This window comes from Leptolyngbya sp. FACHB-8, from assembly GCF_014695575.1.
GTDB lineage: Bacteria > Cyanobacteriota > Cyanobacteriia > Elainellales > Elainellaceae > Vacuolonema.
The window spans coordinates 1-57671 of sequence record NZ_JACJOO010000071.1 but is presented as its reverse complement, the minus strand read 5'-3'; the positions used below and the strand labels follow the sequence as shown (position 1 = coordinate 57671).

Below are 57671 nucleotides of genomic sequence, written 5' to 3'. Positions count from 1 at the left end.
TTGTCCGGGAGCTGCATCCGTCGTCGGATGGTGAGGGAGTTTTGAACTTCAGTTTGGGAGTAGGGAATGCCAAAGTAGATTTCGCCATCGGCATCGGCAAACAGCATGTAGCGCACGTTGGAGGTGCTGCTGTAAAACCGTTGGGAGAACTGGGCCAACTCAGCCAGGTTGTTTTCGCCAATTAAGGGGGTGACGTTGGTTGCCAGCAACACCCCCAGGTCGCGGCCAAAGCGGGTATCGTGAATGCGGGCATCTTGCTGAATCGAGTTGACGGCCCAGAAGGTAAGGCCGCTCATCAGCAATGACACGACCAGAGTGGCCGCAGCCATCAGTTTGGTCTGAAGGGTAAATTCAGACCACCAGTGCCGTAAAATTTCGCGCAGTTTGTTTAGCAGATCGATCAAAGCTCTTCAACCATCCCGTGGATCGGTCATAGAGATACTACTCAAATCATAAACATCTTCGGCAAGTTTTCCTAAGAAGGGGGATGTTGTCAGCAATTCTCATTTTGAAATCAGGCCCGAAAACCGCGCGCCAAAGGCGCGTGGTTTTCGGGCATCAAAGCCAAGAGTTCACGCCCTACAGGCGTGAACTCTTGGCTTTGATGCCCATACTGAGAATTGCTGGGATGTTGCAGCAGTTCTCATTTTGAACTTTAGAGCCGAGAGTTTATGCACTATGGGCACGAACTCTCGGCTCTAAAGCTCGAAAACCGTTCGCTTGAACTACTTTAGGATGCGATGGCCAATATCGCGACGGTAATAGGCACCGTCAAAGTGAATGGGTTCGAGGGCAGCATAGGCCTGGGCGATCGCCTTCTCAAAACTCTCCCCTGTCGCGGTCACCCCTAACACTCGGCCCCCATCCGTCAAGACCGTTTCGCCATCCAACCGAGTTCCGGCATGGAAGACTACAGCCCCGGTGGCTTCTGCCTCTGCAATACCCGTGATGGGGTCGCCTTTGGGATAGCTACCGGGATAGCCTTTGGCCGCTATGACAACGCAGGCAGCAGCGCCCGGATTCCATTGCAGTGGTGGAAATTCTGCCAGGCGTTGCTCAACACAGGCCAGGAATAGCTCATGCAGTGGAGTTTCGAGCAGAGGGAGCACGACCTGGGTTTCTGGATCCCCAAAACGGCAGTTAAACTCAATCACTTTTGGGTCGCCGTTGGGAGTAATCATCAGACCCGCATAGAGAATGCCCCGGTAGTCAATGCCGCGTTTTTGAAGTTGAGCGATCGCCGGTTCCAGCACCTCCCGCTGAATCCGCTCCAACAGCGCATCATCCACAACCGGAGTCGGAGCATACACCCCCATCCCACCTGTGTTTGGGCCGGTATCCCCTTCCCCGATCTGCTTGTGATCCTGCGCGGGTAACAACGGACGAATCGTTTTCCCATCCGTAATAGCCAGTACTGAGGCTTCCTGGCCTTGCAAAAATTCTTCTAATACAACCCGGTTACCTGCGTCGCCAAACTGCCCTCCAAAGGCAGATTCAATGGCAGCCTGGGCTTCCTCAACGGTCATCGCTACGGTGACGCCTTTGCCTGCCGCAAGCCCATCAGCTTTCACAACAATAGGAGCGCCGTGGGTTTGGAGGTGGGCGATCGCCCCCTCTTTTTCTTCAAAAACTGCTGCGGTCGCAGTTGGAATCCCTGCTTCCTCCATCAGTTGTTTGGCCCAGGCTTTGCTTGCCTCGATTTGGGCACCCGCTTGAGAAGGACCAAACACAGCAACACTCTGAGTTCGGAGGAAATCAGTGATGCCTTCTGCCAGAGGAACCTCTGGCCCGACAACAACCAGGTCAATGGCGGCAGTTTTCACCAGGTTGGCAATGCCGTCAAAATCGCTAACGCCGATGGGTTCATTGCGACAACGTGCAAGGGTCGCTGTGCCACCGTTGCCAGGGGCGCAGATAACTTCCGTGACTTGGGGCGATCGCAGTAACCCCCAGGCTAATGCATGCTCCCGTCCACCATTGCCTACCACCAAAACCTTCACGGCATCGACTCCATTTGCTGAAACCAAAGCATTCTATAGCGGTTCGAACCCCAACTCCAGTAGAAAGGGCACCATCCAGCAATTCTCATTTTGAATTGAAGTTTGAAAGTAGCCTGCCTTCGGCAGGCTATTTTCAAACTTCAAAGCCGAGAGTTCGCGCCCGTCGGGCGCGAACTCTCGGTTTTGAAGCCCAAAATGAGAATTGCTAGGCAGCATCCTGAGCACAGCTCATTTTCTTTACTACAGCGCATTTGAACAGAAGATATGACTGGAATGGAAACACCCGGAGGGGAATTCTACGTCCTGAAAACAGGGGCAGGGTTCTGCTGTAGGCTGTTGAGGGATAGGATTGAACAGCTCAAGCAGCAGTCGGGCTTAGTCAAACGGGAGCCATCTTACGTTCCCTTTGATGGCACCCAAACGCTTTGAGGCGGCCTAACGGGTATGGATCACACAAGAGACAACACCATGATGCGGATGCAGGAGCAAAAAGCCAGAGCCAAGCAACGATGGGCATTATTCCCTTGGGGACAGGCTCATCGGGCGTCCCGTCTAACGCTGATGCTGATGGGGTTAGTCGTGCTAACCATGACTGGACTTGTCAAACCTGCTCTGGCTCAAGAGGAGGCTGAAGAGTTTCCTCCCAATCCCTTGGAATTAACTGAGCCGGATCCACTGCTGCCGCAACCCGTAGTCGATCGCCCCTTTAGCCCGCTAGAAATTTACTTCCTACGACAAGCACTGAATCGCCTCAACCTGGAGGCTCAGGCCCAGCTGGCTGCAGGTAACAAACGTCAAGCTTTTGAAATTTGGTACCGAGAACTGCGCTTGCGGCGAGTTTTGGGCTATCAGGAAGAAGTGCCAGCCCTGGGGCGGGTGGGTGAGTACGCCTGGTCGGAAAGCGAGAACCAAGCGGTACGACTGATTACGGCTCGGCTGGAAGAAATTGAAGCAGATTTACAACTGCAACAACCCCTCAACTTCACGCTGCTGCTTTCCATCGCAGATAGCTACCGTACTCTTCGCAATTACAGTGCAGCCGTGCGTCTCTACGACCAGATTTTGGATCAGGCACGGGCCAGTGGAGACACAGCGGTAGAAGAGTCCACGCTTATGTCATTGGCCGATTTACACCTGGGCTGGTTTTACTATGCAGAAGCCGCTCAAGTCTATGAGGAGCTATTGCAGCGGGCACGGCAACGGGGCGATCGCGCTCGTGAAGAAGATATCTTGACGCAGTTAGCCTACGCCTACCAACAGGGGAGACAGTACGAGCAGGCCATTGGCATCCTGTCGCAACTGGTGGAGTGGTATAGGGAGACCGACCCCCTCAAACTACCAGAGTTGCAAATTGCCCTGGGCAATAGCTATCGTCAATCGCAGCAGCCAGCACAAGCCGCAAATCACTACCAGTCAGCCTATGCAGCCGCTTTGGCCCAGCAGCAATACGGCTATGCCAGCGATGCCTTAGAACAGTTGGCTGGCCTGTATGAGGATCTCAACCGCCCTGATGATGCTCTAGTGGTTTACCAACTATTGCAGTCTGTGCAGCTAGAGTCTTACGATCGCCTGGGCATTATGGAAGTCTTTAGCCAAATGGGGCGGATTTACCAGGAACAGGGGCAAACAGGGCGGGCCATTAGCAGCTACCAGCAAGCCCTGCGTCTTGCAGAACAAATGCGTTACCCCGGCCGTGTCCGCTATTTCAATGAGCAATTGACAGCGTTAACACGACCTTCAACCGACTCCGAGCCACCCGCAGAAACTCCTCCCTCCGAAGACGTGGCAGAGCCAGAATTGCAAGAAAACCCTCCCTTTGATGTGCCGTCATCAGATGAGGCACCGGAAGGAGATGAAGGAGAAGCGATCGCCCCTAATGATACGTCCCCTCTGGAACCCGTGCGCCCCACGCCCTTCGACCCCTTCGGCCCGCCTTAACTGGCGCACCCTAGCGAGCTCGACAGTTTAAGTTCGCCCATATTTGGTGGTGTGTGGTGATTCGCACCCTATACCACCAAACAGTTGCTTTCCGTCATAAAGTACGGTCTTACGTAACCTGAGTTCGGGTTAAGGCCATTTTCGAGTGCCGGGCGTTGTGCGGCACTTGAAAATGCTTATTTTGGCGTGCGCTTTGCGCACGCCAAAATAAGCACTGCAGCTTATCCCGAACTGAGGTTACGTAAGGTTAGGAAGGTTATTTTTTGAAAAGCCGCGCGGAGCGTAGCTTTTCAAAAAATAACCTTCCTAATTCTGAGCGATACGCGCTCAGATGGCCTGCATGAATTGTTAGGCGACTTCACCGGTTAACGTTCACACCCTTAAAAAGCGGTCATGCAAAGTTCTGATGAACAAAGAGAGCGTGGAACTTAGCTCCACGCTCTCTTTGTTCATCAGAACTTTTAAAGAATTAAGACTCGGCTGTTTCTTCCGGCTCAAACTTTAAAGCCGCAGAGTTCATGCAATACCGTTGTCCTGTTGGACGAGGACCATCGGGAAACACATGACCCAGGTGAGCATCACAGGCTGCACAAAGCACTTCAGTTCGTCGCATAAAAAGAGTACGGTCTTCTTCCAGAGCCACGTTTTCAGGGTCAATCGGTGCCCAGAAGCTCGGCCAGCCTGTACCGGACTCATACTTGGTCTCGGAGCTAAAGAGGGGGGTGCCGCAACAGATGCACTTGTAGGTGCCGGACGCTTTGTTTGCATGATACTCCCCGGTAAAAGCCCGCTCAGTGCCTTTTTTCCGAGTTACATAAAATTGCTGATCAGTGAGCTGCTGCTTCCACTCAGCTTCAGTTTTTTGGATTTTTTCCATGGATAGCCTGGGCTTGTAACGTTTTGTTTCTTCTGCTCTCATTATACGAAGTTCAGGGCTTACCCATTGGTGTGGTGTGGTGTACTTCCCACACCGCACACCTTCTCCCTTGCTCCTAATTCCCCATCTCCGACACCACTCCCTCCTCAATCTCCTGTAAGGCGGCTTCGCGGTTTGGGTGGAAGTAGTCGTAAATTTGCTGGGCCATTTTGGGGCCAATGCCAGGGACTGCTTCGATTTGTTTGGGAGTTGCTTCCCGTAGGTAGTCGATGGAGCGGAAGTGGCCGAGGAGGAGTTTTTGGCGATGCAGGCCAAGACCAGGGATGTCCTCCAGGCGGGAACGGCGCATGCGATCGCTCCTCTTCTGCCGGTGGAAACTCACAGCAAAGCGGTGGGCTTCATCTCGCAAACGCCGCAAGAGCTGCACACCCGGTTGCTCGGGATCTGTGTTGAGCGGTTTGGATTCACCCGGTAAGAAAACTTCTTCCCGTTGCTTGGCCAAGCTAATCACCCGCACTTCTTCCAGTAGATTCATTTCCCGCAGTGCTTCCACTACGGCAGAGAGCTGGCCTTTACCCCCGTCAATCATGACCACGTCGGGGAAGTCGTCACCGCGTCCGGTGAGGACGGAGGGGGTTTCTTTGGAGGGCGATCGCGCATCTCCCAAACTGGGTGCAGCCGTATCGGCATCTCGGCGGTACTTGCGGAAGCGGCGTTGAATCACTTCAGCAAGGCTGGCAAAGTCATCGGAGTGGCCGGTCTGCACTGTGGGATTTTTGATTTTGTAGTGGCGGTAGTGCTGTTTGGCAGGCAGACCATCTACAAACACCACCTGAGAGCCGACCGCATCAGACCCCTGAATGTGAGAAATATCGTAGCCTTCGATGCGGTGGGGGAGGTCGGGAAGGTCGAGCAGTTCTGCCAGATCCAGCATGGCCTGATTGTTGCGCTCGGTGAAGCGCTGGGTACGAGCCAGTTCGTATCCGGCGTTGCGCTCCACCATTTCGATCAGGTCGGCTTTACTCTGGCGCTGGGGTACATCAATCGAAACCTTCCGCTTCCGTCGCTCCGATAGGGCTGCTGCGAGCATCTCGGTATCGGGCAGTTCATGCTGGCTAAGAATTTCGCCGGGAATTTCTACGTCGTCTACCGTTGCGTAGTGATCCTCCAGTACCCGTTGCAAAATTGCCCCAGGAGTTCCAGATTGAGCATCGGCCACAAATCCCAGTCGTCCCACCAGGCGACCCGCTCGCATTTGAAAGAGTTGGATGCAGGCGTGATGCTCGTCGGCCATGAGGGCGATCGCATCTCGCGATACCGTATCATCCGTCAGCGACACCTTCTGATCCGAACCTAACGTTTGCAGAGCCCGAATTTGATCCCTCAGCCGGGCCGCTAACTCAAAGTTCAAGTCTTCCGACGCTTTCTCCATCTGCGTCTTCAGAGCCTCCTCCAATTCTTGGGTTCGCCCCTGAAAGATCATCGCTACTTTCTGCATGATCTTGTGGTATTCTTCCGGCGAGATAATTTTTTGGCAAACACCAGGGCAACGGCCCATGTCGTAGTTCAGACAGGGACGATCTTTGAAAAGAGGTTGAGGTCGCTGTCGTAGAGGAAACACCCGCTTCACAATACCGAGGGTGCGGCGTAGGGCTCCCACATCAACGTAAGGGCCGTAGTAGCGATCGCGCGTCTTTCCCAGCGATCGCTTCCGGGTAATAAAAATTCGCGGATAGTCCTCACTCCACGTAATGCAGAGGAACGGGTACTTCTTATCATCCTTCAGCAGAATATTGAAGTGGGGTTGGTGCGTTTTAATCAGGTTGGACTCTAGCACCAGCGCTTCTGCTTCGGTGTCGGTCACGATAAATTCGATCTCGACTACCTGCATGGCCATCAGGGCAATCCGAGGTTCCCGGTTTTGGTCCTGACGGAAGTAGGAGCGAACGCGCGATCGCAAACTCCGTGACTTGCCAATGTAGAGAATATTGTCGGACCCGTCCCGCATCATATAGACCCCAGGTTCCTGGGGAATCTCCTTCAGGCGCGCTGAAAGGCGATCGGGATCCTTCAGTAAAGGCACAGCTTTAGAGGATGACGTCACAGGCAGCTCAGGCATCAATGCCAAAAAAGAATGGATAAAAGCGATGACAGAGGAGAAACCCTCCCACCTTCTGATGGTAGCGAGTCTCAACTCCGATATACTCATCAAACAATTGAAGAATCCCACCCCTAGAGCCGGGGTATGATTCGGATTGCCGAAACAGACTTGGCCTAGAACCAGGCAGATCCCAGCGAGTGCTGCTAAACAGGGCAACCAAACATGGTACTATCCCTGTTGCTCACGGGAATTCTTACTAATGGATGATGGTACAACCGTATCCACTCTTTTCTAATCTCTTTTTTCCAATTCTTATATCTAGCTAAAATTTTTAGGACTCCTGGGCGTCCTTCTGCATAACGAACTAAACCGGGTTTGGATTCTTCTCCAACCCACTCGCCATAGACTTCTGGAATCCCATGTCTTTTCATCACTCTCTGCGACGTACCAAAATTGTAGCGACCATCGGCCCGGCCACCAGCAGCCCAGAAGTTCTGCGAAGTCTGATTCTGGCGGGCGCAACGACTCTTCGCCTCAACTTTTCCCACGGTACTCATGAGGATCACCAGCGCAATATTCGCCTGATCCGCCAGATTTCCTTTGAACTGAATCAGCCGGTCGGCATCCTGCAAGACCTGCAAGGCCCAAAGATTCGTCTGGGTAAGTTTCAGGATGGCCCTATCACTCTACAAAAGGGTGATCCCTACATTCTCACCAGCAATCTCTGTCCGGGTACTCAGGAGATCAGCTGTGTCACCTACGACCCCCTAGCTGATGAAGTCCCCGAAGGTGCCATCATTCTGTTAGATGATGGTCGGGTCGAAATGCGGGTCGAAAAGGTAGACCCCGTTAAACGAGAGCTGCACTGCCGGGTAACGGTTGGTGGTGTACTCTCCAACAACAAAGGAGTCAATTTTCCTGGCGTCTACCTCTCCATCAAAGCCCTGACTGACAAGGATAAGACCGATTTAATGTTCGGTCTGGATCAGGGAGTCGATTGGGTTGCCCTGAGCTTTGTTCGTAATCCGCAGGATGTACTGGAAGTCAAAGAACTGATCTCCAGCGCCGGAAAAAATGTACCGGTGATCGCCAAGATTGAGAAACACGAGGCGATCGAACAAATGGAAGCGGTGCTCTCCATCTGTGACGGTGTCATGGTTGCTCGGGGAGACCTGGGGGTTGAGCTGCCCGCGGAGGATGTACCCATTCTTCAAAAGCGACTGATTCGCACCGCCAACCGTTTAGGCATCCCAGTCATTACTGCCACCCAAATGCTCGACAGCATGGTGAGCAATGCTCGTCCTACCCGTGCCGAAATTTCCGATGTAGCCAACGCCATCCTGGATGGCACGGATGCAGTCATGCTTTCTAACGAAACTGCCGTGGGTCAATACCCCGTGCAGGCTGTCGAAACCATGGCCCGCATTGCTGTGCGTATCGAGCAAGAGCAGAGCCTGGCTCGCAACTTAAATGACAACACCTCCAGTCATTCCATTCCCAATGCTATTAGTCAGGCTGTAGGGAATATTGCCGAGCAGCTTCGGGCCGCAGCTATCATGACCCTCACAAAAACCGGGGCAACGGCTCGCAACGTATCAAAATTCCGCCCCCGCACCCCAATCCTGGCGATTACGCCTCACGTTGATGTGGCTCGCCAGTTACAACTGGTATGGGGGGTGCGCCCATTGTTGGTGCTAGACCTGCCGTCTACGGGGCAAACCTTCCAGGCTGCTCTTAACGTGGCCCAAGAGAAACAACTCCTCTTTGAAGGAGAGCTGGTGGTGATGACTGCCGGAACCCTGCAAGGTGTGGCAGGTTCTACTGACCTGATTAAAGTTGATGTGGTTACTGCCGTACTGGGCAAGGGCATCGGCATCGGTCAGGGTTCTGTCAGTGGCCGTGCTCGTGTAGCCCGTAGCAGCAAGGAAGTCAGCAACTTCAACCCCGGCGAAATTTTAGTGGTATCCAACACTAGCGCTGACTATGTAGAAGCCATTCGGAAAGCCTCAGGCATCGTCACGGAGGACGATAGCCTAACGAGCCATGCAGCCGTCATCGGGTTACGACTGGGTGTTCCAGTCATTGTCGGCTTTAAGAATGCCACTGAAGTCATTCGCGATGGTACCCTCTTGACTCTGGATATGCAGCGGGGTCTTGTCTTCTCAGGTTCTCCGGGAGTTGTCCCTGCAGATTTAGTGCTGCCTGCTCGCATTGAAGCCTAAATATGAACTGAAGATAACTATGCACTAGGGTCTGTTTTAGCTGTCTTTTCCGTACGCCAAGTACACGAAAAAACCTTTCCAGAGGGCTTTAAAGCAAGCCCTAGAACTCAGCCCCCCTTTTGCCGTTGCATTCGGTGACAGAAGGGGGGCTCTATTTTTAAAGATACTGAATGCAAAATTACGCACACCTCGGTTTTTACGGAGCCTTAGTTAAGCATCGTTACTAGAACCACGCACGGTTTTGCTGCGCTAGGAGCAACGAACCGTACACCACACTACTTTCTCCTTCTTCTGGCCTATCCTTCTTCCGTCCTACCCAACGCAGGAATCCCACATAATTTTTGAAGGGTGAAGTGGACTACACCCACGCTGTTCAAAGTGGGTTTCTAGATGCTGGTTTGGAGAAGTGCAAGATTAGGTTACTTCAGCTTTCAGTAGCATCAAAAATTGTGATTTTTCTCCCGTTTTAGCGCAAAATTCACGATTTTTGCTTGGAGTTCTGGGGAAGTACGTAATTCATATACCTGTATGAACTAAAATCCAAACCCTCATTCTGCATCGCTTTAGGACAGCAAAATAAGAGTTTGAGTTTAGGTTTGCTAGGGTACAAGGTTTGAGTATACGTAGGTAGGAAAATAAAGAAATCGCAAATTTTTTGTTTTACAGAGTCTTTCGTTGAAAATGGGTTTTGTACGTCAAAATAAAGAGGGTTTAAACCTAACGTAATTGTCCTTGAAGGGTTTTAGCAATGCTTCAGGTCGGTTAAGCCATCATTTTCAAGATAAATCTTTAAACCTGTAATTTTTCTAGAGCATTTGGGTACGCTAACCCCAAACATTAGGGTGGGAGAATGCAAGCTGTCTGCTCAATTCAGAAAAGTTTGCATAGTAAAGAATGTCAATCACAATTCAATAAATCGTTGCTGACGTTTCCTCCTATTGCTCTAGAAGATGCAATTAAACAACCCTAGTTTTAGCCCATTGTGTGGCTCCCTATATTGGCTGTAGTCAGCATTACGCCATGTTTCTCAAAGACGTATGTTTGTTTCTCTGGGGCAGGAATTCAGTCCCTAAAAGCGGACAAGAAGTTCATAAAAAACTGCTCCGAAACCCAAAATCTCATGTTTAATGGGGTGATCCTGACCGTCAGGGAAACTCTTACTAAAGTCATCACTATGCAATAGGGAAGTGTCCAGCCCAAGCATTATTTCTCTGCTACTAATTAAATCTTCCAAACACTATCCAGTCAGATCTGTCTTGAGGGGTTAATTTGTCATGGCGACGATCAGAGGTACATCCGGAAACAACAATCTCCAGGGAACTACTGCCAATGACCTGATTTTTGGGTTGTTGGGGAGCGATCGCCTGGTTGATGATCGGGGCAACGATCTACTGGATGGAGGCGGTGGTGCCGATACCATGTTAGGGGGTGTCGGAAATGATACCTATGTAGTGGACAACGCTGGGGATGTCGTCACTGAAAACGCCAACGCAGGTGTTGACATGGTGCGCGCCAGCATCTCCTATACCCTACGCAACAACTTTGAAAATTTAACTCTGTTGGGAACAGCCAACATCAACGGAACGGGGAACAGCCTCAACAACATTATTTTCGGCAATGCTGGCAACAACATCCTTACAGGGGGCGCCGGTAATGATAATCTCTCTGGGGGTGATGGCCGCGATCGCCTAGTTGGAGGTATCGGAGCCGATACTTTGCAGGGTGGCCTTGGCAACGATTCCCTGGATGGTGGCAGCGGGAATGATGTGCTGGCAGGTGATGCGGGCAATGACACCTTGAACGGCAATCTTGGCGACGACCAGATGGCCGGGGGGGCAGGAAACGACCTTTATATCGTCAACAGTGCGGGCGATACTATCGTCGAGGTCGCCAATGGCGGCACGGACACACTGCAAACCTCCGTTTCCTATACCCTTTCTGTCACCGCTGAGGTGGAAACCATTACCCTACTTGGGGTCAGCAACCTGGTAGTGACAGGCAGCGACACTGCAAATACCATTACTGGCAACAGCGGAGCCAATAGCCTGAGTGGATTGGGAGGGAATGACGTCCTGGTTGGCGGCGAGGGCAACGATACCCTGGATGGTGGTGATGGTAATGACAGCCTGAACGGAGGCACTGGTATCGATTCTCTCGTTGGGGGAGACGGCAACGATACCTTCATTCTGGATACTGTTAACGACATTGTTGTAGAAGCTGCAGATAATGGCGTCGATCTGGTGCGGGCTGCATTTAGCTACACTCTTGGCGATAATGTCGAAAATCTTATCCTGTTAGGCACCGGCAACTTCACTGGAACCGGTAATGCCCTGGCGAATACCATCATAGGCAACGATGGTAACAACGCTTTATTTGGAGAAGATGGCAACGATGCCCTCGATGGGGGAAGTGGCAACGACACCCTGAGTGGCGGCGGCGGCAATGATTCATATATTCTGGATAGCCTCCAGGATGTGGTACTGGAAAGCGGTGGGGAAGGCGTTGATACCGTACTGACCTCGTTACTGTCGTATTCTCTGGCGGGCAACGTCGAAAACCTCACTCTGACTGGCACCGCGAACAATGCCGGTAGCGGGAACGACCTTAACAACATCATTACAGGCAATAGTGGCAACAACAACCTGTTCGGCCTGGAGGGTAACGATAGTCTGATTGGTGGGGCAGGTAACGATACCTTAAATGGCGGGACAGGCGAGGATACCCTGGTGGGTGGCTTGGGCAACGATTCCTATGTCGTTACAGAAGCCGGAGATGTCGTTACAGAGGATGTAGGCGGCGGTGTCGATACGGTCAGCAGCAATATTTCCTACACCATCGCTAACAACATTGAAAGCCTGACTCTGACGGGTACCGACAATATCAGCGGTACAGGAAACAATCTTGCCAACACCATCCTCGGCAACGAGGGCAACAATATTCTGGATGGGGCCGCCGGGAACGATTCCATTTTTGGGGGAGCCGGAAACGATTCGCTCATCGGTGGCACGGGTACCGATACCCTGCAAGGGGGCCTGGGCGATGATACCTTTAACGTCCAAGACACCACCGATGTCGTGATCGAGCTGGCTGGACAAGGAGTTGATCTGGTTAATTCCAGCGTCACCTTCAACCTGAGCACCAACGGCCAGCAAGTTGAAAACTTGACATTGACCGGTACTGGCAACATCAGCGGCACAGGAAACGACCTCGCTAACCAGATCACAGGAAATTCAGGCAGCAATAACCTCTTTGGTGGAGCAGGTAATGACACCCTGGATGGTGGAGCCGGGGCCGATACCATGCAGGGGGGTGCCGGCAACGATTCGTATCTATTTGACAATGTTGGTGACAGCGCAGTAGAAGCCCCAGGTAGTGGCATCGATTCGGTGGTGGTAACCTTCACCGGAACAAGCGGCACTTTCACCATTGGTAACAACATTGAAAACCTGACCCTGACGGGCACCGCCAATATTAATGGAACAGGAAGTGACGTTGCCAACCGAATTATTGGCAATGATGGCAACAACATCCTGGATGGTCGTGCAGGCAACGACATCATCACGGGCGGCCTGGGCAATGATACCCTTCTCGGCGGCACAGGGGATGATCAGCTCAACGGTGAAGCAGGCACCAACCAGCTCACCGGTGGTGCAGGCAATGATACCTACTTTGTAACCGCTGGTGACACGATCACAGAAAATGCCAGCGAAGGCCTGGATGTCGTTTTTGCTACTGGCTCCTTTACCCTCAGCCCTAACTTAGAAAACCTTACTCTGGTCGCAGAGGCCGGCAACATCAACGGGGTTGGAAATACCTCTAATAATGTCATCACCGGGAATGAAGGAAATAACGTCCTCAACGGTGGTGGGGGTGTCGACACGTTGATCGGCGGCGAAGGGAACGACACCTTTGTCATCGACAGCACTAACGATGTTATTACAGAGTTGGCAGGCGGAGGGGTCGATCTGGTTCGCTCTTCAGCTCAGGATTACACCCTGGGAGCCAACCTGGAAAACCTCACCCTGGAAGGAACCGGGAACATCAACGGTACGGGCAACGAGGTTGCCAACACAATCCTGGGCAATAATGGCAATAACGTTCTGAATGGTGGTGCCGGAAATGACACCATCTCGGGAGGACTCGGGAACGATCGCCTGATAGGAGGAGAGGGTACCGATATCCTCGATGGCGGCGAAGGCGATGATACCTACGTTCTTGTTGACTCCGAGGATACGGTCAATGAAACAGGAACCAGTACAGGCGATACCATCGAAGCCGCCTTTAACTTTGACCTGAGCCAGCCCGCCTTCACCAATGTCGAAAACTTAATCCTCACAGGTGCAGCCACTGAGGGTACAGGCAACGCTAACAATAACCGGATTGTGGGCAATGCGCTGGACAACATCCTGAATGGCGGCGCCGGAAATGACACTCTGGAGGGGGGAGCCGGGAGCGATCGCCTCATCGGTGGTCTTGGAACTGACAGCCTCGTGGGCGGTGCCGGAAACGATACGTTCGTTGTCGTCGACAGCACCGACGTCATCGTTGAAGCGGCCAACGGTGGCATTGACACCGTTGAAGCGAATTTCAACTACACGCTCGCGGCCACCCTGGAAAACCTCACTCTGATTGGCCCCGCTACCACGGGGACTGGTAACGCGGCCAACAACATCATTCTTGGTAACAACCTCAACAACGAGCTGCGGGGTCTAGATGGCAACGATCGCCTGGAAGGTGGAGCCGGAGACGATCGCCTGATCGGGGGTGCGGGCACAGATACCATGGTGGGTGGCGACGGCAATGACACCTACAGCGTCACCGAAGCGGGTGATGTCGTTGACGAAGCCGACGATGCAAGCGGGATCGACACCGTTGAGTCGGCTCTGTTGAGCTATACCCTCACAGCTAATTTGGAAAATCTGAGCCTACAGGAAGGGGCCGCCATCACTGGGATTGGTAACGCCAGTGACAACATTATTCTGGGCAATAGCAACAACAACAATTTGCAGGGCCTGGCCGGCAATGACTTCCTGGAAGGAGGCGACGGAAACGATACCCTGGACGGGGGCGAGGGCAATGACACCCTCAGTGGCAGCAACGGCAACGATAGCCTCGACGGAGGCCTTGGAGCCGACACCCTCAGCGGCGGTAACGGCAATGATACTTACCTGATTGATGATGTAGGCGACGACGTCATCGAGGTGACGGCCAACACAGGCATTGACCTGGTTGTGTCCTCCGTTAACTTTGACATGAGCGGCAACAACCGCACAGGGTTGGACAACCTGACGCTGACAGGCAATGCCACCAACGGTACAGGAAATGCCAACGCCAACACTATTTTGGGCAACGACCAGAATAACGTGCTGGATGGTCAAGGGGGAAGCGATCGCCTGGAAGGTCGAGAAGGCAACGATCGCCTCATCGGTGGAGCCGGAGATGGAGCCGCTGATACCCTACTGGGGGGTGCAGGCAACGACACTTATGTCGTCGGAACCGGAGATGTCGTCACAGAAGACGTCGGAGCCGGTACCGATACCGTCGAGTCTAGCTTCACCTACACCCTGGGCAACAACCTGGAAAATCTGATCCTGCTGGAGGGTTCCGGCCCCATCAACGGGACGGGCAACGAATTGGATAACGTGATTCGTGGCAACTCTGAAGCCAACGTCCTGCGCGGTCTGCTCGGAAATGACACCCTTGAAGGGGGTGGTGGTGCCGATAGTTTAGACGGTGGCGAAGGCAGCGACACCATGGTCGGCGGTGATGGCAACGACACCTATGTCGTTAACATCGAATCCGATGTTGTGGTTGAAGCCAATGCCACCGGCGGCATTGATCTGGTGCAATCTGCCGTGAACTGGGAGTTGGGCACCAACTTTGAAAACCTGACTCTAACGGGCAACGCCGCCATCAGCGGTACCGGGAATACCCTCGACAACACCATCATTGGCAACGACGCCAATAATGAGCTGCGAGGTTTGGGTGGAGCCGATACCCTCACAGGTGCAGGCGGGAATGACCTCCTCGACGGGGGCATCGGTGCTGACACCATGACCGGGGGAGCGGGAGATGATACCTTCCTGGTCGATGTAGCTGGCGACGTTGTCAGCGAAGCGGACAACGGCGGTACCGATCTGGTCGTTAGCCAGGTTAGCTTTAGCCTTAATGTTACAGGTCGTCAGGCTATCGAAAATCTGACCCTGGCAGGTAGCGCGGCTAACGGCACCGGCAACGCTCTCGGCAATATTATTCTGGGCAACGCTGCCAACAACGTTCTCGATGGCTTGGCTGGGAACGATCGCCTGGAGGGAGGCGCAGGTGCTGACAGCCTGGTTGGGGGTGCAGGCAACGACACCCTGATTGGGGGCGAGGGCAACGACACCTACGTGATCGACAGTCCTCTCGATGTGATTGAGGAAACTGGAGCCAGCACAGGTGATTTGGTCGAGTCTTTCACTGATATCGATCTCAGTGGTCCAGCCTTCAACGGCATCGATAACCTGACTCTCCTGGGCAACGCTATCCGAGGAATTGGCAACGACGCCAACAACGTTATTACAGGCAACGCTCAAAACAACATATTGGAAGGGCGGGGTGGTAATGACACCATTATTGGCAACGCAGGCAATGACTCCTTAGACGGCGGCATTGGCAACGACACCATGAGCGGCGGCTTGGGCAATGACACCTATGTCGTCAACGCCAGTGGGGATGTGGTATCAGAAGCAGATACTGATGATGGCATTGACACCGTTCAATCCAGTGCTGCAACCCTGACTCTGGGGAACAACATCGAAAACCTGACCCTGATTGCTGGAGCGGGAGATATCAACGGCATTGGTAACGCGGTTGATAACGTCATTCTGGGGAACGAGGGTAACAACCGCATGGAAGGTCGGGGTGGCAATGACACCCTGGACGGCGGTGCCGGGATTGACACGATGATTGGTGGCATTGGCAATGACACCTACACCGTCGATGACTCTGCCGATGTTGTCACTGATAACCCCGGTGAGGGCAATGACGTGGTTAATACCACCGTCTCCTACGCCCTGGCCGATGACAGTGAAATTGAAACCCTCCGGTTGTTGGGAGGAGCCGTTAATATCGATGGCATCGGTAACGGCTTCAGCAACACCATTCTGGGTAACGCAGGCAACAACTTACTGGATGGTGGTGATGGGGTTGACAGCCTGGAAGGTGGTCTTGGCAATGACACCTATGTGGTCAGTGAAGCAGGTGACCAGATTGTAGAAGCGGCTAACGCTGGTATTGATCTGATTCGTTCCGCTATCACGTTCGACCTCAGTACCAGCGGCAATAACGTTGAAAACCTCACCCTACTTGAAGGAGAGCCTACTGCCCTCAATGCCACAGGTAACACCTTAGCCAACGTTATTACCGGAAACAGCCTGAACAATCGTATTGATGGTGCAGCTGGTAACGACACCCTGCGTGGTGGTGGTGGTGATGACACTTACATCATTGTTGACTTAAATGACCTGATTGAAGAAGTAGCCAATCAGGGCACTGATACCGTCAATTCTCGAGTTACCTTCACCCTGGGAGCTAACCTGGAAAACCTGGTATTGGAGCTGAACGCCGGGAATATCAACGGTAACGGTAACAACCTGAACAATACCATTCTCGGGAATGAGGGCATCAACGTACTGGGCGGAGGGGATGGCGACGACTTCCTCAATGGAGGTGCCGGCCAGGACGTCTTCACGGGGGGCAGCGGTAACGATACGTTCATCGTGGATAATACGGCTGAGCAAATTACAGAGGCAATTGGTGGTGGCCTGGATGAAGTTCGCTCTAGCGCGACCTATACCCTGGGCAACAACCTGGAAAACCTGATTCTGGTTGAAGACGCTCCCAACCTCAATATCAACGGTACTGGTAATGGTCTGGCCAACCTTATCGTGGGTAACGCAGGTACAAACCGGTTGGATGGTGGTGCTGGCATTGATACTTTGCGCGGCGGAGCCGCCAACGACACCTACGTAGTGGACGATGCTGCCGACAAGATTGAGGAGTTGAGCACGGGTGGCGTAGATGATGTCATCTCCAGTGTCACCTACACTCTGTCAGACTTCGTTGAGAACTTGACGCTGACAGGGGCCACCGGTACCGAAGCCCTGAACGGTACTGGAAATAACCGACTCAACACCATCATTGGCAACAATGGCAACAACGTCCTATTAGGTCTTGGAGGGGTTGATACCCTCAAAGGCAACGGTGGCAATGACCTTCTGGACGGCGGTACCGGGGATGACGTGATGGAGGGTGGCCTGGGCAACGATACCTATTTTGTTGATGGCGATGATGAAACCCTAACTGAACTGCTTAATGCAGGCACAGATCAGGTCATTTCATCCCGCTCCTTCACCTTAGGGGATAACCTGGAAAACCTTACTCTGACAGGGATAACTGGTAGTGAGGCGCTAACAGGCCGAGGGAATAGCCTCAACAACTACATCATCGGCAATGCTGGCAGCAACATTCTGGATGGGGGAGTCAATGAAACCACCGGAGCCCCTGATGGTCGGGATACGCTAGAAGGTGGGCAGGGCAATGACACCTATATTATTAGCGGCAACAACGAAGACAGTATCAATGAAGTCGCTAGCGCTGGAACTGACACCGTGCGATCGCTCGGTAGCTACACCCTCAGGGCCAACCTGGAAAACCTGGTGCTGATTGGTACAGGCAACTTCACGGGAATCGGTAATGGGGAAAACAACCGCATTGAAGGTAATAGTGGCAATAACCTGCTGGATGGTGGGATCGGAAACGATGAAATGGTCGGTGGAGACGGCAACGATACTTACTACATCGATAACGCTGCCGACACGATTCTGGAACTCGGAACAGGTACTAGTGATGAGATTGTTTCTACCTTGTCCTACGACCTGTCTACTCCTCTGCTAACGAACATCGAGAACCTGACTTTGGCAGGAAGCAATGCGATTGATGGGACAGGTAATGCCTCTGCCAATAGCATCACTGGAAACGCTGGAGCCAACCTCTTGAGGGGCCTTGGAGCGGATGATACACTGCTTGGCGGCAATGGCGATGATACATTGCTTGGGGAAGCGAACACTGGTACGCAAATTGGTGCCAATGACGGCAATGACACCATGAATGGCGGTCAGGGCAATGATGTTATCAATGGTGGTGTCGGCAACGATACCCTGACAGGTGGCATTGGAAACGACCAATTCGTGTTCGACTCTCAGCGCCTGTTCCAGGCCGCTGACGTAGGGCTGAACGTGATTACTGACTTCCAGCAAACTGTAGATACGATTGTGCTCGATAAAACGACCTTCCGAGCCATCATTGGAGGAGACGACCCAGGCATCCTGGGTGAAACAGAGTTTGCTTCCGTCACGGATGAAGCGGGGATTAATACCCTGGGTGCTGTCATTATCTACAGCTCTGCTTCCAATCAGTTGTTCTACAATGCCGATGGAGCAGGTGCCGGTGCGGCTGTCGCCTTCATCCAGTTCCAGGGGAACCCTGATATCACAACCGGTAGCTTCACGATTCGAGACTAAGCGAATATGTCGTACGCATGGCGTACGACATATTAGTCTCTGCTTATGGGCATTTCACCCACCCTGATATCTCGTGCGCAATGCGTACGAGATATTAATTCTTTTTACGACCGTTCCACCAATCTTGATATTTCGTGTGTGACCTACGAGATATCAGCCCTTTTACAACCATCCCCCACTTTTACAGGGTTGTCATGACCGATTCCATTCGACCGTCCTCTCCGGCACAAGCCCGACAAACGCGGCAGCAGTTTGCCACGCCGGAGGACTATCTTTCCTATGAATTAGGCAAGGCCGTTCAGGAATTGCCCCCGCTCTATCTACGACTGCTGGCGGGTAGCCTCACGGTTATTGTGGCCAGTGCCATTGGCTGGGCACACTTCAGTAAAGTAGATGAGGTCGCTGTCACCCAGGGTGAGCTAGTACCCAGTCAGCAAATCCGTCCCGTCCAGGCTCTCCAGGGAGGGCAGATTGAACGCATTTTGGTGAAGGAGGGCGATCGCGTCCAAAAGGGCGATATTCTCATCGAACAAGATGCGGCTGTTTCCAATGCTGAGGTAGAGCGGTTGGAAGGGGTTGCCAAGCTCATCCGCCAGGATATTGCTCGCCTGGAAGCAGAGCGCACAGGGCAGTCTGATTCTGGTACGCCGATTCAAGATCAACTGTTAGCTTCTCGCTTGCAGGAGTATGAGGCCAAACGGGGGACGGCAGCGGCAGAAGCCAGTCGGCAAGCTTCGGCGATCGCTGAAGCTCGTACCCGTCTCGTCCGGCTTCAAGAAAACCTGGCCAATGCGCGAACGACCTTAACCAATGCTCAGGAGCGTGAGGCAGGCATGCGGGAACTGGCCGACCCCAGCAATGGCGCGGTTCCTCGCTTTGACTATTTGGAAGCCAAGGATCGCCTGACCCAGGCTCAGGACCAGGTAGCCTCTTTACAGCAAGATATTGCGGCTCAGCAACAGCAGATCCGACAAGCCGAAGAGGGCTTCCGGGGTGCTCAGGATACGGTCAGCCGTCTCGGTTCTGAACGTCAGAGCGAAATTCTCAGCCAGCTGACCCGTCGCCGGGAAGAACTGAGCAATGTGGAGGGCCAACTGCGGCAGGCCACCCGCCAGGGGGATCAGGATGTCATCCGCGCCCCTATTAATGGCACCATCTACAATCTGCGTACCAGTTTGGCCGAAGGCACCACCCAACCCGGTGAAGAGTTGCTCTCCATCCTGCCAGAGGGTGGCAATCTGATGCTAGATGTGAAGGTACTGAACCGGGACATCGGCTTTATTGAGCCGGGCATGCGAGCTAAGGTGAAACTGGCCACGTTTCCATTCCAGGAGTTTGGCACCATCGAAGGAGAAGTCATTCGGGTTAGCCCGAATGCCACCATTGATGAAAAATTAGGGCCTGTATTCTCGGCTCAAGTTCGCCTCAGCCGTAATGTGGTACGGGTGCGCGATCGCGATGTAGAACTGGTACCCGGTATGGCTGCGACTGCCGAAATCGTAACCCGCCAGCGCTCCGTTCTGACTTTCCTAATGGAACCCATTACCCGTCGCTTCGACGAAGCCTTCAAGACTCGCTAAATTCATAAAAAGAGGGGGCTGACACTGGTCAGCCCCCTCTTTTTATGTCTGGGCTTGCAGATACCGCTCAATTAACAAAATCGCTACGATGTCGTCAATCGGCCGGGAAATTTGGCGTAAGCTCTGCGGCATTAGCTTTTGCAAGCCCTGGGGCGGGTACATCTGCCAGTAGCGATCGCGCGCCTCCAGGGTACTGTAGCGTTCGTCGACCAGGGCGATCGCTATGTCGGGTAGTGCCCGTTGCACCTCTCTCTGCCATTGCTTGGCAGTCGTCTGGTTACCTAAGACAATTTGAGCAATGGGGTAGCGCTGGCAAAGGGTTTGGAGGATGGCGATCGCCTCTCCTGCCGGAATGACCTGATGCTCGACAATTAGCCCAGCGGCACTTCGGACGGCAACACCACACTTATCCCGGCCAGGGTCAAATCCGAGAATATAGAAATGATTTGCTTCGGTCATAGCCGGGTATGTTTGCGACAACAATTTTTTACAACGCTTTGCGCTTGAATCAGCCACGGTTGTTTTTGTGAGAGCCGCGCGGAGCGCGGCTCTCACAAAAACAACCAGATTTTAAGCGCTTGAAAAGCGCTGTAAGGGCGTAAAAACGACGATCGCACACACCCAAAAACCATACTCCATTCAGCCATGCCTTAAAACGATTCTGTACTAAAAAGGTCCTGTCCATTTTGGCGGGCTACCAGGTTCACCACAATCGGGTTAGGGCCACCCGTTAGGATCGGAGTTCTAGAGCGGGCTTGCACCTCGACCACACCACTCAGTTCTTGTAACGCCTGGAAAAAGCGACCGACTGTTTCGGGCTGCCCATCAGCGATTTGCAACTGGGTGTCGGTTAACACCCCGGCCTGACGCATGCGGAATTGAGCGGTGCGAATCAGAATATAGTATTGCTCGGTAAGCTGGGCTGCGGTGAGCCGCTCAGGGCTAAGATTGGAACTGGCCAACACGGCATTGCTGGGGAATAGCAACTCATTCAATGCTGTTGAAATAAAGACTTGAATACACGCTTCCCCTGCCAAAATACAGGGCTCTCCCACCACGTAATTACCCGCTGAGAGCACCTGCACGACGTATTCCTGGCGATCGCTCAATTGATTTAGCAAAGACTCCACCTGATTTGAGGTGACGGCTAACACCTGACGATCGACAGTGGTTGTACCCGGAATGAGCCGTAGCAGAGCGGCCCGGTTCGCGTTTTGGAGTAACTCCCGCACGACCTGAGGTGCACTATCGGGGTCAACAATTCGGACTAGATTCGCGCTCAACGGCTGGTTACGAAGCAATGCCACATTCCCCTGACGTAACCCCTGGAACTCGCGATCTAGATCTGCGATTGCCTGAGTCAAAATTGTGCGCTGAGTTTCCAGCGTACTCAACTGAGCTTCCCGTTCGGCAATCTGACGGTCGCGTTCGGCAATCTCCTGTTCGCGTTCGGCGATCTCCTGTTCGCGTTGGGCAATTTGCTGGTTGCGATCGCGCTGCAACTGGTTGATCTCGCTGCGTAACTGACGGGCCTGTTGCGTGACGCTCTGGAGCAGCCCGCGGGCCTCCTGGAAGCTGGCATCTACCTGTTGCAGCTGAGCTTCGGTGGAACTTAGACGTTGGCTCGTCTCCTTGAGCCGCTGCTCTCGAGCCTGGCTCTGGGCGATCGCCTGCTGTAACTCTCGATTTGTCTCCTGAAGCCGCCGCCGCGCCTGTTGCTGTTGTCTCAATGCCAAATCTCGCTCAGACTGAACCTCCTCCTGCTCCGTACGGGCCTGATCCAACTGTTCCCGAGCTGTCGCCAGGTCATCCTGAATCTGCTCCAGCTCAAAAACCCCTGTCCGTAGCTGATCACTGATCGCAAACAAGATACCAAAGGTCACCGCCGAAATCACGATACCCGTCAGGATAGTAATCAGGGTGGCCGTCTGCCGAGGCCGCAGGTTGAACAAACTGAGACGCGCTTTACCTACACGCATCCCAAGGCGATCGCCCACCGTGGCAATTACCGCCCCTAAAATCAAAATTGCTGCAATTAATACAAGCCCCGTGGTCATTCCCGGCTCTGTCTAATACAGCTACAGCCTACTGCATTCTGCTGAGTGTTTTGCGTGTAATTACGGGATGTGAAACGAGACTCTGTCAGGGAAGGGTGCAGTGCATCTTTCCTCAACGAAAAACAAAATTTTATGGAGGAGGGTTGTTTCACAGCCCTCCTCCATAAAATTGGGTTACGTAAACTGCTGGCTCAACGCCACCGGGTTGTAAACCGTAATTTTTTTCTTGTGGATTGAAATCATCTTGTCCGTCCGGAGTTCCCCAAGTAGGCGGGTAACGGTGACGCGGGTAGACCCGATGGCCTCGGCGATCGCCTGGTGCGACAACTTCAGGTCGATGGTGATCCCCTCCGGGGTCGGCACGCCAAAATCCCGGCAGAGAATGAGCAGGAAGCTGACCAATCGCGATCCCATATCCCGGTGGGCCAGGGTTTCAATCATCATTTCTGTTTGCAAAATCCGAGATGACAGACCCTTTAGCATCAACATAGATAGCTCTGGGTGCTCTTTCAAGGCTTTTTCTACCTGTTCGATGGGCACTGACAACAGTTCTGCGGGGGTAAAGGCGACAGCATGGTAAAAGCGATCGGCCCGCTGCCCAGTAATCAGTGACAACACACCAAACACACTATTTTCCCGTAGCAGCGCCACGGTGATCTCTTCCCCGGCTTCATACACCCGAGACAATTTGACTGCACCCTTCAACAAAAAGTACACACGCTCTGCCGGGTCTCCGGGGAAGAAGATGGTTTTGCCACGGTCGAAGGTCTCCACCATCGGCGGGAAAACACCACCACTTAATTGACGAAAGACATCCGCCAGAGGCTTATCTTGTGCCACAACCATTCCTCTCGTCCTGCCTAAACCGTAGTGAGGGGGCTAATCAAATCCTGCTTCAAGTCAGCAAAAGTTGACCGAATCATGACTTTAGAACACTTAAACTAACTTTAGAGCTAGTTTTTGTATCGAAAATTACGTTACAGAGCGAACTACCTCAAGTTACACCCCTGGTGCCCAAAAATATTGCCGTAGATTGGCTGCGATCGCATTATTTGCCAGAAGACAGAGGCCATAGACCTGAACCATGAGATTCACTTAATAGTGAATAATATCTCGTCAGAGTGTATTCTTTTATTAAAACTAAATTTTGAACGGATTAAATAACAATGAGCTATCTCTCCATAGCACTTTGTTATTTCATGTCTCTCCCAACCCAAAAATCAAATTTTGCTGCTGCTTTCTAGCGGCAAAATTAGGGCTCTGAATTGGGTGAAGTACGCAGCCAGTAGTAAAGGGAAAGGTTGGGCGTAAAGCACTCAACCTTTCCCTTTACTACTGGCTTGATGTGACAGCCAGAAAAGCGAGTTCCCGAAGTCTCCTCTCCGCCCCCTATCGCGACGATCCCTCTTTCTTGTATTCTGAAGGGCGCTTTATATTCCATACCTCCTCATTCCCATGCTGGATTTAACTGGAAAAAATGCCCTCGTAACTGGCATTGCCAATAACCGCTCCATCGCCTGGGGCATTGCCCAGCAACTCCACAAAGCGGGAGCCAACCTTGGCATCACCTATTTGCCCGACGAGAAGGGCCGTTTTGAAAAGAAGGTGGGAGAGCTGGTTGAGCCTTTGAACCCCTCTATCTTTGTTCCTTGTGACGTTCAAAACGAGGAGCAGGTGGTTGCCGCCTTCGACACCGTGCGCGACAAGTGGGGTCGTCTTGACATTCTGATTCACTGCCTGGCCTTTGCCAACAAAGAAGACCTGACTGGCGACTTTAGCAATGTCTCCCGAGGCAACTTCAATCTGGCGATGGAAGTCAGTGCCTACTCCCTGGTGCAACTGTGCCGGGCTGCCAAGCCTCTGATGACAGAGGGTGGCTCTGTCGTGACCTTGACTTACCTGGGCGGTGTGAAGGTCATTCCTAACTACAACATGATGGGGGTGGCAAAGGCTGCACTGGAAATGAATGTGCGCTACCTGGCCTCAGAGATGGGCCCCCAGAATATCCGTGTGAACGGCATTTCCGCTGGACCTATTCGCACTCTGGCTTCCTCAGCAGTCGGTGGCATTCTAGATATGATGCGTCATGTAGAAGAGGTTGCCCCTCTACGCCGCACAGTTACGCAAGAGGAGGTCGGAAATGCTGCAGCATTTCTGTGTAGCCCTCTAGCAAGTGGCATCACAGGCCAGATTATCTACGTGGATTCGGGTTACGAGATTATGGGGATGTAGGTGTTGAGACAGGGGGCCAAGGGAGCAGGGGAGCAGGGGGAATGGAGATAGATTCTAAATAGCTCGAGAATCTATTTCTAGAAGTGCGATCGCCCCCCATTGTCATACCTAACACCCATGCCCCCTGGAGGCTCTGCGCCTCCTAATTGGGACCGGCCATGCCGCTTTACAAAGCGTGCGGAATAATTGAACTAATGCTTTTTGGAAACTGATTTCTATGCAAACCCGCGATCGCCAATCCTCCGCTATTGATCTAGACCGGCCTGCCCGTACCGCCTCCGTCAGCCGCAAAACAAAAGAAACGGACGTACAGGTTAGCCTCAACCTGGACGGCCAGGGCACCTGCCACGCAGAAACCGGCGTTCCCTTCCTAGATCACATGCTGGATCAGATTGCCTCTCACGGGTTAATTGACCTGGATGTACGAGCTGTAGGCGACACCCACATCGACGACCACCACACCAATGAGGATGTGGGGATCACGTTGGGAATGGCTTTAGCGCAAGCATTGGGCGATCGCAAAGGCATTACCCGCTTCGGCCACTTTGTCGCCCCCCTGGACGAGTCCTTAGTGCAAGTTGCCCTTGATTTTTCTGGTCGCCCTCACCTCAGCTACGGGCTGGAGATCCCCACGCAACGGGTTGGAACCTACGACACGCAGTTAGTACGGGAGTTTTTTGTCGCGATCGTCAACCACGCCCAACTCACCCTACATATTCGCCAATTGGATGGGATTAACTCTCACCACATCATCGAGGCGACCTTCAAAGCCTTCGCGCGATCGCTCCGCATGGCCGTTGAAATCGATCCTCGCCGTGCCAATGCGATCCCCAGCTCCAAAGGCGTCCTCTAAAGTTAGCCTATCGCCCGAATCCGTTGGTGCTTTGCAGCTACGGATTCGGGCAGAGAAAAGAAAAGGGCGTACTGGTGAAGCAGCACGCCCTCGTCACAGGGAAAATTGAAAGTCACAGGTTGAGCAGAGGAGTGAGAAACCCAACAACAGTCTTCGTTGTTGTCAGGGCTACTACCCCAAACTCAAGCTACAACTTGGTAAGTCTTGATTTCGGAAAACTTAGTCGTTTTTGTCGAAGCGGTGATAAAGAAAATCCAGAGCACGGGCGTGGATCTCGCCATACAGCGGGTCGTGGCGGATCTGGTCACGGTTGCGGGGGTGGGGGAATGGCACTTCGATGACTTCACCAATAGTGGCAGCGGGGCCATTGGTCATCAGGATGATGCGATCGCTCATATAAATCGCTTCATCAATGTCGTGGGTAATCATCATCACCGCCTGCCGCTGGCTCTCCCAGATGTTGAGCACCTGCTGTTGCAGTTTACCTCGGGTGAGGGCATCGAGCGCACCAAAAGGCTCATCCATCAGTAACATTTTTGGACGTACTGCCAGAGCGCGGGCAATGCCAACCCGCTGCTTCATCCCACCCGATAATTGATCCGGGTATTTATCGGCAGCGGCGGTCAGGTTTACCATTGCCAGGTGGTCATTCACAATCTCTGACTTCTCAGCAGGCCGCAGGGTTTCAAACACCTCATCTACGGCCAGACGAATGTTCTGACGGACAGTCAGCCAGGGCAGCAGGCAGTACTGCTGGAACACCATCATGCGCTCGGAACCCGGTTTGCGGATGGGTTGCCCTTCCAGCCGAATGCTACCTGAGCTTGGCTTTTCCAAACCCGCTACTAGGCGTAACAGCGTGGATTTGCCGCAACCAGAGTGACCCACAATCGAAACAAATTCCTGCTCTCCCAGCGTCAGATTTATCTGATCGAGCACCACCGTATGTCCGCGATGAGTATTTGGAAATGCCTTGACGAGATTTTCGATTTCGAGAAAGGCCGGGGATTGAGAAGAGGTATTGGTCTCAACGGGCAGTTGTGTGAAAGAATGCGTCATGGCAATACTCCTGCGAAGACAAGGGGTAGTCGTCGATTGATTGGCGCGATCAAAGCTGATGAGGTTGCCCTCGCTAGGACAAATAGATAGATTTTGGTCCGTTAGCCCGGATCTCAAAACTGGCGAGGTAACCTTCTGGATCGCTTGGATCAAAGGATTTATTATCAATAAATAAGGCACCAGGTTCCACTTTGTAATCCTCTGCCGGGCACTCAATATCTAGCTCTGCTGCAATCTCACGATAGAGATCAGTGCGCCAGGCCTGACGAGCGATCTGCTCAGCATTCGTGGGCACAGCGGGAATCTGCCCCCAGCGTACGGCCTGGGTCATTAACCAGAGGCTTTGGGATTGCCACAAGAAGGTGGAATGGATGTTGGGTATTCCACCTGCCGCCTGAGCCAACGAATCAGGAGTATCAAAGAAAATAGTGGTTTCATCAGGTTCGCTAATCACCCGTTTCTGGTTATCAAACCCGCCATAGTCGTACTCACCCATAATCGCCGGACGTGTCAGCTTTTCCTTAGCACCTGTAAAAGAACGCTCCGAAATGAGCTTGGCGACTTCCTCCCGGTTTTGTGGATTGCTGCAATAGCGGCAGGCTTCAATCATCGCTTTCACCAAGGAGCGATAAGTTTTGGGATTTTCATTGATAAATGATTCCTGTACAGCTAGGAGGCGATCGGGATGCCCCCGCCAGATCTCCCGTCCCTGGGCAAAGGTAAAGCCAATACCGTCATTTCCTTTGATGGCACGGGTATTCCAGGGCTCGGCTACCATATAGGCCTGCATGGCACCAATCCGCATGTTGCTCACCATTTGGGGCGGCGGCACGATGATAATGCGGAATTCTTCCATGGGGTTGATACCAACGGCAGCAATCAGGTACCGCACAAAGTATTCGTAAATGGCAGAGCTCAACACCACCGCCATTACCCGCTGACTGGGTGGAACGCTCGTGAAATAGCGATGGAAATCGCGCCCAAAGGCTTCCAAGTCCCCGTTGTATTCATGCCACGGACGCACTCCGGATTCCCACATGGCCTTGTTCATGGTGAGAGAATTGCCGTGACGGTGAATTGTCATAGCAGCACAGAGCGGTGCGTGCCGGGCACCCTCTGCCCCTGTACGGGCATTAGTGACGGCCCCTGACACAACGGGAGCCGCATCTAGCCGGCCAAACACGACGCCATCACGGGATGTTGCCCAACTGGCTTCCCGACTGAGGCGCACAGTCAGCCCATATTTGCGAAAGAAACCTTTCTTCCAGGCGATCGCAAATGGCGCACAGTCATTCACTGGTACATAGCCTACCGTCAGATTTGGCTTTTCAAGTGTGCTGGGATCGACGACAGGTTCCACAGCCAACGCTTCCGAACTGAAGGTGGCAGGAGAGCGATCGCCGTTCACATCAGCCGAAAATATTCCAACTCCAGCGGCGGTTGCCCCTGCGGCGATGAGGAAGTCTCGCCGCGTCCAACGATTGCGGTTACTCATACGCAGTGCTCAAAATTTCAGTGATGGGACAGCGTTTCTAAGAGGCTGAGAAGATTCGATTCTGGATCGGCATTAAGAAGGATCGATTCAACCAGCAGTTAAGAACGCGCAGGTCGACGGGTCACAAGCTCTTGAATCTTAGTCAGTATCCAATCCAGCACCAATCCTGTTAAGCCAATTACCACAACGGCAAGGAACACGGAGCTAAGATTCAACCGACTCCACTCATCCCACACGAAAAATCCAATCCCAATACCCCCCGTCAACATTTCCACCGCCACAATCACCAACCAGGCAACTCCTAAACTGATGCGCAATCCGGTGAAGATATAGGGCAAACTTGCGGGCCACACCACTTTAATTAATTGTCGCCAGCGAGGCATCTCAAGCATCCGGGACACGTCCACATAGTCTTGCGGGATACTGGATACACCCAGAGCCGTATTAATAATGGTTGACCACAGCGACGTAATAAAAATAACGAAAATAGCAGAGGGATTTGCCAGGTTAAAGATGGCTAGCGCAATCGGCAACCATGCCAACGGAGACACCGGTTTCAATATTTGGATAATGGGATTTAACGCCAGCATAGCAGGACGATAGAGCCCAATTAAAAAGCCGAAGGGGATGGCAACCAATGCTCCCAAAGTAAAGCCAATGAGAACACGGCGAATACTTGCAATGAGCAACCATCCAATCCCTAAATCCCCTGGGCCACGACGGTAGAAGGGATGCGAAATATAATCCCAGTTCTCCACCAACGCTTGCCATGGAGTTGGCATAATCTCGCTACGTATCGTTGCCAGCAACCACCAAAACGCAATCAGAATTGCAAAACCTAGCAGAGGTAGCAGGACTTTTTCCCGCAGAAAAACAGCACGAAACTGACGTGCAACTACGTTGCTGGCATCGACTGCCAGATTCAGCAGTAATGGCATAAGCAGAGTGCCTCACTTCAAGCGAGAGGAGCAGTTATCGTCGTAACTGAACGTCACTAAAGAAGATGAAACTGGCACTACAGGTGAAAGGAAGATAAACCTTTTCCTGGAGCGATCGCTCTGTCTTCTCTCAATGCCTACGAGGTTAGCTGACGGGCTAGGGTTGAGAGATACCCCTCTGCAATCTCCGCAGATACGCCCCACGAGCTACATGAGCTTGGTTCCCCCGCTTTTTCTGCCTCTGCCCTTTAAGGACAAGAGACGTCTAAATTAGGCTGACTTATTCAGTTGCCTAAAACCTTAACATCTAAATCTTGAAATTGTCCATATTTTTGTTGAAAATGTTTTTGATTTTTTGCTCAAACCCTTGGTGTATTCACGCTCTATCAATTCAAAGTCAAGGATTTAAAGTATCTGAGTGATGGCTTACAACGTATCCAATTACACTATTTGAGTCTACAAGTAACTCAATTCAGTTGCAGCATAAAACCTAAAATGTTGTGCTGCTCACATAGGCCTAGGACAGTAACTACCGCCTTAAGTTAATTTAAGAACAAGCTCTTATCGGACGTATGCAAACATCAACACCATCACTTGGCTTGCAAGTTACTCAACTAACCGCGATCAATGTTGCTAAGGCTATTACCATTCTATGTCTCATTACCTTAGCCCTGATTTATGGCATTCACGATCAGAGGCAAGTTATTTATCTCTGTCTACACATCAGTTATTGCGGTTGGTGGTTACTTGAGCAATGGTTGTTTCCCCAACGCCGTCAGCAAATCTTCACGGACAAGATTGGGCTGGCTACATTTCTAGTTGTCCTATTATTTGTAGGTGTGTTTTACGCTCTGCCAGGTTACTTCACATTTATCAACCCCAATCCCATTCCATACGGTGCAGTCGCAGTCGCACTGCCTCTCTATATTTTTGGAACTCTGATCAATACTGCTGCTGATGTTCAGAAAATGATCGCTAAGGATATGGGAGCCAGTCTGGTCAATGATGGTATCTGGCGTTCTGTGCGCCACGTGAATTACCTTGGGGATTTAATGCGATACACCAGCTTCAGCGTTATTTCTGGTTCAGTATGGGCTTTCTTATTGCCGGGTGTAATTTTTCTTCTATATCTGCAGCGTATTACCCAAAAAGAACAATCTATGGCGGCGAAATATCCTGACTTTGCTGCTTACCAGCAATCCAGTACCCGTTTGTTTCCTTTGATTTGGTGACAGCGCTCTCCCATAGCCATTACGTTAGGACAAAAAGGGTGGGGCGGCGCATTGCGCCGCCCCACCCTTTTTGTCCTAACGTAAATAGCAGCTATAGCTTGTTATATAAAGTGGGGTAATCGACCTTGGCATTGTGGCGGCGATCGACAGGAATTTTAAGCGATCGCACCTCCTCGACTCCTGCCCATGCCAGTTGCGATCGCAGTACCTCTATATCCCCTTCCTGTGCCCACTCCACAGCGAGCAGCCGTTTTCCTTGATAGCTCACCAGAGCACTGCGACGAACTTGAGGGTACTGACGCACGGCGGCTTCTACCGCAAAAGGATAAAGCGTTCCTCGATCATCCTCAATGCGAGCGCTGCATCGACCTAGTAGCCAGACTCGACCCTGAGCATCCTTGTATCCGGCATCTCCTGTCCGATGCCATGGCACATCATCCACTCGAAATTTTGTTTCGGCATCTCCCTGCCCCTGCCAATAGCCGGACAGCACATGGTCGCCACTCACCACAATCTCGCCAATCTCGCCGGACGATAGGCACTGCGCATCGAACGCTATCTGGGTCAGTGGCAAAATGGGTGTTCCCCATTGAAATTTCAAAATGCGCAGTTGAATCTGTGACACCGGAGGCCCAGCCAGCAGCCCACTGCCCTGTTGCATGGCCTGGCGATCGCCCTCCTGAATCTCCGCAAAGTCAATATGGGCGATCGGTTCTGCTTCGGTTGAGCCATACACAGCCGTGACGGTAGCGTCGGGTACAAGCCGCTGTAGGCGTTCCAGTAGATCAGGAAAAACAGGTGCGCCACCGCTGAAAATGCGTTGGAAACTCGATAAAAGTTCGATTCTGTCATCCCTGTAAGATTCAGCATAGTCTGCCAGCCGATCCAAAAACGCAGGTGAAGCGGCTGTGCTTACAGGGCGGTAGCGTTGGATCTGCTGCATCACTCGTGCCGCATCAATTTTACCGGGATAGCGTAAATCAACATTGGGAATCAAGCTCGTCACACCGGAAGCCAGGTTCGCCAATACAAAAATGGGCAGGGTGGAGAGGTCGATGGTATCAGGAGTGAGGGACAGACTATCGGCGAGGACACGGTGTTGCGCCAGCAGAAATCCATGGGTACGAAGCGCAGCTTTGGGCTGACCGGTACTACCGCTCGTGAAGGTAAGGAGAGCAGGCGTGGAAGGCTGTAGAAGTTGATTCATTGGATACTCCACATCCAATGAATCAGCGGCACGTTCCAGGTTTAGGGCGGGGGTTTGGGGAAGAGTGAAGCCGGTGGAGTAGTGGCGGGGAATTTGGCGCAGGGTGGAGGAGGTGAGGCGAAGCAGGTGAGCTTTGGGGCTGGCGATGAGGGCCTGAGGTGGAGCGATCGCACAACACTGTTCCAGGTGCGATCGCCCCGCAGATGGATCAACAAACATTGCCACAAGGCCCAATCGAAATAGGGCAAGTAGAACAATGTAGAGCTTCGCCGACATGGGCTGAAAAATCAGCACGGTGTCCCCTGGCTGTAATCCGTCTTGCAGTAAACGAGCCGCGACCTGAATTGAGGCGCCTTCCAGTTCGGCAAAGCTAAGGAATTGGTTACAAGCGGGATCAAGGATCGCAGGGTTATGAGGACGAAGTTCAACTTGCTGGTGAAGAATGTCCGTGATGGTGGGCATGAGCACAGACCCGAGTCGCTTGGGTCATAAATTTAGGTAGAGCTTGCGAGTATGGGTGCTAAGCCCCCTACGTCCGTAAACCCTATCTAAATTTACGACTGGTTGAACTAGATTAGATTGCGATTGTGGCAGATACCCAGACCGGTAGGTTGAGCATACCTGTTATGAAGTTCGATGAATTGGCATAAGACTCAACACAGCTTCCTCGCTGCGACTGGGAATGCTGATGATATGTGATGTCTTTTCCGAGATGCCGTGCTGTCTGTATCTTAGAGAATGTTTCATCATCTATTTTTCGGGGTCATTTTCCCCGCACAAACCGTTATACATTCCATTCACCTGCGCATTCGTATCCAGGAGCCGTTATGACCACCACCAATACATCCAAATTTCGTTACGCCGTGGTCGGCACAGGAGCACTGGGCGGCTTCTACGGAGCACGGTTGCAACAGGCAGGGATGGAGTTGCATTACCTGCTTAACCGTGATTATGAGCATGTAAAAATTCACGGCTTGAAAGTAGACTCTCCGGATGGCAACTTTGTATTGCCTCAGGTCAATGCCTACAGTAACGCCGCGGATATGCCGGCCTGTGATGTCGTCATCGTGGCCTTAAAAACAACGCAAAATCACCTCTTGAAAGAAATACTGCCGCCTATTGTGAAGCCGGATGGTGTGGTGTTAGTGTTGCAGAACGGCCTCGGAGTCGAAGCAGAAGCAGCCAGAATTGTTGGGAGCGATCGCGTCATCGGTGGCCTTTGTTTCCTCTGCTCCAATAAAGCAGGGCCAGGGCACATTAACCATCTGGATTATAAGAAAATCACGATGGGAGAATATACAGGGGACAATTCGCCTGGCGGGGTGAGCGATCGCCTCAAAACCATTGCTGCCGACTTTGAACAAGCGGGCATTCCCATTGAAATGGCCGAGGATCTGGTGCTGGCCCGCTGGAAGAAACTGATGTGGAATATTCCGTTCAATGGTCTATCGGTTGTGCTCGATGCCACGACGGACTACATCATGCAAGACCTCTACGCTCGGGCTTTAGCCATCCGTTTGATGGAAGAAGTACAGCAGGGAGCCGCAACCCAGGGACGCCATATCCCTGATGAGTTTCTGCAAGTCATGCTGGATCACACCGATGCCATGAAACCCTACCGTACCAGCATGAAAATTGACTACGACGAAAAGCGCCCCTTAGAAGTAGAAGCGATGTATGGCAGTCCTCTCCGCACGGCTATGTCAGGCGGCGTCAGCTTGCCGCGCATCGAGATGCTCTATCAACAGTTGAAGTTTCTGGATCGCCACAATCGTCAGGTGCGGGCTCAATCCTAATCACCTCAGGCCATATCTATTTTGGAATCCAACCCGAAAATAGCCCGCCGAAGGCGGGCTATTTTCGGGCTTCAAAGCTGAGAATTGCTGACACAAAACCTGGTTATCCATGCCCACAACATGATTCAATGGAGAATTGATAAGAAAATATCGTGTTGGATGGAGTAAATGTTATGGGTGGAGCGATCGCCTACATCGTCATGCTGGGTGGTGCCGCTGGTACTGCTATTGGCCTCTACTACGGCTTACGTTTGGTTAAGCTAATCTAGAAATTGATCTGATCTAAACTTCATCGTGCTGGTTAACGATCTCAAAGATTAACACCAGCACGATTTTTCGTTTCTGCACACGATAGATTTTGAATGAGGGACGTACCCCCTGCAAACAATATTCCATCCTTGCGATCGCCCATGAAAGCCTACCGCCATATCGACACTGTCACAGCACTCTTCGTTGCGGTGCTGCTAATCTCCAACATCGCCTCCACCAAAATTTTGGTCTTGGGACCGTTTACCTTTGATGGCGGGACGTTAATTTTCCCCCTTAGCTACATTTTTGGAGATGTCCTGACAGAGGTGTATGGCTATGGGCGATCGCGCAAAGTGATCTGGCTGGGATTTCTGTGTGCCGCGCTTATGACGGCGACCTTTGCCATTGTAGGCGCGCTGCCCCCTGCCGCTGATTGGCCATTGCAGAATGCCTATATGAGTATCCTGGGGCAAACCCCTCGGATTGTAATGGCGAGTTTGGTTGCCTATTTGGCGGGTGAATTCTCCAATTCCTTCACCTTAGCGAAACTGAAGATCGCAACCGCAGGCCGCTGGTTATGGTTACGAACTATTAGTTCAACGCTGGTGGGGCAATTGGTTGATACGGCATTGTTTGTCGCGATCGCCTTCAGTGGTGTATTCCCCAGTCATCTGCTTTGGACGTTGGTGATCTCAAATTACCTGTTTAAGTGTGGCGTCGAAATTCTCTTCACACCGATTACTTACGCCATTACGGGTTGGTTAAAGCGCCAGGAAAATGAGGATTTTTACGATACAGAAACCAATTTCAATCCCTTTCATTTTTCAGGGGTGAACCGTTAGGCTGTTTCAATAATTTTATTCTTAGGACTTACGCAGGTTCACGACGTTTAGTGCATTCTTGTTGTGTGGTGTGCGAAGCACACCACACAACAAGAATGCGTAAGTCCTGGTTCTGATAAAGGCAGAGCGTGAGGATTCACTCCCACGCTCTGCCTTTATCTTTTTAGGACAGGTTGTTTTTGAAAAGCCATGTTCGCACGGCTTTTCAAAAACAACCTGTCCTGGTTCTAAGCGTGTAATGCTATAGAATCTGCGAGAGAAACTTTTGGGTTCGTTCTTCTCGCGGGTTATTGAAGAAGGCTTCGGGAGTTCCTTCTTCAACAATAAGACCGTCGGCCATAAGAACAACGCGGTCAGCAACCTCACGGGCAAAGCCAACCTCGTGGGTTACAACCACCATGGTCATCCCAGATTTAGCCAGGCTACGCATGACATCCAACACTTCTCGCACCATTTCGGGGTCGAGGGCGGAAGTGGGTTCGTCGAAAAGCATGACCTTGGGCTGCATAGCAAGAGCACGAGCGATCGCCACCCGTTGCTGTTGCCCCCCCGAAAGCTGGCCGGGAAACTTCTTTGCTTGCTCCAGAATACCCACCCGTTCTAACAATTGCAGGGCCACCTCCTCAGCTTTTGCCTTGGGCCAACGGCGTACCCAAATAGGAGCCAGCATCACATTTTGCAGCACTGACAGGTGGGGAAACAGGTTGAACTGCTGAAACACCATTCCCACTTCCTGACGAATGGCTTCAATGTTCCGCACATCATGGGAAAGGTGAATGCCATCCACCACAATCTTTCCCTTCTGGTAGGATTCCAGAGCATTAAAGGTACGGATGAAGGTGGATTTACCAGAACCCGATGGTCCCATCACGACGAGCACCTCGCCCTTCGGTACCGTCAGGCTGACGCCGCGTAGCACATGAAAATTATTGTCGTACCACTTCTCAACATCCTGGGCGATAATCATCGGCCCAGCATTATCTGGGGGAGTCGAACCGTTTACTGTCTCTGCTTGATATTGCGCCATTGTTTTAGAATCTCCTGTCCATTAAGCGGCGACTGCCCAACCTGAAAATTTTGAAACCCCATTCGACGTGGTATAACGTCCACTTCAAAAGCTGAATGATGCACTTTTAGAAAAGTGTCACAGGCAGACCATCTTCAAAAAAGATAATATGCACTACCATAGCGTGACGAAGCGCTAGGAAATGTTAACAATCACACCAGATCATCATGAGGCGTACCATTTGAGCCTTTATCTTCCTGTGTTTAAGGAGCGCTCTAAGCGACGGCTCGCGAGCGACATCAAATAACAAAACACCCAGAAAATCGCTCCGATAAAGAGGTAAACCTCCCAGTATCGCCCAATAAAATTGGGGTTTGCCAGAATGGCACGGCTAATACCCAACAGCTCCAAAATCGAAACAATGGATAGAAGCGTGGTGTCTTGAAACAAACTAATAAACTGACCCACAATAGCCGGAATCGAAATCTTAAGGGCCTGGGGCAACACAATCAACGCGGTGGCGAGAGCAGGATTTAAGCCCAGGGCATTTGCCGCTTCTACCTGTCCTCGGGGAATCGCTTGCAAACCACCTCGCACGTTTTCAGCCAGATAGGCCGCACTGAACAGCGTTAATCCAATAATGGCTCGCAGTACGTTTGCTGGACGAATTCCCTGCGGCAGGAACAACGGGATCATGTTCTGGCCAATGAACAGAATGGCAATCAGTGGTACCCCTCGAATAATTTCGATGTACAGCACCGACAACAAACGAATGACCGGCAAGGAACTTTGCCGTCCCAGAGCTAGCAAAACTCCCAGGGGGAAACACAGCAAAATGCTAACGACTGACACAAACAGGGTCAGCGTCAGACCACCCCAGTTGTTCGTGGAAACAGGCTTCAAGCCTAAACCACCAGCCAGTAGCCACATCACCACAAAGAAAGAAGCCATCCAGGCAAACGACACCCATTTCCCAAATTCGGGTTGTGAGCGCCCCATCTGCTGCCCAACCCAGGCGGAGGCTACTAGCAGACCAATGACCGCAAGCAGTGCCACACGGTACAGCACAGGTGTTGGCATAATGACCGCAAACAAAGCGGCTACCCCAATAACAGCCAGTGGCCCATAACCATACAGCTTCGCTACATTGCGCGACAGAATACCCCAGCTAAGGCCACTGAGAATGCCAATCAGCGCCAGTATTGCCCATAGTCGCCAGTGCTGATCCGCAGGATAACGACCCACGAAATAGAGCGGCCAGTTCGCTGGGATAACGGTCCATTTCGCCGTCGTCGTAGCCCACTTAACAAAACTCAGCACAAACCAGGCCAGGGTTCCCAGCAGCACTACACTGAGAATGCTGTTGGGAATACTATTAAAAAGATTCTTACGTAGCCAGGCCACAGCGCCGGTGGAGGCTTGGGCCGGTGGATTTGAGGAAGGAGGGAATGTGGTGGTCATGGCGATCGCCAAACAACTTTACTAAATGCGGTTGAAGGGAAATTAACGTTCATGCAATTGAACTGAGCGGTTCAGCGTATTCATCACCACTGAGATGACCAGGTTAATGAGTAGATAGGTCGCCGCAATAATGAAAAATACTTCGAGGGGACGCCCCGTCTGGTTAAACGTGGTGGACGCAGTGGAGTAAATATCGGGATAGCCGATCGCCAGAGCTAAACTGGAGTTCTTTGCCAGGTTCATGTATTGGCTGTTCAAAGAGGGAATAATGACGCGAAGTGCCTGAGGAAACACCACCAGTCGCATCAAGAGCCCTGAGTTTAACCCTAATGCCCGTGCTGCTTCCCACTGCCCTTTTGACACAGATTGAATCCCAGCTCGCACAATTTCCGCGATAAACGCTCCGGTATAAAATACCAGGCCGCCTAAAACGGCTGTATATTCCAGCGATAACCGCAAGCCACCCGCAATACCACCCGTATCGTTGGGCTTCGGGAACTGCCAACCCAACCCAAACAGCAACAGGAATAACGCGACTCCTGCCAACACCAGTAAGGCAATTAATTGCGGTTTACCCGAAGCGCCCTGGGTTTCCATCACCTTCAACCGCCACTGCCAGAGGAAAAATCCAACAATTGCGGCTAATATCAGCAGCACCAGAGATATCCAGGCGATTAGTGTGCTGGCCATCCAGGGAATAAATACCCCACCCCCTTGCAACTTCGTGATGTAGAAGAAACCAAGAATCTGCCGGGGTTGGGCTCCGGCTAGGCCAAAAATAATGCCAAAGTACCAGACAAACAGTTGCAGCAGCAGCGGCGTATTGCGAATCAGTTCTACATAAACCTGATTGAGCTTACGCACCAACCAGTTGTCTGAAAAACTGGCAATTCCAGCGATAACCCCTAACAGGGTAGTCAATACAAACCCCACCAGAATCAAACGCAAGGTGTTCACCAAGCCCACCAGGAATGCCTTCCAGTAGGGATCCTGGGGTCGATACGGAATCGCTGTTTCCCCAATATTGAAGCTTGAGGGGTTAAAAAGAAAACCAAAATTGAATTGCCGCCCCTGCTGTTGCAGTGTTCGAAAGGCGTTACCAAACAGCGTGGAAAGAATTAGAACAACAAGCACTAAAACAATAACTTGGATGGCGATTTTCCAGAATCGTTCGTCTCGCCAAAGGGGAATTTTATCGCGATCGCCAGTTGGAGCCATACTCCGGAGCCTCAAGCACAGTTAAAACGCAGAGGAGGCTCTGGAACCACATTCCAAAGCCTCCTAAAAAATCATTGAACTTAGCGGAATGGGGGCGAGTACATCAGGCCGCCCTCAGTCCAGAGTTTGTTGAGGCCGCGGTCGATCGCCAGGGGCGAACCAGTACCCACGTTGCGCTCATAAACCTCGCCATAGTTACCGACCGCAGCAATTACTTTTACCATGTAATCATTGCTCAGGCCTAGCTGGCTCCCCAGGTCACCCTCAGTGCCAAGAAAACGACGAATTTCCGGGTTTTCACTCTTCACCGCATCTTGCACTGAAGCTTGGCTAATATCAAACTCTTCAGCCTGGAACAAGCCATAGGTCACCCACCGAACCACGTCGAACCATTGGGAGTCATTGTTAACTGTTACAGGTCCCAAAGGTTCCTTAGACATCGTTACATCCAACAGGACGTGATCGTCAGGGTTGGCAAGGGTTGTCCGGCGAGCCGCTAGCTGAGAGCGGTCAGATGTCACTGCTTCGCAACGACCTTCAGCATAAGCTGCGTAGGTCGCGTCAGAATCCTGGAATTTAACTTCGTTATATTGAACGCCCAGAGCGCGCATTTTATCAGCCAAGTTCAGCTCGGTGGTGGTTCCTGTTTCCACGCAGACCGACTTACCAGCCAAATCTTCTAAATCTGTAATACCGCTGGCTTTGGTAACCATCATGCCCTGGCCATCGAAGAAAGTGGTGGGAGCAAACTCCAGACCATTACCACCGGCAGCATCTCGGCTACTTGTCCAGGTGGTATTACGAGATAGCATATCCACTTCACCCCCGGCCAGAGCGGTAAAACGCTCGGTCGAGTCAAGGTTACGGTATTCGATCTTTTCATCAATATTTTCGGACGTATCAAATACAGCCGCTGCCACAGCCCGGCATATATCCACATCCAATCCTGAGTAGGCCCCGCTGGAATCAACGAAGCTGAAGCCAGGGATACTGCCTTCCACTCCACAAATCAGTTTGCCGCGCGATTTTATTGCTCCCAATCGGCTACCGGCACTGGCATTTGCGGTGGTTCCCTCACCCCCCGCACCACCAGAATTAGACGGTGCTGTTGACGTACAACCTGTCAGAGTGATAACTGAAAGCGTTGCTGCAAACAGCAAAGATCTCCACTTAGCCATGATTTACTGCTCACTTCTGGACGAAGAATAACTTCATTGGAAACGTTCAGACACAGCAGTTGGATGAGGCCAAGCTTGTACTGGCGAACCATCGCCCTCCAAGCAAAAACCTATCATTGCAGGTGAGGGGTATCAAGCTACATTTCATAGCTCATGCCCTCAAAATCTACAGCTCCTATTGCATACAATGTCGGTCTATTTAACCAGCCTTGAATGCAATAACAAAGGAAGCGACACCCGGTTGCTGCTTGAACATTTTCAACAGTCTACTGCTTTTGTATTTCTGTATGTATCAGGAAATACAATGTCACAGGATAGAGTTTCATTAATAAAAACTATATAGGTAGCAAAATGAGTAATAGGCAGTTTCAAATAACTTCAGATATTGCAGCAAAGCATAAAACTACAACTTTGAGCTTTAATTTAAGCAATAATTTAGATTTTAGGATTAAGAGATGAAAACAAATTTGGCTCTGAAGGTGGCAGGAATTTACCAGAGAAACTTTGAGAGGTTAATACAGTGCACGAAGCTTGCCATATCAACCTTTCAAAGTTCTTCACTAGTCGAAGTTTGCTTCTAGAACTACTCGTATTAAGGGGCGTAAATTTGCCTACGTTTAGAGATAAGGGGTGTGTGGTACCTTCCATCTCTAAACATAAGTAAATCTACGCTACTGAGTACTAAGGAGGTTTCTGCATAAGAATTTACCCAGAATGTTGGCGCTTTGCCCGCGAAGCGGGCAAAGCGCCAACATTCTGGGGGTAATTTCATTACTGGAAATCTCCTAAGCTTTTTAACTCCAGTTAGAAGTATTTTTAATAGGTATCGATTGGATAATCGTAACAAGGGATAGCGCGGCGTCAGGAACTACAGCCGTTTTACAAATTATGTAGAAACCATAGCGAACGAACTTAGCTCTGATAGGAAAGTAGGGGTCAAAGAATCTTTGACAAAGACCCCAGACCTTTTTCGGAATCCAAAGAGTAATAAAGCGATACTTTTTCGTCTACTCAAATCAAAACCTAGAATCCTGATTTTGGCATTACTTCCAATAGCAAAATCAGGATTCTAGGTTTTGGCTCAAGCTGTAAGTAACGCCAGTACTGTCAGAGCTATATGTACCACCTAGCTCTGATGGATATATCAGAGAGCATACCCTGGCTACCGGGTGTGTGCCAGTTCTCGAATTAAAGGAAGACGGGAACGAACGTAATCGCCTAGGACATCCATTTCTAAGCCATTCAAGGGGTGCTCAGAACCGAATTGGTTAACGAGCCAGTTCTCTAGACTGCTGTCGTCCAGATTCAACAGGATGCTGGATTGAGTATCGTCGATGAAGGACCAGAAGCGGTGTAGCAATAGAGGTGTCATGGATACCTCTCTTAAGGCTTTTTTAATATTTAACATGTTCCTACGATAAATCCTAGCCCCGTTTTCTGGTAGGGGGACACACAAGACAACACAAGTTGTACCATTATCGTTACAATGCGTCGAATTACTTGACCTTGTTGTATCCAAACCTGTGCATCTGCATCTTTATTGAATGCGGGGCTTATATTACGAACATCCTCTAACCAGGTAAATCAAAAAGCTGAAATGCTTATTCTGGAGGGCATACAGCATTAATCTGTTTAAGGAATTAACGTAATTTTCGGTTACATACAGGGCCTTATTAAACGCTTGGCAACCTCAATAATTTGCAACACGATAGTGTTACTTAGTAGGCTTGACGGAACAGCCCGTATAGTAAAGAACACTTGAGAGGCTGCATGAAAAATTGATTCTTCATGCGCTATACGTACGAAAAATTCGTCTCTTGGCGGATCTTTCAAACAGCCTCTTACAGCGCTTTTAAGGGCTGTAATTGCAAAGCCTTTTTTAAAGAAAAAGAGTTAGGGTTCTTTCGCTGCGTATAGTATTACGTGCTTAGAACAGGGTATTTTTGAAAAACTGTTATGTACGGCTTTTCAAAAATACCTTGTTCTGAGCACAGCCCGATAACTCACTAACCTCAGTTCGGAATAAGCTGAAGTGCTCATTTTGGCGTGCGCTTTGCGCACGCCAAAATGAGTGTTTTCAAGTGCCGCACGTTGCGCGGCACTCGAAAACACCCTTAACCCCGACTCAGGTTTACTACGATCGCCCCAAACCTCTCAGAGAAGGGCAAAAAAATGTGCACAGTACTCAATACCGTGCACAACTTGCTTTACAACGGAGTATTAAATATCCAGGTCAGTGAGGTTGAGTTTAGGGCCATGGGTTTCGATGAACTCACGACGGGGAGCTACACGATCGCCCATCAACACCGTAAAGATGCGATCGGCCTCGGCAGCATCCTCGATCTCGACTCGTTTGAGGGTGCGTGTCTCAGGATTCATGGTTGTCTCCCAAAGCTGCACAGGCATCATTTCACCCAGACCCTTAAATCGCTGGATTTCGTACTTAGCGTTTTCGGGGAAAGAGGCAATGAGTTGGTCGCGTTCGCGATCGCTATAGCAGTAGAAATGGTTGCGGCCCCGCTCCACCTTATAGAGGGGAGGGCAGGCAATGTAAACAAAGCCCTGATCCACCATGGCTCGCTGGTAGCGATAGAAGAAGGTGAGTAGTAGGGTACGAATATGAGCACCATCCACATCTGCGTCCGTCATGATGATGATGCGGTGGTAACGCAGTTGTGATGCGTCGAATTCCTCGCCTTTAATTCCTAGGCCTAAAGCCGTGATAAGCGCTTGAATCTCCGTGTTCTTGTAGATTTTGGCATCGTCAGTTTTCTCGATGTTGAGGATCTTACCCCGCAGTGGGAGAATCGCCTGGAACTGGCGATCGCGCCCTTGTTTGGCTGAACCACCCGCAGAGTCCCCTTCCACAATATAGATCTCAGACTCGCTGGGGTCACGAGAGCTACAGTCGGCCAGCTTACCGGGAAGGGTAGAAGATTCTAAAACTGACTTCCGGCGTACCAGTTCGCGGGCCTTGCGAGCGGCCTCGGCGGCTTTGTACGCTTCAATGGCCTTATCGAGAATCGAATCGGCCACACCGGGGCGGAAGTCGAGGTACTCCGTCAAGGTTTCGCCAACAATGGTGTCGACAATCCCCCGAACTTCGGTGTTACCCAGCTTGGTTTTGGTTTGCCCTTCAAATTCCGGATCCGGAACTTTCACCGAAACCACCGCTGTCAAACCTTCCCGGATGTTTTCTCCAGCCAGGTTAGATTCGTTTTCCTTGATTTTGTTGCGCTTACGGGCGATCGCATTCATCGTCCGGGTCAGCACCGTCTTCAAGCCTTCCAGGTGCGTCCCACCATCCACCGTGCGGATGTTGTTGGCAAACCCTAAGAGGTTATCGGTGTAAGCGTCAACACACCATTGCAACGCTACTTCCACCTGGATATTATTGCGTTCGCCCTGAACGAAAATAATTTCGTCGTGGATCGGTTGCTTATCACTGTTAACGTAGGAGATGTACTCCTTGATGCCACCTTCGTAGTAATAGGTTTCGACATGGGGCTCGGTTAACTTCCGGAGCTCCAGGCGGTTGTCTGTGAAGGTGATGCGAACGCCCCCATTGAGGAAGGCCAATTCTCGCAGACGACCCGCCAGGGTCGCATAGTCAAACTCAATACCCGTTGTAAAAATTTGAACATCAGGCATGAAGGTGACAGAGGTGCCAGTGCGATCGACTTTAGTCGGCTCGACCTGCATCTCGCCTACCACAGCCCCCCGCTCCAGGTGCAGCTTATGAACCGTCTTCTCCCGCCAGACGGAGACATCTAAGCTTGCCGACAGGGCGTTTACAACGGAGATGCCAACCCCGTGCAGACCGCCGGACACCTTATAACCTCCATCACCAAACTTGCCCCCAGCATGGAGCACAGTCAGCACGGTCTCTAGCGCTGACTTACCCGTTTGTGGATGAATGCCTGTGGGAATGCCCCGACCATCATCCGTGACAGTGACGGAGCCATCGGCATTGAGAGATACATCAATATTTTTGCAATAGCCTGCTAGCGCTTCGTCAACGGAGTTGTCTACTACTTCGTAGACCAGGTGATGCAAGCCTCTAGGCCCGGTACTACCAATGTACATCCCCGGACGTTTACGAACCGCCTCTAGCCCTTCAAGAACTCGGATCTGGCCAGCATCATAGCCGGTTGTCATAGAGTGTCTCCTATAACTGCGCTGAAGCCCTCTTAAGCCTCAAAACAAAAAAACGCCTTAAAATTATAACACATCCGCCTCTAAAGGCATTCTAAGGGCATCTGAATTGAGATTTGAAGAGGGGATGGAAATGGGGAAAATTGTCGTCAACCGCACAAGGGGCCATAAGGGGGGCAGGGGAGATGGGCATCAAAGTCCGCTAAGATTCTGTCTAAGTTGCTTTGAGGGTACTTCAGATCCCGCAAAATATTCCTACTTGTTGCTATTAAATCGATAGCTCATGGCGACCAGAATCTTGACCGTTCCGTTAGGTTTCCTCAACAATTCTGACTGAGCTAGCAGATCCTTAGGGTAGGAGAAACCCGAACAGATAGACAAATTCCAATCTTGATTTCCCTTGGTTACACGCGTTGGACAACAATACCTCTGTACTAAATTCTAACAAATCTGCCCTGATTGTGGTATGTGGCCCTACAGCTACCGGAAAAACCGGGCTGGCGATCGCCCTCTCCCAACGTCTCGGCAGCCCCATCCTGAGTGCTGATTCGCGACAGGTGTACCGGGAATTTGACATTGGTACTGCTAAGCCGACCTCAGAAGAGCAACAACAGGCTCCTCACTACTTAATTGATATTTGCAACCCTACTGAAACGTTCACCGTTGCCGACTACCAGCAACAGGCGCAGCACCTAATCTCCCTCTTTCACCATAAGGGGAAAGAATCCGGAATTGCCGTTCCTTTGTTAGTGGGAGGAACGGGGCTTTACATTAAAGCGGTAACCCGAGGGATGAAAATTCCCCGTGTCGCTCCTCAAGAGGAATTGCGATCGCAACTCGCAGCTCTAGGCCAACCCCTCTGCTATGCCCTGTTAAAACAGGTTGACCCTGCGGCTTGTGAGCGGATTCACGGCAATGACCAGGTGCGTACCCTACGGGCATTGGAGGTTTTCTACGTGACGGGAAAACCTATTTCAGAGCAACAGGGTGAATATCCCCCCCATTATCCTATTTTGCAGATTGGGTTGGACTGTGGTGAACCCGTACCACAAGAGCCAGATCTTTTAACGGAACGCATTCGTAAACGGACCCAACACTTATTTGAAATAGGATTTATCGAAGAAGTAGAAACGTTGGGTAAACGGTATGGATTTGATTTACCCCTGCTAAATACCCTGGGATATGCCGAAGTCAAGCAGTATTTAGCAGGGAAAATTTCATTGGATGAAGCGATCGCCCAAACTGTTTTGCATACCCGCCAATTTGCCAAGCGACAACGCACCTGGTTTCGTTCAGACACTCAAATTGAATGGTTTGATTCTAATCATCCCCAGCTAGTGGAACAGGTTTGGGAACATGTTCAGGCTTGGCTTAGTCAATGGCTAGAGGCATGAGATCCGCACCATCTTCTAGCCACGAAACTCGGTTTTTACCACTGCGTTTGCTCTGGTAGAGTGCCATGTCCGCTTTGGCATAGAACTGTTCGTCGGATTGGATACGGTTTGTCACTACAAGCCCTACACTGGCACTGAATTCCAGCTCAGGGGGAAGCAGATCTTCTTTGCTAAGCAGGGCGATCGCCATCCGCAACCGCTCAGCAATTTCGAGGGCCTGAGGTAAAGGACAACCTGGCAAAAACACGGCAAACTCATCCCCCCCAATGCGAGCCGAGGTATCCAGCAGGCGCGTATTCAGCCGAAGCAATTCGGATACTTGGCACAGAACGCGATCGCCCATCAGGTGCCCGCAGGTATCATTAATCTCTTTGAAATTATCAAGATCTAGCAGCACCAGTGCATGGGAAATACCCGGGGCATTCAGTTGCGGCATGGAGGTCGTCATGGCCTCGATTAAACCACGGCGATTTGCCAATCCGGTTAGGGGATCGGTGCGTGCCATCTCCGTAGTTTCTTCTAAAGCTTTGCGAGTTTGCAGCAAGTCGGGCAGTTTTTGATACAAGCAGAAAGCTGTGTACACACTAGCCGCTGCTGTCATGAGTTTCTCAATTCCTTCAAGCCAATAGTCTGAATGCCAGATGTTCCAGACACTCAGCAAATGACCAATGCCACAGCTAAAAATAAATGCCACAAACAGCATCAACAGTGGAGTCGCTCCAGTACTCACATGTTGGCGGTTCATGTACAGAATCAGGGGAATTGAGAAGTAGGCCAGCCCAATTAACCCATCTGCCACAACATGCACCGTTGTCAGGGGAACATTCCAGAAGAAACAGGTTCCGTGGGGCATCAAGGCCAGTTCCAGCAGAGGCACAAGCGTATTGTTAAAAGCGTCCAGGGGTAAGCCTTTTTGAAACGCTATTAGCGGGCTGTTAAAGCCAGCCAATCTTTCAAAAAGGGCGCTAAGCAGAACGAATGTATTTTCGAACAGATGTATCATGTAAAAGCAGATCCCTTATCCTCCATAGGGAGCTAAGTCCGTCACCGCAATCCAGCCGATTGCGAACGTGCATTCTTCCCTACAAGGGGGCATGAGGAAAGCAGCATTGATATCCAGTGCACCATCAGCGAGATCAGGTATGGAACTTGAGAATGCCATCGGCTCAGTGATTCAAGGGTCGCTCAGTCAGGGGTTAGAAGTGCGGCTGCACCCCGATGTTTCTGTTGAAGACATGCGGGTCGGAAAGTTCCTGGTGGTGCAGGGGCGACGATCGCGCTTCTTTTGTATGCTGACTGATGTGACACTCGGTACGGCGAGTCCACGTATCCTGGCAAATCCTCCAGATCCCAACAATACCTTCCTACAAGAGGTTCTGGCAGGGAGCGGTACTTATGGAACTATAAACCTTTCGCCCATGCTGATGTTTACCCCTACAGACGGAGGTTCAAACCCACCATCAAACGGTAAGGGAACTAAAGATAAGGCGAAAGGAAAAAAATCTGACTTGTCCTCCTATCAAGCTAACACTAACGCTGTTGAATTGCTTCCCGTCAAAACTATTCCCAGCCACTTCAGTCAGGTGTTCGAAGCCAGCGAGCGAGACTTCCGTGCGGTGTTTGGTTGGGAGGATGATCCCCACCGGCGCAATTTCTCTATTGGCATGCCGATGGATATGGAGGTGTCAATATGTCTAGATTTGGACCGCTTTGTCGAGCGAAGCAATGGGATTTTCGGCAAATCAGGGACGGGCAAGTCCTTCCTGACCCGGCTTTTGTTATCAGGTATTATTCGCCGCCGCGCTGCCGTTAACCTGATTTTTGATATGCACTCCGAGTACGGTTGGGAAGCGACCAGCGAGGGCAGCAAATCACGAGTTTCTACGGTCAAAGGTTTACGGCAACTGTTTCCTGACCAGGTGCAGATGTATACCCTCGACCCGGAGTCAACCCGGCGGCGAGGTGTGCGCGATGCCCAGGAACTCTATATCAGCTTCGACCAGATTGAGGTGGAAGACCTGATGCTGGTGCGTGGCGAGTTGAACCTTTCAGAAGCCAGCCTGGAAAATGCGATTATTCTCCGTAACGAGTTTGGCAAAAGCTGGATTAATCGCCTGCTCGCTATGAGCAATGAGGAGATTCAGGAATTTTGCGAAGTAAAAATGGGCAGCAAGTCCTCCATTATGGCGTTGCAGCGCAAGCTGACCCGTCTGGAGGATTTGAAGTATCTGCGGCAGACTTGCCCGAAGAACTATGTGGGGCAAATTCTCGAATCTCTGGAAGCTGGGAAGCATGTGGTTGTCGAGTTCGGTTCTCAGTCCAACATGCTCTCCTATATGTTGGCCACGAATATTATTGCCCGCCGCATCCATGCCAGTTATGTACACAAGGCTGAGAAGTTTTTGCAGACGAAAAATGTGAGCGATCGCCCCCATCAACTGGTCATCACCATTGAAGAAGCCCACCGCTTTCTCGACCCTGCCACCGTTCGCCAGACCATCTTCGGCACCATTGCCCGAGAGATGCGGAAATACTTCGTCACCCTGCTGGTGGTCGATCAGCGTCCTTCCGGTATTGATAACGAAGTGATGTCCCAGGTAGGAACCCGCATCACCGCTCTGCTGAATGATGAGAAAGATATTGATGCCATTTTTACCGGAGTTTCCGGTGGGCAGGCATTGCGCTCGGTGCTAGCAAAGTTAGACTCGAAGCAGCAGGCTCTGGTGTTAGGTCACGCAGTGCCCATGCCTGTGGTAGTACGTACCCGACCCTATGACGAGACATTTTATGCGGAGATTGGCGATCGCGATTGGCAATCAATGTCCGATGAGGCCGTCTTAGCCGCTGCTCCAAGTGCTTTGGCTGACTTAGGATTCTAGCCTTTCACCATTTGCTAAGGGCGGTTTTACCCTTCTCCTAACAAAACAACCAATGGTGTCTTTCAAACCCGTCCTTGCGATCGCAAGGACGGGTTTTGTCCTGGAGTGAGGGACACAGTTAGAAAGTATCTGCTAAACCTTCCCCTACGCCCTACTGACAATGCTTTCTAAGGAGATTTCCAGATAAGAACTTCCCCATTATTTGGAAAAAAGGCGCGGCGAAGCCGCGCCTTTTTTCCAAATAATGGGGATATTGTTTTTCAGAGATCTCCTAATTCTTTTCTAACATTTGCATCGCCATTGCCAAGCTCACCTTCATGCGGTTAAATGCCTTGACAATATCGCCTACATCCTTTGCCTGGTACTCAAACTTGGCTCTCATATGGCCCGTGCTGGCTACATCTGCGATGTGGGCCATACGGTCGAGGGAGCGTACCATGAAGCGCCGTAGAAGGAAGTTGACGGCAAGGATGGTGATGGCATTGCAAGCACGGCTGCGGCGATCGCCCAATGTCATATTGAACTTGCCAGCTTAGCGACGGAACATGCACCTTGATAGCATTGAGTTGTACCCGGGTACATCCCACTTTTGCAGATTGAAATCCCAGTTTTGTTAATGTGGCGGGCTTCGCCCGCCACATTAACAAAACTGGGATGCACCCGTTGTACCCTGCTTCAACCTGCAGTTCTAAGGTTTGTTTTAAACAGTTGTTTTTTCGGGCGCTAAGCACTCGGAAAAACAACCCTTCTAAGCAGCTTTAAAATACCCCTTAGTAAGTTGGCTTACTCTCAAGAAACTGTGAGTTTCTTTTGTATAGGAAATAGAGGGCGATCGCTCTCCACTCCCTCATTCGATCTTAAGAAACACACTTGTTTCTTTCATATTTCATGGGTGAAACCGTGAAACATTTTCACTCAATGAGGCGCTCACATCCTGTCTAAAACCAAACCCGGAAATCTCTGTTTTCTCGTCGCCTGACAACGAAAAAACAGAGATTCCCGGGTTTGATGCTAGATCTGAGCTTAAATAGCCCGATGGTCGAAGGGCTGCTCTTTGAAGGAAGACAGCTTTACTGGCATTGGTTCCAGGCTGTAGCCCACGACCTGAACATCAAGGCAAAAAACGCCAAGACGGGGGCGTATTTCAAAGGCAGGTTCGCGGCCCTGTTCAAACTCTTGCTCGCTCATCAAGCGATACCCCGTGGCCGCAGGAATCAATTGCACCGGAGTCTTAGTAGAGCGAGAAACCAGCCAATGAGTAGGCTGAAACATAAGGCAGAATTTCCATCAGTGAATCGATATGAAATAGTATCGAGTTTTCGACAAAAATACGCGTGCCTCTCCGGGTGTGGAAAACTCGCACAAAAGGATGGCGTTTGCCTCACCCTATAGTTAGGCTCAGTTTTGTTTCGACATGTGTAAAGTATGAGGCTAAATTTTGCATTCTATGTATGCCAAAGCGAAGCTGAGTCTAGCGATAAAGTCCGTCCAAAGATTACGGTTATCCCTCCCCGAGGTTGCTTCATGAAGCAAAACATTCTCGATACATTAATAAATGTATCGACATAGAGCATTAGACTAAGCCTGACAATCTATCGGACTCAACGGCAGTGTCAGGAGAACTTCGTCAAGGAACTACGCCATGTTTGAGTATTTCACCGAGAAGGCGATCGCCGTTGTCATGGCTGCTCAAGAAGAAGCCCGTCGCACCGGCCATAACTTCGTGGGCACCGAGCAAATTCTGCTAGGAATGCTGAAGGTCAAGGACACGATCGCCAACACTGTCCTATCGAATCTCGGCGTAACCCTGGACTCGGCCCGCTATCAAGTTGAACGGTTGGTTGGTCGCGGTTCTGGCTACGTCCCCCCCGAAATTCCCTTCACCCCCAAAGTTAAAGAGAGCTTTGCCGAAGCGTTTCAGGAAGCTCGTCAGCTTGACCAACCTTATATCGCACCTGAGCATCTGTTACTGAGCCTGGCTCAGCAAAATGACAGCGTTGCCGTCCGGGTACTGCGTCAGTTGGGTGTTGACCTTCCTAGCCTACGCACCCGTATCATTCAGGCCGTTAACGAAGAACAGCTGGTCGCCACCCGCAGTGGAACCAACCGTTCGCCTGTACCTCGCTCCAACGCCAAGACTCCCATGCTTCAGGAGTTTGGCACCGATCTGACCCAGATGGCCCTCGAAGGCAAGCTGGATCCCGTAGTTGGTCGTCAAGTTGAAATTGAGCGGGTTATCCAGATTCTCGGTCGTCGTCGGAAGAACAACCCTGTGCTTATTGGGGAACCCGGTGTGGGTAAGACGGCGCTCGCTGAAGGCTTGGCCCAACGCATCGCTTACGAAGACGTACCCGAAGCCCTACTCGACAAGCGCGTCGTGAGCCTGAGCATGGGTACCCTGCTCGCCGGAACCCGCTTCCGGGGAGACTTTGAAGAGCGCATCAAGCAGATTCTGGATGAAGTCCGTCAGTCGGGCAACGTCATTCTGGTGATTGACGAAATCCATACCCTGGTTGGTTCAGGATCTCTGGAAGGTGGCATGGATGCCGCCAACCTGATGAAGCCTGCCCTGGCTCGTGGTGACCTGCAATGCATCGGTGCTACAACCCTGGATGAGTATCGCCAGCACATCGAGAAGGATGCCGCTCTTGAGCGCCGCTTCCAACCCGTTATGGTGGAAGAACCCAGCGTTCTGGAGACCATGGAGATCCTACGGGGCGTGCGTCAGCGCTACGAGCAGCACCACCGTCTCATCATCACCGATGAAGCGTTGGAAACTGCGGCCACCTGGTCCCATCGTTATATTCCCGATCGCTACCTCCCCGATAAGGCGATTGACCTGATCGATGAGGCCGGTTCTCGCGTACGACTGCGCTATGCTGTGCGATCGCCTGACCGCGACCTGAAGCAACAATTGCGCCAGGTCATTGTGGATAAGGATGCCTCTCTAGAAGCCCAAGATTTTGATAAGGCGTCAGAGTTGCGCGATCGCGAACGGGAACTGGAAAGCCAACTCCTTAACCTCCAGGTTCAGGGTGATACTGCGGAACATACTGTTGCTCGTCCCGAAGTTACCTCTGAGGACATCGCCCAGGTAGTCGAAGCCTGGACTGGCATTCCTGTTAGCAAGCTGACAGAATCTGAATCCATTGCCCTGCTGCATCTGGAAGACCAGTTGCACGAGCGGGTCATTGGTCAGGATGAAGCTGTGAAGGCAGCCGCCCGGGCCATTCGTCGCGCGCGGGTTGGCCTGAAGAATGCCGATCGCCCGATCGCTAGCCTCTTCTTCTCTGGCCCCACCGGTGTTGGTAAGACTGAGTTGGCCAAAGCACTGGCCGCAGCAGTCTTCGGTTCGGAAGAAGCGATGATTCGCGTCGACATGTCTGAAATGATGGAATCCCACACGGTTTCCAAGATGATCGGATCGCCTCCGGGCTATGTCGGTTATGACGAAGGCGGACAACTGACGGAAGCAGTACGGCGCAAGCCCTACACTGTCCTTCTGTTCGACGAAGTTGAGAAGGCGCATCCTGATGTGTTCAACCTGTTGCTGCAATTGCTGGAAGATGGCCGTCTGACCGATGCGAAAGGTCGGGTTGTCAGCTTCAAGAACACGCTGATCCTGTTTACTTCCAACATTGGCTCCCGTGCCATTGAGAAGGGCGGTGCAGGCTTAGGCTTCAGCACGACTGAAGACCTGGCCGAGTCGCAGTACAACCAGCTGCGCAACCGCGTCATGGACGACCTGAAGAATTACTTCCGTCCTGAGCTGCTGAACCGACTGGATGAGATCATCGTCTTCCGTCAACTCACCCGTGAGGAAGTAAGCCACATCGCTGATATCCTCGTGCAGGAAGTGAACGAGCGGTTAAGCGATCGCAGTATGTCCCTTGAAATCACCCCTGCTCTCAAAGAGAAGCTGGTGAATGAGGGTTATAACCCCTCCTATGGAGCCCGTCCCCTGCGTCGTACCATCACGCGATTGGTGGAAGACAATCTTGCTGAGGCCCTGTTGTCAGGTACAGCAAAAGAGGGCGATCGGATCATTCTAGATGTGGATGACGACCAGCAAGTCACGGTTCGGACAGCAGATCAACCCGTGTTGCAGTTGGTTGGCTAATACGAATCTCCTGATCAGGATTTTGGAATAGCAACTCTTTAAACCCAAATTGAATCCTGAGTAATAGCGTGGCACAATCGGCCACGCTATTTTTTTACCCGGCTCACTGAATCCCCCCTTTCTTCCTCAACACTACAAAATGGGCTTTTTCGAGGGGCCGCTTTGCGCGCCCCTCGAAAAAGCCCTTAACCCGTCAGGTTGTGTAGCAGCCAAAGGGTTTGTACTTCAGTCACTTAGGCCTGTAACGGGGAAATTTGGCGTAGTGAGTTCTCGTTCAAATGAAAGCTTCCAAATCTACCCTGGCTGGCTTTTTCTTCACAAAGCCTGAAATTCTTCATCTAAACATTATCGAAAACACCTAAGTAATCTCCGTATACAGGGTTAATATTCTTAGAAGCATCTACCTAATTCATCCGTAATGTTTTTAGAAGCTCAGTTCTTTCTCAGATCTTTGCTTGAGTACGTTGGTAGACCGAAGTTTTTCTAGAAGCCCATTCGAGGGTCATTCAGCATACATGATTCGATTAAGTACGAGTTAGTCCGAAATGATTTGATGCTGTTTTGTGTTCTCTATGAGTTAGCGATCGCCTTCACAACGAACGATAGGTTTGTTTTTCAAAGACAAATACCACAGTGTGATGGAAGATAAAACCTCCATTTTTTTATTGTGTTTGTAAGGATTGAACGTTTTATAAGTTGAGGGAAGCGATCGAGCGTCACAATCCCTTGACGCGATTTGCTTTTCTGATCACGAGGTGCAAAATCTCGTTAATTTCGGCTGCATACGAGTGTTAGCCAGAGTGAAACGTGTAGACCGCACGGCTCCTCCCTGGAGGAAAGATTTGTTGCTTTAGTAACTCTCAAAACCAGAGCAGATTAAGAGCCTTTAGATATGTTTGAATCCTTCTCTCATCTTCACGACCAACTAGCAATCATCACAGAAGATGGTCTTAGAGTTTCTTACAGAGAACTCGACCAACTCATCGAGAAATTTATATCTCGTTTTTCATCCGGTCGAGGTGTTGCTCTAATTGAATGCGAGAATTCATTAAATTCAGTTATCGCTTATCTAAGTGCGCTCCGTGCGGGCTGCCCGGCACTTTTAGTTGCATCCAATCAGCCTGAAGTTAATCAGAAATTGCAGGCTCAATTTTCAGTTTTATATTGTATTGATACTACTGCTGATACCGTCACAACCCATAAGACAGAAACAGACATTCAAGTACATCCTGATTTAGCGGTCATCCTCTCAACCTCCGGTTCAACAGGTACGGCAAAATCTATTCGGCTGTCCCACAAAGCTCTTGAGGCCAATGCGAGATCGATCATTGAGTACCTCTCCATTAACTCGGAAGATCGAGCGCCCACCACTCTGCCCATGTATTACTCCTATGGGCTCTCCGTGATCAATTCTCATTTGTTAGCAGGCGCGACGTTGGTTCTTACACAAAAATCCGTCGCAGAACCAGAGTTTTGGGAACTCTTTGATCAACATCATTGCACTAGTTTTGCTGGGGTGCCCCATAGCTATGCCCTGATTGAAAAGAGCGGCGTAAAAACAGCCGAACGCAAGACGTTACGGTATGCAACGCAAGCCGGGGGCCGTCTTGAACCCAGCCGTGTAAAAGCGTTGACAGAGCAAAGCCAGAAGGAAGGCTGGCAATTTTTTGTGATGTACGGCCAAACAGAGGCAACCGCTCGGATGGCTTATCTTCCACCTGATCGAGCATTAGAAAATCCCAATTGCATTGGCATTCCGATTCCCGGGGGCAAATTTCGACTGATCGATGATCAAGGAGTTGAAATTGAAGGCCCAGACGAAACAGGAGAACTGGTTTATACGGGTGACAATGTGATGATGGGCTACGCGCTCAGTGCTGAAGACTTATCTCGCGGCTATGACCTAACAGAATTACAGACGGGCGACCTGGCACGCCGAACCCGCGATGGTCTCTACTACATTGTTGGCCGGAAAAAGCGCTTTGTGAAACTGTACGGCCTGCGAATTAGCCTTGATGAGGTGGATGGGTGGTTGCTTGATCAGGGCTATAGTGCGGTTAGCACAGGCCGAAACGATACTCTGTGGATTCTAACTACGGCAGCAATGCAAGCCGTAACCATTCGCGATTCGGTTGCCGATTGGTTGGGTTTGCCTGCGGCCACGATTCATGTGGGGGTCGTCGAAACCATTCCTCGGAAGGCAAATGGCAAGATCGACTTCAGTGAAGTTGCGCGTTTAGCAGATCATGAGGCAGAAAAGTTGGATGCGGCGATCGCCGCCCAAACCCAAAAAAACTCGAAAAAGACAGTCCGAGAAATCTTTGTGACTCGTTTTTCAAACAAAGAGATTGACTCAGAATCGTCTTTTGTTACCTTAGGAGGTAGCTCCTTAGACTACATCGATATGATGCTAGAGCTAGAGAAGAGCGTCAGCAACTTACCCCAAAATTGGTACGAGTTACCCCTGCGTGATTTGGAACAATTGCAAGGTAACCACAGTTTATTTCAAAAGCTGGAAACCCAGATTCTGCTTCGATTTGTTGCAATTTCGTTAATTGTGATTGGGCATCTTACAGAAACAGACCCGGGTGGATCCAGTGCCGCTTTGCTGTTGATGATTGCTGGCTTTAATTTTTCTCGATTTCAGCTTCCCAATATTATTACCACAGGGTCAATTCGGCCAATATTGGCCCTTGCTGCAACTATTGCAGTCCCCAGCATTGGTTATCTTTTACTAACACAGGCTGTGTTCAACAGTCTATATTTCCCATCTTTACTTCTGTTCTCCAACCTTGTTAGGGCCAATGCAAACAATGGTTTTTCCCTTTGGTTTATTGAAGTCTATATCCAAATTCTTCTGATTGCCGCATTCGTAGTCAGCTTAATACCCAAGAAATATATTTCCAGAGCACGCCAAGAGCTCGTCGCTGCTAGCCTGGTCGTGATTTCTATATTGATAAATCTGCTCACTCCAATGGTTTGGGACACAACACATCTGTTGAACCGAGTTCCCCACGTATATTTCTGGCTCTTTGCCATGGGTATTGGGGCTCAAACATTGGAAAGCAAACCATTCAAGATTATTTTATCAGCCATGTTCCTGACCACTGCTTACCAGAATATAGGTGACAGGGCTGCATTTGAGATTCTGACTTATGGTGGCCTTCTACTCCTATGGCTTCCCTGGGCTAAGGTGCCTGCTTTCCTGAAAGCACCTATCTCACAAGTTGCTAGTGCCTCCCTATTTATTTATCTCTCGCACTTCCAGTTCAATTCCCTGAGCGCCAAAATTTTTGGAGACCATGGCTGGGTCGGTGTAATCGTTGCACTTATTGGAGGGGCGATCGCCTGGAAATACTATCTTGCCTTTTGCTCCTACCTGATGCGTACTCGACTAAAAAACTAATACCAATTCAACACAAAGCTGCACCTAACGTTCTCCGTCCTGTTAAGAGGATGTCTGGAATTTGGACGCTAGACATTTAGCCTGGCGTCCAAATTACCAGGCATCCTCTTAGGAACCTTCAGCGTTAGCAAGTGGTGTGACGGAAACTGCAGGTGTTATTAGAATAACCTGAGTTCGGGTTAAGGGCGTTTTCGAGTGCCGTGCGTTGCGCGGCACTCGAAAACGCTCATTTTGGCGTGCGCTTTGCGCACGCCAAAATGAGCACTTCAGCTTATCCCGAACTGAGGTTATTAGAATAAAATGTATGTGGTGAATTATCAGTCTGAGGATGCGGAAATAATTGGTAAGGTGCTACAGAAATACTCCACGGTGGGCCAACTTCCAGCAATGCCTCTGATTGGTGTACGAGCCATGGTAGAGGAGAAGTTCTTTATAGAAGTCGATGCTGAAGCTGTGGTAAACGGTGATGGATAGATGTAGAAGGCTTTAAATACGCTATGTAGACGCGGCAGGCTAATAAGTATTGCAGCAGAATAAAGTCTTTTGTGCTTGGTGTAATGTTAATTGCACTCGCTGAACGCAGTCGTTAGATACCTGGAGAAAGCAGATGAATGAGTCAGTCATTCACGGCAGTTGCCTTTGTGGAACGGTAACATTTGAGGTTAACCCACCATTCCAGAAAATGGCTCATTGTCACTGCTCACGGTGTCGCAAAGGCACAGGCACAGGCCATGCTACAAATTTAACTGTTGAGCCCAGTCAGTTCCGATGGCTTTCAGGGGAGGAAGTCATCACACGTTATGACCTTCCCACAGCCAAGAGCTTCGGCAAATGGTTTTGTCGCCATTGCGGGTGCCCAGTCCCGCGCCTCACGCGCAACGGCAAAGTCATGGTTATTCCGGCTGGCTCATTGGATACAGAGCCGTCGATTACTCCGACAGATCACATCTTCTGGGCATCCAGAGTATCGTGGGGTTGTGCTAGCGGAGGGCTTCCAACCCACACCGAGTATCCAGAGACATGGTAGAGCAGAACGTACCTAACAAGGTGCGTTTTCCATCGTTCCTGCTTCCGCTACGCTCTAGCAGGGCCTCGACTAAGCTAGGGCATCACTGGCTGCATGTGGGCGCAGCCCTATACTGTTAGTCAGTCCGTAAAAGTGCATTACTGAAGAGTAGTTGAAAGCAACATTCATGAGGAGATGCTTGTGAACAAAGTTGCTGTATTTGGTAATGCTGGAGGCGGCAAGTCTACACTCAGCAAACGTTTAGCAGAAATAACAGGTTTGCCTATGGTTGCTTTAGACCTTTTGAAGTACAAACCTGGTGGTAAAGAAGTTCCCTACGAAGAATACAAAGTTGCTCATGATCAACTCCTTCAGCAAGACCAATGGATAATTGATGGATATGGATCATTAGATACGGTATGGGAACGACTGGAGGCTGCTGACACCTTAATTTATATGGATATGCCAGTGCTGCAGCACTATTGGTGGGTAACGAAGCGATTCTTGAAAGGCTTTCTCGTTCCACCCGCAAATTGGCCTGAGAATAGCCCGCTCTTGAAGGGTACGCTGAACAGTTATTATACGGTTTGGCTATGCAATAAGAAACTCACACCAAAGTATCGAGAGTACGTGCATAAAGCGAAGGGAAGCAAGCAGGTTTATCATCTTCAGTCTCCTAAGCATGTGAAGGAGTTCTACAAAGCTATCGAACTAAAACTCGCAAAATAAAGGCCATTTGCGATATTTAAAAATGCTCAAAGAGCGATATGCCGTCCCGAAGCTACCCATGAGGTTATCTGCAAATGAGATTGTATAACCTTACACACCCTGGTTAGAACAGATTAATTTTTTGAAAAGCTGCGTTCAGCGCAGCTTTTCAAAAAATAACGTTCCTGCTTCTCAGCATGTAGTGCTACAAAACGAAGACTGCTGATGCTAAGTTCAAACTTATCTGCCGTCGCTGCGTTTCGTCATTGGCATACTATAGAGCTAGCAAAAATAACAACTTTTTGAGGAGAGGTGTGTGATGATACGAAAAAGTATGGATAAGGATTTTGAAAAGATTTTCAATATTATTAATGATGCAGCAATTGCTTATAAAGGAGTAATTCCACCTGATCGGTGGCATGAGCCGTATATGGCAAAAGAAGAGCTAAAAGCGCAAATCGAGGATGGTGTAATTTTTTCATGTTATGTCGATAATAATGAAATTATTGGAGTTATGGGGATCCAAGACAAAGTAGATGTAAACCTAATTCGTCATGCGTATGTCAAAACAAAACAAAGAAACAAAGGCATTGGAACATACCTGCTTCGGGAATTGACGCAAGGTTCAACAAAGCCGATTTTAGTTGGAACTTGGAAAGCAGCCAGTTGGGCAATAAGCTTTTACGAAAAGAACGGTTTTTGTCTTGTTGAGGAGGAGGAGAAGAATTACCTGCTAAAGAAATATTGGAGGATTCCAGATCGGCAAGTTGAGACTTCAGTTGTTTTGGCGTTGCATAATGAGAATGATGCAGAGTTGAAAATGCTTTATGAATTGTCCTCATTGCACCAGCGACAGAATTGTTAAAAATGGGCATCGCAATGGTAAGCAAAGCTACTTG

38 protein-coding genes and 1 riboswitch (1 of these 39 running past the window's edge) are annotated in these 57671 nt (G+C 50.8%); of the genes, 18 read left to right on the top strand and 20 right to left on the bottom strand.

The features are described from left to right. Both nblS and purD read right to left on the bottom strand, forming a co-directional pair. A protein-coding gene (gene nblS, locus H6F91_RS19275) for a two-component system sensor histidine kinase NblS (protein WP_190771551.1) crosses the window boundary here: on the bottom strand, nt 1-404 show its 5' end (the start). Its footprint begins 1576 nt before the window's first position; 404 of the gene's 1980 nt are visible here — the first part of the coding sequence; the start codon lies at nt 402-404; its stop codon lies off the left edge, out of view. Between the two features lie 321 nt (nt 405-725). Beyond that, complete coding sequence (purD, locus tag H6F91_RS19270) at nt 726-2000, bottom strand: phosphoribosylamine--glycine ligase (protein WP_190771575.1); 1275 nt, start codon at nt 1998-2000, stop codon at nt 726-728. 444 nt (nt 2001-2444) lie between these two features. Between purD and H6F91_RS19265 the strand changes: the two genes are divergently transcribed. Beyond that, nucleotides 2445-3938, top strand: a complete 1494-nt coding sequence (locus H6F91_RS19265) for a tetratricopeptide repeat protein (RefSeq protein WP_190771552.1) — start codon at nt 2445-2447, stop codon at nt 3936-3938. Nucleotides 3939-4407: 469 nt separating this feature from the next. On the opposite strand, the gene msrB is transcribed toward H6F91_RS19265, so the two are convergent. Beyond that, on the bottom strand, nt 4408-4815 hold the full coding sequence (gene msrB, locus H6F91_RS19260) for a peptide-methionine (R)-S-oxide reductase MsrB (RefSeq protein ID WP_190771553.1): 408 nt from the start codon (nt 4813-4815) through the stop codon (nt 4408-4410). 115 nt (nt 4816-4930) lie between these two features. Then, nucleotides 4931-6919 (bottom strand): excinuclease ABC subunit UvrC, encoded by a 1989-nt coding sequence (uvrC, locus tag H6F91_RS19255; protein ID WP_190771554.1) that lies wholly within the window; start codon nt 6917-6919, stop codon nt 4931-4933. A 416-nt stretch (nt 6920-7335) separates the two neighbouring features. Here uvrC and pyk point away from each other — a divergent pair, with 416 nt between their 5' ends. The 3 genes from pyk (at nt 7336) to H6F91_RS19160 (ending at nt 20281) form a co-directional block, all read left to right on the top strand. Continuing rightward, the gene (gene pyk / locus H6F91_RS19250; protein ID WP_190771555.1) at nt 7336-9138 is read left to right on the top strand and encodes a pyruvate kinase; all 1803 of its coding nucleotides are present in this window, start codon (nt 7336-7338) and stop codon (nt 9136-9138) included. A 1274-nt stretch (nt 9139-10412) separates the two neighbouring features. After that, a complete protein-coding gene (locus H6F91_RS28355) occupies nt 10413-18701 on the top strand; it encodes a hypothetical protein (protein WP_277874409.1) in 8289 nt (2762 codons plus the stop codon). 194 nt (nt 18702-18895) lie between these two features. Beyond that, entirely contained in the window at nt 18896-20281 is a 1386-nt protein-coding gene (locus tag H6F91_RS19160; RefSeq protein WP_190771556.1) for an HlyD family type I secretion periplasmic adaptor subunit, read from the top strand. Nucleotides 20282-20323: 42 nt separating this feature from the next. On the opposite strand, the gene H6F91_RS19155 is transcribed toward H6F91_RS19160, so the two are convergent. The 3 genes from H6F91_RS19155 to ntcA form a co-directional block, all read right to left on the bottom strand. Continuing rightward, a complete protein-coding gene (locus tag H6F91_RS19155; protein WP_190771557.1) occupies nt 20324-20740 on the bottom strand; it encodes a pre-16S rRNA-processing nuclease YqgF in 417 nt (138 codons plus the stop codon). 191 nt (nt 20741-20931) lie between these two features. Continuing rightward, nucleotides 20932-22338 (bottom strand): DUF3084 domain-containing protein, encoded by a 1407-nt coding sequence (locus tag H6F91_RS19150; RefSeq protein ID WP_190771558.1) that lies wholly within the window; start codon nt 22336-22338, stop codon nt 20932-20934. Nucleotides 22339-22512: 174 nt separating this feature from the next. Then, nucleotides 22513-23184, bottom strand: a complete 672-nt coding sequence (gene ntcA, locus H6F91_RS19145) for a global nitrogen regulator NtcA (protein WP_190771559.1) — start codon at nt 23182-23184, stop codon at nt 22513-22515. A gap of 609 nt (nt 23185-23793) precedes the next feature. Between ntcA and fabI the strand changes: the two genes are divergently transcribed. Continuing rightward, nucleotides 23794-24570 (top strand): enoyl-ACP reductase FabI, encoded by a 777-nt coding sequence (gene fabI, locus H6F91_RS19140; RefSeq protein ID WP_190771560.1) that lies wholly within the window; start codon nt 23794-23796, stop codon nt 24568-24570. Between the two features lie 217 nt (nt 24571-24787). Then, the gene (hisB, locus tag H6F91_RS19135; RefSeq protein WP_190771561.1) at nt 24788-25423 is read left to right on the top strand and encodes an imidazoleglycerol-phosphate dehydratase HisB; all 636 of its coding nucleotides are present in this window, start codon (nt 24788-24790) and stop codon (nt 25421-25423) included. Nucleotides 25424-25642: 219 nt separating this feature from the next. On the opposite strand, the gene H6F91_RS19130 is transcribed toward hisB, so the two are convergent. From H6F91_RS19130 to ntrB, 3 genes are all read right to left on the bottom strand, one after another. Continuing rightward, nucleotides 25643-26482 (bottom strand): ABC transporter ATP-binding protein, encoded by an 840-nt coding sequence (locus H6F91_RS19130; protein WP_190771562.1) that lies wholly within the window; start codon nt 26480-26482, stop codon nt 25643-25645. A gap of 73 nt (nt 26483-26555) precedes the next feature. After that, entirely contained in the window at nt 26556-27977 is a 1422-nt protein-coding gene (locus H6F91_RS19125) for a CmpA/NrtA family ABC transporter substrate-binding protein (protein ID WP_190771563.1), read from the bottom strand. A 98-nt stretch (nt 27978-28075) separates the two neighbouring features. Then, nucleotides 28076-28915 (bottom strand): nitrate ABC transporter permease, encoded by an 840-nt coding sequence (gene ntrB, locus H6F91_RS19120; protein ID WP_190771564.1) that lies wholly within the window; start codon nt 28913-28915, stop codon nt 28076-28078. Between the two features lie 120 nt (nt 28916-29035). Continuing rightward, a riboswitch (cyclic di-AMP (ydaO/yuaA leader) is annotated at nt 29036-29202 on the bottom strand. Between the two features lie 285 nt (nt 29203-29487). On the opposite strand from ntrB, the gene H6F91_RS19115 reads away from it, so the two are divergent. After that, entirely contained in the window at nt 29488-30147 is a 660-nt protein-coding gene (locus H6F91_RS19115; RefSeq protein ID WP_190771565.1) for a DUF1295 domain-containing protein, read from the top strand. Between the two features lie 91 nt (nt 30148-30238). Here the strand turns inward: H6F91_RS19115 and H6F91_RS19110 are convergent, their stop codons facing one another. After that, nucleotides 30239-31816 (bottom strand): AMP-binding protein, encoded by a 1578-nt coding sequence (locus H6F91_RS19110; protein ID WP_190771566.1) that lies wholly within the window; start codon nt 31814-31816, stop codon nt 30239-30241. 365 nt (nt 31817-32181) lie between these two features. On the opposite strand from H6F91_RS19110, the gene H6F91_RS19105 reads away from it, so the two are divergent. The 3 genes from H6F91_RS19105 (at nt 32182) to H6F91_RS19095 (ending at nt 34241) form a co-directional block, all read left to right on the top strand. Beyond that, nucleotides 32182-33150, top strand: a complete 969-nt coding sequence (locus H6F91_RS19105) for a putative 2-dehydropantoate 2-reductase (protein ID WP_190771567.1) — start codon at nt 32182-32184, stop codon at nt 33148-33150. 173 nt (nt 33151-33323) lie between these two features. Further along, nucleotides 33324-33419 (top strand): cytochrome b6-f complex subunit PetL, encoded by a 96-nt coding sequence (locus H6F91_RS19100; protein WP_190771577.1) that lies wholly within the window; start codon nt 33324-33326, stop codon nt 33417-33419. 141 nt (nt 33420-33560) lie between these two features. Continuing rightward, entirely contained in the window at nt 33561-34241 is a 681-nt protein-coding gene (locus tag H6F91_RS19095) for a queuosine precursor transporter (protein ID WP_190771578.1), read from the top strand. A 241-nt stretch (nt 34242-34482) separates the two neighbouring features. On the opposite strand, the gene H6F91_RS19090 is transcribed toward H6F91_RS19095, so the two are convergent. The 6 genes from H6F91_RS19090 to gyrB form a co-directional block, all read right to left on the bottom strand. Beyond that, complete coding sequence (locus H6F91_RS19090) at nt 34483-35268, bottom strand: amino acid ABC transporter ATP-binding protein (RefSeq protein WP_277874408.1); 786 nt, start codon at nt 35266-35268, stop codon at nt 34483-34485. Nucleotides 35269-35496: 228 nt separating this feature from the next. Beyond that, nucleotides 35497-36708, bottom strand: coding sequence for an amino acid ABC transporter permease (locus H6F91_RS19085; RefSeq protein ID WP_190771568.1), 1212 nt, complete (start codon nt 36706-36708; stop codon nt 35497-35499). 42 nt (nt 36709-36750) lie between these two features. After that, nucleotides 36751-37926: an ABC transporter permease subunit gene (locus tag H6F91_RS19080; protein WP_190771569.1), complete on the bottom strand. Its 1176-nt coding sequence runs from the start codon at nt 37924-37926 to the stop codon at nt 36751-36753. A gap of 80 nt (nt 37927-38006) precedes the next feature. Then, on the bottom strand, nt 38007-39104 hold the full coding sequence (locus H6F91_RS19075; protein WP_190771570.1) for an amino acid ABC transporter substrate-binding protein: 1098 nt from the start codon (nt 39102-39104) through the stop codon (nt 38007-38009). A gap of 1162 nt (nt 39105-40266) precedes the next feature. Next, the gene (locus H6F91_RS19070) at nt 40267-40476 is read right to left on the bottom strand and encodes a hypothetical protein (RefSeq protein ID WP_190789436.1); all 210 of its coding nucleotides are present in this window, start codon (nt 40474-40476) and stop codon (nt 40267-40269) included. Nucleotides 40477-41324: 848 nt separating this feature from the next. Further along, nucleotides 41325-43262, bottom strand: coding sequence for a DNA topoisomerase (ATP-hydrolyzing) subunit B (gyrB, locus tag H6F91_RS19065; RefSeq protein WP_190772585.1), 1938 nt, complete (start codon nt 43260-43262; stop codon nt 41325-41327). A gap of 410 nt (nt 43263-43672) precedes the next feature. Between gyrB and miaA the strand changes: the two genes are divergently transcribed. Next, nucleotides 43673-44653, top strand: coding sequence for a tRNA (adenosine(37)-N6)-dimethylallyltransferase MiaA (miaA, locus tag H6F91_RS19060; protein ID WP_190789435.1), 981 nt, complete (start codon nt 43673-43675; stop codon nt 44651-44653). Here miaA and H6F91_RS19055 read toward each other — a convergent pair. Continuing rightward, the gene (locus tag H6F91_RS19055) at nt 44631-45530 is read right to left on the bottom strand and encodes a GGDEF domain-containing protein (protein WP_190772586.1); all 900 of its coding nucleotides are present in this window, start codon (nt 45528-45530) and stop codon (nt 44631-44633) included. The two genes, miaA and H6F91_RS19055, sit on opposite strands and share 23 nt — an antisense overlap. Nucleotides 45531-45795: 265 nt before the next feature. On the opposite strand from H6F91_RS19055, the gene H6F91_RS19050 reads away from it, so the two are divergent. Continuing rightward, a complete protein-coding gene (locus tag H6F91_RS19050; protein ID WP_190772587.1) occupies nt 45796-47532 on the top strand; it encodes an ATP-binding protein in 1737 nt (578 codons plus the stop codon). Nucleotides 47533-47803: 271 nt separating this feature from the next. Here the strand turns inward: H6F91_RS19050 and H6F91_RS19045 are convergent, their stop codons facing one another. Both H6F91_RS19045 and H6F91_RS19040 read right to left on the bottom strand, forming a co-directional pair. Next, on the bottom strand, nt 47804-48049 hold the full coding sequence (locus H6F91_RS19045; protein ID WP_190772588.1) for a hypothetical protein: 246 nt from the start codon (nt 48047-48049) through the stop codon (nt 47804-47806). A 506-nt stretch (nt 48050-48555) separates the two neighbouring features. Next, a complete protein-coding gene (locus tag H6F91_RS19040; protein ID WP_190772589.1) occupies nt 48556-48804 on the bottom strand; it encodes a hypothetical protein in 249 nt (82 codons plus the stop codon). A 370-nt stretch (nt 48805-49174) separates the two neighbouring features. Between H6F91_RS19040 and H6F91_RS19035 the strand changes: the two genes are divergently transcribed. From H6F91_RS19035 to H6F91_RS19010, 6 genes are all read left to right on the top strand, one after another. Next, nucleotides 49175-51652 carry an ATP-dependent Clp protease ATP-binding subunit gene (locus H6F91_RS19035; RefSeq protein ID WP_190772590.1) on the top strand — a complete coding sequence of 826 codons (2478 nt, stop codon included), beginning with the start codon at nt 49175-49177 and terminating at the stop codon, nt 51650-51652. A gap of 892 nt (nt 51653-52544) precedes the next feature. After that, nucleotides 52545-55058, top strand: a complete 2514-nt coding sequence (locus H6F91_RS19030; protein WP_190772591.1) for an AMP-binding protein — start codon at nt 52545-52547, stop codon at nt 55056-55058. A 306-nt stretch (nt 55059-55364) separates the two neighbouring features. Continuing rightward, complete coding sequence (locus tag H6F91_RS19025; RefSeq protein WP_190772592.1) at nt 55365-55532, top strand: hypothetical protein; 168 nt, start codon at nt 55365-55367, stop codon at nt 55530-55532. 133 nt (nt 55533-55665) lie between these two features. Beyond that, entirely contained in the window at nt 55666-56085 is a 420-nt protein-coding gene (locus tag H6F91_RS19020) for a GFA family protein (protein WP_190772593.1), read from the top strand. Nucleotides 56086-56265: 180 nt separating this feature from the next. Further along, a complete protein-coding gene (locus tag H6F91_RS19015; RefSeq protein WP_190772594.1) occupies nt 56266-56793 on the top strand; it encodes an adenylate kinase in 528 nt (175 codons plus the stop codon). 298 nt (nt 56794-57091) lie between these two features. Next, entirely contained in the window at nt 57092-57637 is a 546-nt protein-coding gene (locus H6F91_RS19010) for a GNAT family N-acetyltransferase (RefSeq protein WP_190772595.1), read from the top strand. Nucleotides 57638-57671: the final 34 nt, after the last annotated feature.

Coding starts and splice junctions, on each gene's coding strand:
- H6F91_RS19265 (WP_190771552.1), top strand. CDS start 2,445: ATGGATCACACAAGAGACAACACCATGATGCGGATGCAGGAGCAAAAA.
- msrB (WP_190771553.1), bottom strand. CDS start 4,815: ATGGAAAAAATCCAAAAAACTGAAGCTGAGTGGAAGCAGCAGCTCACT.
- pyk (WP_190771555.1), top strand. CDS start 7,336: ATGTCTTTTCATCACTCTCTGCGACGTACCAAAATTGTAGCGACCATC.
- H6F91_RS28355 (WP_277874409.1), top strand. CDS start 10,413: ATGGCGACGATCAGAGGTACATCCGGAAACAACAATCTCCAGGGAACT.
- H6F91_RS19160 (WP_190771556.1), top strand. CDS start 18,896: ATGACCGATTCCATTCGACCGTCCTCTCCGGCACAAGCCCGACAAACG.
- H6F91_RS19155 (WP_190771557.1), bottom strand. CDS start 20,740: ATGACCGAAGCAAATCATTTCTATATTCTCGGATTTGACCCTGGCCGG.
- H6F91_RS19150 (WP_190771558.1), bottom strand. CDS start 22,338: ATGACCACGGGGCTTGTATTAATTGCAGCAATTTTGATTTTAGGGGCG.
- ntcA (WP_190771559.1), bottom strand. CDS start 23,184: ATGGTTGTGGCACAAGATAAGCCTCTGGCGGATGTCTTTCGTCAATTA.
- fabI (WP_190771560.1), top strand. CDS start 23,794: ATGCTGGATTTAACTGGAAAAAATGCCCTCGTAACTGGCATTGCCAAT.
- hisB (WP_190771561.1), top strand. CDS start 24,788: ATGCAAACCCGCGATCGCCAATCCTCCGCTATTGATCTAGACCGGCCT.
- H6F91_RS19130 (WP_190771562.1), bottom strand. CDS start 26,482: ATGACGCATTCTTTCACACAACTGCCCGTTGAGACCAATACCTCTTCT.
- H6F91_RS19125 (WP_190771563.1), bottom strand. CDS start 27,977: ATGAGTAACCGCAATCGTTGGACGCGGCGAGACTTCCTCATCGCCGCA.
- ntrB (WP_190771564.1), bottom strand. CDS start 28,915: ATGCCATTACTGCTGAATCTGGCAGTCGATGCCAGCAACGTAGTTGCA.
- H6F91_RS19115 (WP_190771565.1), top strand. CDS start 29,488: ATGCAAACATCAACACCATCACTTGGCTTGCAAGTTACTCAACTAACC.
- H6F91_RS19110 (WP_190771566.1), bottom strand. CDS start 31,816: ATGCCCACCATCACGGACATTCTTCACCAGCAAGTTGAACTTCGTCCT.
- H6F91_RS19105 (WP_190771567.1), top strand. CDS start 32,182: ATGACCACCACCAATACATCCAAATTTCGTTACGCCGTGGTCGGCACA.
- H6F91_RS19100 (WP_190771577.1), top strand. CDS start 33,324: ATGGGTGGAGCGATCGCCTACATCGTCATGCTGGGTGGTGCCGCTGGT.
- H6F91_RS19095 (WP_190771578.1), top strand. CDS start 33,561: ATGAAAGCCTACCGCCATATCGACACTGTCACAGCACTCTTCGTTGCG.
- H6F91_RS19090 (WP_277874408.1), bottom strand. CDS start 35,268: ATGGCGCAATATCAAGCAGAGACAGTAAACGGTTCGACTCCCCCAGAT.
- H6F91_RS19085 (WP_190771568.1), bottom strand. CDS start 36,708: ATGACCACCACATTCCCTCCTTCCTCAAATCCACCGGCCCAAGCCTCC.
- H6F91_RS19080 (WP_190771569.1), bottom strand. CDS start 37,926: ATGGCTCCAACTGGCGATCGCGATAAAATTCCCCTTTGGCGAGACGAA.
- H6F91_RS19075 (WP_190771570.1), bottom strand. CDS start 39,104: ATGGCTAAGTGGAGATCTTTGCTGTTTGCAGCAACGCTTTCAGTTATC.
- H6F91_RS19070 (WP_190789436.1), bottom strand. CDS start 40,476: ATGACACCTCTATTGCTACACCGCTTCTGGTCCTTCATCGACGATACT.
- gyrB (WP_190772585.1), bottom strand. CDS start 43,262: ATGACAACCGGCTATGATGCTGGCCAGATCCGAGTTCTTGAAGGGCTA.
- H6F91_RS19050 (WP_190772587.1), top strand. CDS start 45,796: ATGGAACTTGAGAATGCCATCGGCTCAGTGATTCAAGGGTCGCTCAGT.
- H6F91_RS19045 (WP_190772588.1), bottom strand. CDS start 48,049: ATGACATTGGGCGATCGCCGCAGCCGTGCTTGCAATGCCATCACCATC.
- H6F91_RS19040 (WP_190772589.1), bottom strand. CDS start 48,804: ATGTTTCAGCCTACTCATTGGCTGGTTTCTCGCTCTACTAAGACTCCG.
- H6F91_RS19035 (WP_190772590.1), top strand. CDS start 49,175: ATGTTTGAGTATTTCACCGAGAAGGCGATCGCCGTTGTCATGGCTGCT.
- H6F91_RS19030 (WP_190772591.1), top strand. CDS start 52,545: ATGTTTGAATCCTTCTCTCATCTTCACGACCAACTAGCAATCATCACA.
- H6F91_RS19020 (WP_190772593.1), top strand. CDS start 55,666: ATGAATGAGTCAGTCATTCACGGCAGTTGCCTTTGTGGAACGGTAACA.
- H6F91_RS19010 (WP_190772595.1), top strand. CDS start 57,092: ATGATACGAAAAAGTATGGATAAGGATTTTGAAAAGATTTTCAATATT.